The sequence below is a fragment of the Aureimonas endophytica genome (genome assembly GCF_014642635.1).
In the GTDB taxonomy this organism is placed as follows: Bacteria; Pseudomonadota; Alphaproteobacteria; order Rhizobiales; family Rhizobiaceae; genus Plantimonas; species Plantimonas endophytica.
Window position 1 is genome coordinate 1 of the sequence record NZ_BMIQ01000010.1, and the last position, 55,539, is coordinate 55,539.

Sequence of the window (55,539 nt, forward strand, 5' to 3'; positions counted from 1 at the left end):
GCTGGTGCCCGACATCCAGCGCACCTCGGAACTCGTCGGCGAGATCTCGGCCGCCTGCCGCGAGCAGAATGCCGGGGCCGAGCAGATCAACCAGGCCATCCAGCAGCTCGACAAGGTCACCCAGCAGAACGCCGCCGCCGTGCAGCAGCTCGACTGCGCCGCGCAGCAGAACACGCAGGCGGTGCGGGAACTGGAGACCGTCGCCCAGCGCAACGCCACGGCCGTCGGGGAGTTGGAGCAGGTGGCGCAGCAGAACGCGGCGGCCGTCGGCGAACTCGAACGGGTCACCCAGCGCAATGCCCAAGCCGTCCAGGAGCTGGAACAGGTGGCCCAGCAGAACGCCGCCGCCGTGCATGAACTGGAGATGGTGACCCAGCAGAACGCGGCGGCCATCGACGCGCTCGATCAGGTGACGCAGCAGAACGCCGCGGCGGCCAACGAGATGGCGGCGACCACGGAGCATCTGTCCGCCGAGGCCGCCTATCTTCGCGACCAGATCGGCTATTTCCGCCTCGGCGACGCGGTGGAAACGGGCATCGCCGCCCAGGCGCAGGCACGCACCGCCGCGAAGCCGAGCGCTCTTGCGGCCGAGCCGCCGAAGACGGCGGGCGACGTGCTGTCGCTGCAGAACCGCGTCGGCTCCTTCGCCCGGCCCGCCTCCGCCGCGCCGAGCGAGCGAGCGGCGCCCGCCGCGAGCCGCCCGCCGTTCCTTGCGCCGCCCGCGAAGCCGCAGCCTCGCTCGCCCGCACCCTCGACGCAGACCAGCGCCCGGCAGCGGGTCGATCTCGATCTCGGCTCGGACAGGCCGTCGGACGGCTTCGAGCAGATGAGCGCCTGAGCGGCAAGGGCGCCCGTCGCCGGGCGCCCTCATTCTTTTGCGTCACGGATGCGCGCGAGCCTTTCCTCGGCGCCGCCCCTTCGCTATACGAGCCCTCCCTTCCGAACGAGCCCTTTCGCCGCACCGCCTTCTCGCGGGGGCGGGAGCGTTCGCTCGCGCGTTTTTTCAAAGGATGGCCCCATGTCCGCGCTCCATGCCGGCCTCGATTTCGGCACCACCAATTCGACGCTCGGCCTTTGCGGCGCGGCGGGGGCGCCGCGCCTGCTCGCGCTCGAGGGCGAGCATCGCACCATTCCCTCCGCCCTGTTCTTCAGCCTGGAGGACGGGCGCACCTATTTCGGACGCGCTGCCGTCCACGAATATGTCGACGGGGCGGAAGGCCGCTTCATGCGGGCGCTGAAGAGCATTCTCGGCACCAAGCTGATGGGCGAGACGACGCTGGTCGGACGCGAGCGCCTGAGCTTCGAGGCGCTGATCGGCCGCTTTCTCGCGCATCTGAAGGGGCAACTCGACGCGGCGGCCGGCGCCCCGGTCGAGCGCGCCGTCTTCGGCCGACCCGTGCGCTTCGTCGACGAGGACGACGCGGCCGACCGGCGGGCGGAAGGGGAACTGGCCAGCGCGGCCCGCGCCCAGGGCTTTTCCCATGTCGAATTCCAGTTCGAGCCGGTGGCGGCGGCGCTCTATCACGAGAGCACCATCACGGAAGAACGCCTCGCCCTGGTCGTCGATATCGGCGGCGGCACGTCCGACTTCACCGTGGTGCGCCTGTCGCCGGAGCGGGCGAAGCGGCTCGACCGGCGCGACGATCTTCTCGCCTCGACCGGCGTCCATGTCGGCGGCACCGATTTCGACCGGCTGCTCAACATCGCCAAGATGCAGCCGCTGCTCGGCCTCGGCTCGGAAAGCGCCGACGGCAAGCGGCGCATGCCGGTCTGGTATTTCAACGATCTCGCCACCTGGCACCGGGTGAACCTCCTCTACACCCCGAAGATCGTGCGCGACGCCGAGGACATGGTGCGCGAGGCGGCCGAGCCCGAGAAGCTGAAGCGCCTCGTCCATGTGCTGCGCCACCGCTCCGGCCACCGCATCGCCGGCGCGGTCGAGGCGGCGAAGATCCGCCTGACCGACGAGCCGGAAACGGCGATCCGCCTCGCCGAGCCGGAGCTGACGCTGGAGGCGCCGGTCGCGCGCGCCGAGTTCGAGGCGGCGGTCGCCGAACTGGTGGAGCGGATCGGCGGCGCCATCGAGGCGGCGCTGGAAACGGCCGGCGTCGCGGCCGAGGCCATCGAGACCGTCATCCTCACCGGCGGCGGCGCGCAGGTGCCGGCCGTGTTCCAGGCGGCGACCGGCCGCTTCCCGGGCGCCGAGATCGCCCGCTCGGACGCCTTCGGCTCGGTCGGCCTCGGCCTTGCCATCGACGCGGCGCGCCGCTTCAGGTGAGGAGCGGCTCGTCCGGCTGGCCGCCGCCCATCCGCGTGAGGCCGAGGACGAAACGTTCGACATCGGGAACCCCATGGTCGACGGTGAGCTCGACCACCCGCTCGCCTTTCGACCGTTTTCGCCGCCATTCGGCATAGGGATAATCGGGGATGGCGCGGAACGTCTCCGGGCCGCGCCGCTGCGGAAAGCGGCCCGTCGTGCCGGAATTGATCGGCGAGAGCGCGATCCGGTCGCGATGGGCCTCGACCAGGGCGCGGGCGTCGAGCGTCAGGACGTCGTGCCGCGCGGCGCGGTAGCTGCCCGCTTCCAGCAGGCGGCGCAGGCGCTTCTCCGACAGCCAGAAGAAGACCCGTCCGTTCAGCAGGCGATACCAGTCCTCGGGGACGAGGCCGCCGTCGAGGACGCGGGCAAGCGCGGCGTCGTTGATCGGCTTGTTGTCGCGAATCAGGATGCGCTCGCCGTCCGGCCCCTGGAGTTCGATCCCGGCCGGCCGGCGGGCCGCCTCGATCGCCGGGCGCCTTTCCGGCGCGACATCGCAGAGATCGAGAAGCGCCGAGGTCGAAAGCAGGCCGTGGCGGCGGATCGCCGGCCAGCTTCCCGCCTCCGCCATGTGGAAAAGCCTCGGACAGTCGGCGAGAAGCTCGTCGAGTTCGGCGTCCGTCATCGCTTCTGTCCTCGCATCGGGTCGGCTCCTGGTGCAATCCGTTCCGCATGCCGCTAGAACGGATGCAGCAAGAACGGATCGTCCCCATGCCGCTTTCCCTCGACATCGCACGCGCCATCGTCGCAGCCGCCCGCGCCAAGGGGCGGGAGCTCAATCTGAAGCCGCTCACCGTCGTGGTGCTCGATGCCGGCGGCGATCTCCTAGCGCTGGAGCGCGAGGACGGCGCGAGCCCGCTGCGCCCGGCCATCGCGATCGGCAAGGCCAATGGCGCGGTGCAGATGGGCCTCGGCTCGCGGGCGCTGATGGCGCGGGCCGAGCAGCAGCCCTTCTTCATCCAGTCGATGAACGCGCTGGCCGGCGGCTCGCTGGTGCCGGTGCCGGGCGGCGTCCTGATCCGCGAGGAGGGCCGGATCGTCGGCGCCGTCGGCATCACCGGCGACACGTCCGACAATGACGAGGCGGCGGCCGTCGCCGGCATCGAGGCCGCCGGCCTCGTCGCCGATCGCGGCTGAGGATCGGCTTTCTCCGCAAGGGGCGCTTGGCGGAACAGCCGTGCTGGATCGACCCCGGCACGATCTGCGACAAGCACCCGGGCGGCAGCGGATGACGGGCATGAGCGCGATGGGCGACGAAAGCGAGGGTTCCGAGAACAGGCAGCGCCCCGAGCGGATGGGCCCCCTGTCGGTCGTTCCGGTGTTTCTGTCGCTGGCGGGGCGCCGGGTGATCGTTGCGGGAGGCACGGCGGGGGCGGCCTGGAAGGCGGAGCTTCTGGCGGCGGCGGGAGCGCTGGTCGAGGTCCATGCGCCGGCGGCCGATCTGTCGGACGAGATGGCCGAGCTTCTTTCGACGGGCGCGGCGGCCGGCTCGCTGTGCCATCGCGACCGGATCTGGGACGCGGCCTGCCTCAAAGGCGCCGCCGTCGCCGTCCTCGACTGCGAGGGCGAGGGCGAGGCGCGGGCGTTCGCCTGCGCGGCGAAGGCGGCGGGCGTGCCGTGGAACGTCGTCGACAAGCCGGCCTTCTGCCAGTTCTCCTTCGGCTCGGTGGTGAACCGCTCGCCGGTGGTGGTCGGCATCTCGACCGACGGCGCGGCGCCGATCCTCGGCCAGGCGATCCGCCGGCGCATCGAGACGCTGCTGCCGCCCTCGCTCAGCGCCTGGGGCCGGCTGGCGGCGAAGCTGCGGACCGAGGTGCTGGAACGCCTCGCCCCCGGTCCCCAGCGCCGCGCCTTCTGGGAGCGCTTCACCGACGCCGCCTTCACGCGCCGCCTCGCCGCCGCCCCGGAGACGGGCCTTGAGGCGGCGACAAACGAGGCGGAGGACGCGGCGCGCCGGCTGGTGGGCGAACTGGCCGGGTCCGGCGCGCCGGGCGGGCGAGTGACGCTGGTCGGGGCCGGGCCGGGCGAGGCCGAGCTTCTGACGCTGAAGGCGGTGCGGGCTCTTCAGAGCGCCGACGTGATCCTCTTCGACGATCTCGTCTCGGACGAGGTGCTGGAGCTTGCCCGGCGCGAGGCGAAGCGGCTTCTCGTCGGCAAAAGGGGCGGGCGGGAAAGCTGCCGGCAGGAGGACATCAACGCCACGATGGTGCGGCTGGCGAAAGCCGGCCGGCATGTGGTGCGGCTGAAGTCGGGCGACGTGTCGGTGTTCGGTCGGGCGGGGGAGGAGATCGCCGAGCTGACGCGCGAGGCCATTCCGGTGGAGCTGGTGCCGGGCATCACGGCGGCCTCGGCGCTGGCGGCGAGCTTCGGGGTGTCGCTGACGCATCGCGACCATGCGAGCGAGCTGCGTCTGGTGACGGGCCATTCGCGCCATGGCGACCTGCCGGACAGCGTCGACTGGGCGGGTCTGGCGGCGGCGCGGGCGACGGTGGTGTTCTACATGGGCGGGCGGATGGCGGGGCGGATCGCGGCGCGGCTGATGGGCGAGGGCCTTTCCGGCGACACGCCGGTGGCCGTCGCCGCCCATCTCAGCCGCGCCGACGAGACACGCCGCGCCGGCCGCCTCCAGGACCTCGAAGCCATCGTCGCCGCCATCGGCCTCGACAAACCCATCCTCATCGCCGTCGGACAGGTGTTCGAAACCTGCCTCGACCAGGACCATTCCAGCATCGGCATCGCGGAGGCCGTCTGAATTCATGAGTGAAAGCCTGACCCTGCCGGCGCTCGCCGAACGACTTCTCGGCGAGGCGGCGCCGGCGCGCCGGCTCGTGGCCCTGGCCGGCCCGCCCGGCGTCGGCAAGACGACGACGGCCGAGACGCTGAAGAGCCTCCTGAACGAGGCGCGGCCCGGCATCGCCGACATCCTGCCGATGGACGGCTATCATTTCGACGATCTCGTCCTGAACGCCCGGGGCCATCGGCCGCGCAAGGGCGCGCCGCACACTTTCGACCTTCTCGGCTTCCGCGCGATGATCGAGCGGGTGAAGCGCGACGACGGCACGGAGATCGCGGTGCCGGTCTTCGACCGCGATCTGGAGATCGCCCGGGCGGGCGGGCGCATCATCGCGCCGACGGCCCGGCTCATCATCGTCGAGGGCAACTATCTCCTTCTCGACGAGGAGGGCTGGCGCGATCTGAAGCCGCTCTTCGACGTCACGGTGAAGCTCGTCGCCGAGGAGGCGGTGCTGGAGGCCCGGCTGACCCAGCGCTGGCAGGGCTATGGCTATGCCGGCGCGGAGATGGTGGCGAAGATGGAGGGCAACGACCTGCCGAACATGCGGCTCGTCCTCGCCCGCAGCCTGTCTTCCGACTACGAGGTGCGCTCCGACGCCGGCTGATGCCCGATCGCCGCGCGGAGCAGAAGGAAGAGCACCAGCGCGTTGAGGATGTGCCAGCCGAAATGGGTGCCGAGCGGCCAGGAGTCGCAGAGCGGCAGATCGGCGGTGCGCAAAGCCAGCGAGACCAGAAAGACGGTGCCGGCCGCGAGGAGAGCCTCGCCGCCGGCGCGCGATCGGCGCTTCAGCCAGAGCCCGATGCCGAACAGCGCGAGAAGCGCTGGAACATAGCCGGCCGACGAGCCGACCAGCGGCGCGAAGAGCGGTTCGGCGAGAAGCAGCGAGGCGGCGAGGAAGCCCGCTGTCGCCACGGCGGCGCGCCAGGGCGGCAGGGCGCCGAAGCGCGCCAGCGCCAGCCCGAAATAGGCATAGATGAAGAGCGCGATCGGGATCGTGTCGGCAAGCACCGACCAGCGATCGGCGAAGGTGTGGAACAGGAAGGAACCGGTGCCGATCACCGCGACGAGGCCGGTGAGGACGAGGCTCGCGCGATCGGGTCGGGCAGCGTTTCGGTTGCGCTTCCGCCAGAGCCGGAAGGCGGCGAGCGCCGCCAGCAGAAAGGCGGCGTTCGACAGGGCGTTGACCGGCTCGGCCCAGAAGCCGGGACCGAGCCGCTCGCAATAGGCGTCGATCGGATCGGTCCAGCTCATGCCGGGAGGCTCCCGCCGATCGGCCGCATCCCGGCCGCCGCTCAGCCGGCGGCCTTGCGCTCCAGGCGGCGGCGGTGGAGCACCGGCTCGGTATAGCCCGACGGCTGCTCGCGGCCCAGGAAGACGAGATCGCAGGCCGCCTGGAAGGCGATCGAAGCGTCGAAATCCGGGGCCATCGGCCGATAGTTGCGGTCGCCGGCATTCTGCGCGTCGACCTTGGCGGCCATCTCGCGCATCGCGGCCATCACCTCGTCCTTGCCGACGACGCCGTGATGCAGCCAGTTGGCCAGCGCCTGGCTGGAGATGCGGCAGGTGGCGCGATCCTCCATCAGGCCGACATCGTTGATGTCCGGCACGGTGGAGCAGCCGACGCCCTGGTCGACCCAGCGCACGACATAGCCGAGAATGCCCTGGGCGTTGTTGCGGATCTCGGCGCGGATCTCCTCCTCGCTCCAGTTGGCGCCGCGCGCCACGGGGATCGTCAGGAGCGCGTCGAGCGAAGCGCGCGGGCCGCCGGCCGCGATCTCGCGCTGGCGGGCGATGACGTCGACCGTGTGATAGTGCGTCGCATGCAGCGTCGCGGCGGTCGGGCTCGGCACCCAGGCGCAGTTGGCGCCGGCCTGCGGATGGCCGACCTTCTGCTCCAGCATGTCGTGCATCCGGGCCGGCATCGCCCACATGCCCTTGCCGATCTGCGCCTTGCCGGAAAAGCCGCAGGCGAGGCCGATATCGACGTTGCGGTCCTCGTAGGCCTTGATCCAGCTCTCGGCGCGCATCTGGCCCTTGCGCACCATGGCGCCGGCTTCCATCGAGGTGTGGAGCTCGTCGCCGGTCCGGTCGAGAAAGCCGGTATTGATGAAGAAGACGCGCGACTTCGCCGCCCGGATCGCCTCCTTCAGATTGGCCGAGGTGCGCCGCTCCTCGTCCATGATGCCCATCTTCAGCGTGTTCGGCGCAAGGCCGAGCGCCGCCTCGACGCGGTCGAATAGCTCGTTGGCGAAGGCGACCTCGGCCGGCCCGTGCATCTTCGGCTTCACGATATAGACCGAGCCGGCGCGCGAATTGCGGAGGCCCTCCCGCTTCTTCAGGTCGTGCAGGGCGATCATGCCCGTGACCATGGCGTCCATGATGCCTTCCGGCACTTCCGAGCCGTCGGCGAGAAGGATCGCCGGATTGGTCATCAGATGCCCGACATTGCGCACGAGCAGCAGCGAGCGGCCGGGGAGGGTCAGCGTGCCGCCGTCCGGCGCGGTATAGGCGCGGTCGCTTTCGAGCGTCCGGCGGATCGTCCGGCCGTTCTTCTCGAAGCTCTCGGCGAGGTCGCCCTTCATCAGGCCGAGCCAGTTGCGGTAGACGGCCGTCTTGTCCTCGGCATCCACCGCCGCGATCGAATCCTCCAGGTCGCAGATCGCCGTCATCGCGGCTTCGAGGACGACGTCGGCGAGCTTGGCCGGGTCCTTGGCGCCGATCGGATGGGACTCGTCGATCTTCAGTTCGACATGCAGCCCGTTGTGCCGCAGGAGCACGCTGCCCTTCCCGGCCATATCGCCGGAATGGCCGGCGAACTGTGCGGGGTCCTTCAGCCGCGCCACGCGGTCGCCCGCCGCCGCGAGGAGATGGCCGCTCTCGACGCGGTAGAGATGGGCGTCCTTGTGGCTCATGCCGTCGAGCGGCGCGACGCGGTCGAGGAAGTCCTTGGCGAAGGCGACGACGCGGGCGCCCCGCGCCTCGTCATAGCCGCCGGTCGTCGGCGCGTCGCCGAGCGCGTCCGTGCCGTAGAGCGCGTCGTAGAGCGAGCCCCAGCGGGCATTGGCGGCGTTCAGCGTGTAGCGGGCGTTGAGCAGCGGCACGACGAGCTGCGGGCCGGGGATCTCGGCGATCTCGGGATCGACATTCGCCGTCTCGATGGCGAAGTCCGGGCCTTCCGGCACGAGATAGCCGATCTCGGCGAGAAAGGCGCGATAGTCGGCGGCATCGATCTCCTGGCCGCGGCGCGCGAGATGCCACTGGTCGATCCGGCCCTGAAGCTCGTCGCGGATCGTCAGGAGCTCGCGATTGCGGGGGGCGAGATCGGCGAGGATCGCGGCGAGCCCTTTCCAGAAGCGCTCGGGCTCGATGCCGGTGCCGGGCAGCGCCTCGGTGTCGATGAAGTCCTTGAGGAGGCGGGCGACCTTCAGGCCTTCGACTTCGATCCTGTCCGCCATGCCGTGTCTCCCGTGCCTTCGAGCCTTGCGCTCGATGTCGGGCAAGCGTCGGGCAAAGTCAATTCGAAGCGAGGGGAGGCGCCGCGGCGGGCGATGCGGGGTGCATCCGATCCGATCGGCCGAAAGGGAAGGGCTCCGCCGAAGGTGCGGAGCCGTCGCGGCCCGAGGGGGGATTGGCCGACGACGGCTCCGACTTTTCGAAGGCCGGGGTCCCGCGAGGGGGGATGGGACCCGTGGCCTTACAGATCCGGCACAAGAGCGGGGGACGTGTCTTGGCCGAACGCGACGCGTTCCTGCCGCGCCGTCGCCCAACATGTGATCTTCCAGGTGCCGGTTTTCAAGCCGTTCCAGGCGCGAAGAACTCACTTGCGCGTGAGTTTTTCATTACGATTTGTAAAGGATCGGCCGGGCGGGCAAGTAACGCGGCGAAACGTGACTGGCGCCGGGCCGCCGCATGGACTCGGGCGCCGCGCCGGGCTAGGCATCCCCCATGCAGAAAGGCGACCATCTCTTCCTCGTCGACGGCTCGGCCTATATCTTCCGCGCCTATCATGCCCTGCCGCCGCTGACGCGCAAGTCGGACGGACTGCCGGTCGGGGCGGTGTCCGGCTTCTGCAACATGCTCTGGAAGCTGGTCGAGGAATCGCGCGACACCGCGCTCGGCAAGGCGCCGACGCATTTCGCGGTGATCTTCGACCATTCCTCCACGACCTTCCGCAACGAACTCTACGCGGAATATAAGGCGAACCGGCCGGAGCCGCCGGAAGACCTGCGGCCGCAATTCTCCCTGATTCGCGAGGCGGTGCGCGCCTTCGACCTGCCCTGCATCGAGCAGCAGGGTTTCGAAGCGGACGATCTCATCGCCACCTATACGCGCCAAGCGGTGGAGGCGGGCGGCGACGTGACGATCGTCTCCTCCGACAAGGACCTGATGCAGCTCGTCGGTCCCTGCGTCATCCTCTACGACCAGATGAAGGACAAGCGGCTCGGCCCGGCCGACGTGAAGGAGAAGTTCGGCGTCCTGCCGGAGAAGATGATCGATCTCCAGGCGCTGGTCGGCGACACGTCCGACAACGTGCCGGGCGTGCCCGGCATCGGCCCGAAGACCGCCGCCGAGCTTCTGGAGACGTTCGGCACGCTGGAAGCGCTTCTGGAGCGCGCGGCCGAGATCCGTCAGGCCAAGCGCCGCGAGAACATCCAGACCTTCGCCGAACAGGCCCGCCTGTCGAAGCGCCTCGTGACGCTCGACCAGCACATGCCGCTCGACGTGCCGCTGGAGGACCTGCGGCTGCACGAGCCGGACGGCGAGAAGCTGGTCGCCTTCCTGAAGGCGATGGAATTCACGACGCTGACGCGGCGCGTCGCCGCCCAGCTCGGCACCGATGCCGGCGCGGTGGCGGTGGCGAAGGTCGCGGTCGACGGCGAGGCGCGCGGGCCGGACCTCGATCCGGCGGCGGCGCCCGCCGCGCCCGGCGGCCCGGCGGCCGACCTGCCCCTGAAGCCCGCCGATCTCGCGGCCGCCCGCCGCGAGGCAGGGCCGGCGGCGGCGATCGACCGCTCGGCCTATGTCACGATCCGCGACGCGGCGACGCTCCGGGCCTGGATGGCGCGGGCCGTCGAGGCCGGGCTTCTCGCCTTCGACACCGAGACCGATTCGCTCGACGCGACCAAGGCCGGGCTCGTCGGCCTGTCCTTCGCCGTCGCGCCCGGCGAGGCGGCCTATCTCCCGCTCGCCCATGTCGCGGAAAAGCCGGCCGACCTCCTGTCGGAGGGCGGCGAGGCGGATGCGGTCGGGCCGCAGCTCGGCATCGCCGAGGCGCTCGCCATCCTGAAGCCGGTCCTGGAAGACCCGGCGATCCTGAAGATCGGCCAGAACATGAAGTTCGACTGGCTGGTGATGCGCCGCGAGGGCGTGACCATCGCGCCCTTCGACGACACGATGCTGATCTCCTACGTGCTCGACGCCTCCGCCTCGCTCGACGGGCACGGCATGGATGAACTGTCCGAGCGCTTCCTCGGCCACAAGCCGATCAGCTATCGCGAGCTCTGCGGCACCGGCAAGGCGGCGAAGGCCATCGCCGCCTGTTCGATCGACAAGGTCACGGAATATGCGGCGGAGGATGCCGACGTCACCTTGCGGCTCTGGCGCGTCCTGAAGCCGCGCCTCGTCGCCGAGGGACTCGTCGCCGTCTACGAGCGGCTGGAGCGCCCGCTGGTGCCGGTGCTGGGGCGGATGGAGGAGCGCGGCATCCGCGTCGACCGCGCGATCCTGTCGCGCCTGTCCGGCCGCTTCAGCCAGAAGGCGGCGGCGCTGGAGGCGGAAATCTCCGAGATGGCCGGCGAGAGCTTCAATCCGGGCTCGCCCAAGCAGCTCGGCGAGATCCTGTTCGGCAAGCTCGGTCTGCCGGGCGGCAAGAAGACCAAGACCGGCCAATGGGCGACCGACGCGCGGACGCTGGAGGATCTGGCGGCGGAAGGCCATGCCCTGCCGCGCCGCATCGTCGACTGGCGCCAGCTCACCAAGCTGAAGGGCACCTATACCGACGCGCTGCCGAACTATCTCGACCGCGAGAGCCGCATCCACACGTCCTTCTCGATGGCGTCGACCACGACCGGGCGCCTGTCCTCCTCCGATCCCAACCTCCAGAACATCCCGGTGCGCACGGAAGAGGGGCGGGCGATCCGCTCGGCCTTCGTCGCGAGCGAGGGCTCGCGCCTCCTGTCCGCCGACTATTCGCAGATCGAACTGCGCATCCTCGCCCATATGGCGGAAATCCCGCAGCTCACCGAAGCCTTCCGCGACGGGATCGACATCCATGCGATGACCGCCTCCGAGATGTTCGGCGTGCCGGTCGAGGGCATGCCCTCCGACGTGCGGCGGCGGGCGAAGGCGATCAATTTCGGCATCATCTACGGCATCTCGTCCTTCGGCCTCGCCAACCAGCTCGGCATCGGGCAGGAGGAGGCGGGCCTCTATATCCGCCGCTATTTCGAGCGCTTCCCCGGCATCCGCGACTACATGGACGGCACGAAGGCGCAGGCGAAGGCCGCGGGCTATGTCGAGACGCTGTTCGGCCGGCGCATCCATTATCCCGACATCCGCCATTCCAATCCCTCGATCCGCGCCTTCAACGAGCGCGCCGCGATCAACGCGCCGATCCAGGGCACGGCGGCGGACATCATCCGGCGCGCCATGATCCGCATGGAGGAGGCGCTCGCCGCCGAGAAGCTGGCGGCGCGGATGGTGCTCCAGGTCCATGACGAACTGGTCTTCGAGGTGCCGGAGGACGAGGTGGCGGCGACCATCCCAGTGGTGCGGCGCGTGATGGAAGGGGCGGCCGAGCCGGTGGTGGAGCTCGCCGTGCCGCTCGTCGTCGAGGCGCGCGCGGCCGGCAACTGGGAAGAGGCCCACTGAGGCGACGCGGAACGCGGCGCCGGACGCGGCGCCCATGCCTTCTGCGACCATTCGTCCCCCGTGGTCGACAAGGGGCGGCGGGGCTCTTTATGCTGAACGAGGCGAAGCGGCGCCGGAACTCTTCCTCACCCCATAGCTTAACCACCCTCGAAACCAGCAAGGGTTGCTCGGACGCGGCATGAAGTCTGACATTGAGGACAGCGAGGGGGCCGCCCTGGGCGGCATGCCGGACGGGATCAGCGCCGCCGTTCTGGCCAAGGTCCCGCTCGCGCTGGTCCTGACCAATCCGCATCTCCCCGACAATCCGATCGTCTATGTCAACGACGCCTTCGGCCGGATCACCGGCTATGCGCCGGCGGCGGCGATCGGGCGCAACTGCCGCTTTCTGCAGGGGCCGGAAACCGATCCGGGCGCGCCGGGGCGCATCCGCGAGGCGCTGGTGACCCAGAAGGACCTGTCGCTCGACATCGTGAACTATCGGGCGGACGGCACGAAGTTCCTCAACCGCTTGATGATCACGCCGCTCTACGACAACGAGAACCGGCTGCAATGCTTCCTGGGCGTTCAGCGCGACATGAGCGAGGGGCCGCATGACGCGATGACGGCGCGCGACGGCGGGCCGGGCAGCCTGTCGATCGACACGCTGCTCGGCGAGATCCAGCATCGCGTGAAGAACCATCTGGCGATGATCATCGGCATGATCCGCATGCAGGCGCGGATGAAGACCAGCGAGGAAAGCTTCCACGCCCTCGCGCGCCGCATCGAGAGCCTGCAGCTCCTCTATCAGGAGATGACGGAGGCGGGCGTCGCCCATACGCGCTCGAAGCGCGTGCCGCTCGGCGCCTATGTCAGCCGCATCGCGGCGACGATCGGCCATCTCGACGGTCGCCGCTCGGTGCGGATCAATGTCGATTGCGACGCGGTGGATATCGATGTCGACCGCGCCGCGCGGATCGGCCTGCTCTTCTCCGAGCTTCTGACCAATGCGCTGAAACACGCCTTCGCCGGCCGCGACGAGGGTCTGGTCGAGGCGCGGCTGAAGATGCTGTCCTCCGGCGTCATCCGCCTCACCGTCACCGATGACGGCGTCGGCCTGCGGCCGGGCCTCAATTGGCCGTATGCGAGCGCGGCCGAGCCGGAGGCGATCCTGCCGGCGCCGGGCGGCGCGCCGTCCCGCGCGGGCAGGGAGGAGGGCGCGCCGAGGCTACCGAAGGCCGTCGCGAACGACGCGTCCGCCGAGCCGAATGTCGCGCGCCAGATCGCCGAGGCGATCACGGAAGGCGGTGATGGCGGGCTTCATGCGCGCGGCCCGCGCCAGCCGGCCGATACGACGCCCAATGCCGTGACGACGGATGCCGGCGGGACGGCGAATGCCGTGTCCGCGGCCTCCGGCGGCAAGGGACTGGGCGGGCGGATCGTCATCAGCCTCGTGCGCGGCCTCGACGCGCGTCTCGACGTCAATTCCGATACCGTCGGCACCACGGTTACGGTAGACATCCCCCGGAAGGACGAAACCGGGGAATAGACGCCATGCCGGCAGGAGAAGCCGATCCGCGCCTCATCGTGGGTCTCGACGTCGCCTCGCGCGCCGAGGCGGAGGCCGTGGTGACGGAACTCGGCGAGACCGTCTCGGCCTATAAGATCGGCTACCAGCTCGCCTATGCCGGCGGGCTGCCGCTCGTTTCGGACCTCGCGCGGGCCGGCAAGTCGGTCTTTCTCGATCTCAAGCTGCACGACATCGCCAACACGGTCGAGAAGGGCATCGAGAACATCCTGACGCTCGGCGCCGCGATGACGACCGTCCATGCCTATCCACAGGTGATGCGCGCCGCCGCGAAGGCCGCAAGCGGCACCGATCTCCTCGTGCTCGGCGTGACGGTGCTGACCTCCTGGGACGAGAGCGATCTCGTCGAGGCCGGCTATGGCGTGATGGGCGTCGCGGAACTCGTCGAGAAGCGGGCGCTCCAGGCGCGCGAAGCCGGGATCGGCGGGCTCGTCGCCTCCGCCGCCGAAGCGGCGCGCCTGCGCGATCTCCTCGGCCCCGCTTTGGCGCTGGTGACGCCCGGCATCCGGCCGGCCGGCGCGGCGGCCGGCGACCAGAAACGGGTGATGACGCCCGCCGACGCGCTTCGCGCCGGCGCCTCGCATCTCGTCGTCGCCCGGCCGATCGTCGCCGCGCCCGACCGGCTCGCCGCCGCCCGCGCCATCGTCGCGGAAATGGCCACGGCTTGAAGCGCGCTCCGGCGGCGACATCTCGAACGCTGTGCCGCCACCGGTGAGGACCGTCATGCCCAAGGCCTATTGGATCGCCCGCGTCGATATCGCCGATCCCGAGCGCTACCAGGACTATATCGCGACCGCGGCGCCGGCCTTCGCCGAATTCGGCGCCCGGTTCCTGGCGCGCGGCGGGGCGCTGGTGGAGCTCGAGGGCCGGGCGCGGGCCCGCAATGTCGTGATCGAGTTTCCGAGCCTCGAAGCGGCGCGCGCCTGCTACGACAGCCCCGCCTATCAGGCCGCCAAGGCGATCCGCCTGACGGTCGCCGAGGGCGAGATGGTGCTCGTCGAGGGAATGGATTGAGCCGGCTAAAGGTCCGGTTTATCATTCACACGAAGATTGGCTCGGACGGGGCTCGCTCTCGCAGGCTCCGGCAAGGAATCGGTGCCTATCGTCATGGAGAGAAAACGGGTCTTCAAGCGTTGTACTCGGAGTTTGCGTAAGGCGGCCGGTCGCGGAACGCGCGCTCGGATGTCGGTCAGAACCCAAAGCAGGAGCGGATGTTGTACCACTTCTATGAATGGAACCATGCGGCCCTCGCGCCGCTCCGCGCCGTCGCCGACGTCACGAAGCTCCTTTACACCAACCCGCTGAATCCCGTCTCGCATACCGAGGTCGGCCGAACGGTCGCGGCCTTCGCCGAACTGTTCGAGCGCACGACGCGCGTCTACGGCAAGCCGGAATTCGGCCTGGACGAGACGGTGGTGAAGGGCATGCGCGTGCCGGTCGCCGAGCGCGTGGTGCTCGATAAGACCTTCTGCCGTCTCCTCTATTTCGATCGCGCCCTGCCGGAAGGCCGCCCGCGCGGGCCACGCTTCCTGATCGTCGCTCCGATGTCCGGCCATTACGCGACGCTTCTGCGGGGCACCGTCGAGGCGCTTCTGCCCTATGCCGACGTCTACATCACCGACTGGGTGGATGCCCGCACCGTGCCGCTGGCGGCCGGGCGCTTCGGCCTCGAGGACTATGCCGACTACGTCATCGAGATGCTGCGCTTCCTCGGACCCGACACGCATGTGATCGGCGTCTGCCAGCCGGCGGTGCCGGTGCTGATGGCGACGGCGGTGATGGAAGCCGCCGAGGACCCGGCCGCGCCCGCCTCGATGACGCTGATGGGCGGCCCGATCGACACCCGCATCAACCCGACCGCCGTGAACAAGCTCGCCAAGGAGCGCGGGCTGGACTGGTTCCGCGACAACGTGACGATGCCCGTGCCCTTCCCGCATGCGGGCTTCGGCCGCCTGGTCTATCCGGGCTTCCTGCAGCTTTCCGGCTTCATGGCGATGAATCTCGACCGCCACCTGATCGCCCACAAGGACTTCTTCCTGCATCTCGTCAAGAACGACGGCGACAGCGCGGAGAAGCATCGCGTCTTCTACGACGAATACAATGCGGTGATGGATCTGACGGCGGAATTCTACCTCGAGACGGTGGATCGCGTCTTCATCCAGCATCTCCTGCCGAAGAACGAGATGCCCTATCGCGGCGGGCGCGTCGATCTGACCAAGATCCGGCGCACGGCGCTTCTGACGGTCGAGGGCGAGAACGACGATATTTCGGGCGTCGGCCAGACGGCGGCGGCCCAGACCATCTGCTCGTCGATCCCCGAGGACCGCCGCGCCCATTACGTGCAGCCGAAGGTCGGTCATTACGGCGTCTTCAACGGCTCGCGCTTCCGGGCCGAGATCGCGCCGCGCATCGTCGACTTCGCCCTCACCCATGGCGCGGCGGGCGTCGCGGCCCGCGCGGCGCGCGGCGAGGCGCCGGGCGGGGAGGCGGGCGCGAACTGAGGGAAGGGCGGCCGGCCTTTTCTTCGGATGGTTATTGAAGCGCGGTTTTTCCGCTCCCATCTCGAAAGCGACGCGACGCCCGTCGCCTCGCTTTTGAAAGGAAAGCGCCTCGATGACCTCGCACGCTCTCATTCGCCCGGCCTGGACGCCCGCCACCATCGCCCTCATGGTCGGCGGCTTCATGCTCTACTGGCCGCTCGGCCTCGCCGTTCTCGCCTACATCATCTGGGGTGACCGGCTGGAGGCGTTCCGCACCGACGTGAACCGCTCCACCGACCGCTTCTTCTGCGGCATGCGCCGCGCCGGCTGGGGTCGGGGCCGGGCCGCGCCCTTCACCATGGACCGCACCGGCAATGTCGCCTTCGACGACTGGCGCGAGGCCGAGCTGCGCCGCCTCGACGAGGAGCGCCGTCGCCTCGACGAGTCCCGCGCCGAGTTCGAGGCCTATGCCCGCGAGCTGCGCCGCGCCAAGGACCAGGAGGAGTTCGATCGCTTCATGGCCAACCGTCGCAAGCCGGACAATAACGGTCCGATCGTCGAGGGCTGATCTCGATCGCCGATCGAAGGAGGGCGGCGGCCGCGCGAAGCGGCCGTCGCCTTTTTTGCGGGAATATGCTTCTTCGGCGGGGTGACCGCCTCGCCGCCTCCTCGCCGGTGCCGCCCTTGAAGCTTCCCGGCCTTCGCCGTTCGCCACCCGCCTTGCCCGCCGCCGTCTCCTTCGACGGCCGCGAGGTGCCGCTCGTGGTGCGGCGCCATCCGCGCGCCAAGCGCCTGACGCTCCGCCTGAAGAATGGCGGCCTTTCCATCACCGCGCCGCCGCGCGCCTCCAGCGGCGCCATTCTCGATTTCATCGAGCGGCATCGCGACTGGGCCCGCAGCCGGCTGGAGCGGGCGGAGCCGGGCATCACCGTCGCCGACGGCGCCGTCCTGCCGTTTCGCGGCGGCAGCCTCACCCTCGTCCACGAGCCGTCGCGCCGCGCGGCCGTGTTCGAGACCCGCGACACCGGCCTCTGCCTTCTCGTCGGCGGGGAGGCGGCGCATTTCGGCCGCCGCACCGTCGAGGCGCTGAAGCGGGCGGCGCGGGCCGATCTCCAGGCGGCGGTCGACCGGCATGCCGCGAGCGTCGGGCTGAAACCCGCCGCCCTGACGCTGAAGGACACGAAGAGCCGCTGGGGCTCCTGCACGGTCTCCCGCCGGCTCGCCTTTTCCTGGCGCATCGTCATGGCGCCGCCCGCCGTGCTCGACTATCTGGCGGCCCATGAGGTGGCGCATTTCCGGGAGATGAATCACGGTCCCGGCTTCTGGGCGCTGTGCCGCGCGCTCTGCCCGGACATGGAGGCCGGGCGGCTCTGGTTGAAGGAGCATGGCGCCGCCCTTCATGCCGTGGATTTCGGAACGGGATGACGGGCTTGCGGCGGGCGCGGCCCGGCGCGATAAGCGGCGGGAAAGACGGACGGTCATGGCGCTCGACATCAAGATCTGCGGGTTGAGAACGGAGGCGGCGGTCGCGGCGGCGGCGGCGCGCGGCGCGACGCATGTCGGCTTCATCCATTTTCCCCGGAGCCCGCGCCATCTCTCCTTGGACGAGATGGCGGCGCTGCGCCCCGCCATCCCGGCGCCGGTGAAGCTCGTCGTCGTTCTGGTCGATCCCGACGACGCGCTGGTCGAGGCCGTCGCCAACCGCGTCCGGCCGGACATTCTGCAACTCCACGGCAAGGAGAGCCCGGAGCGCGTCGCGGCGGTGAAGGCGCTGAGCGGCCTTCCCGTGATGAAGGCGCTTTCCGTCGGCGCGGCGGCGGATCTCCTGGCGGTGCCCCGCTATGCCGGCGCCGCCGACCGCATCCTTCTCGACGCCAAGCAGCCGAAGGGCTCGGATCTGCCCGGCGGCAACGGCGTCGCCTTCGACTGGGACCTTCTCGCCGGACTCGATCCCGCCCAGCCCTATATCCTGTCGGGCGGTCTCAATCCCGGCAACGTCGCGGCGGTCCTCGCCCGTCTGGAGCCGGCCGGCATCGATCTGTCCTCCGGGGTCGAGAGCGCCCCCGGCGTCAAGGACCTTCGTCTCATCCACGCGCTGTTCGACGCGATCGGCGCGGCCTCTCCTATAGAACGGACCGTCTCGTGAACGAGCTCTCGCCTCCGAATTCCTTCCGCGCCGGACCGGACGAGGAGGGTCGCTTCGGCCTCTTCGGCGGCCGCTTCGTCGCCGAGACGCTGATGCCGCTGATCCTCGATCTCCAGGGAGCCTGGGAGACGGCGCGGACCGATCCGAGCTTCAAGGCCGAGCTCGAACATCTCAACACGCATTATACCGGCCGGCCTTCGCCGCTCTATCTCGCCGAGCGGCTGACCGAGGAGCTCGGCGGCGCGAAGATCTATTTCAAGCGCGACGAGCTGAACCATACCGGCTCGCACAAGATCAACAATTGCCTCGGCCAGATCCTGCTGGCCAAGCGCATGGGCAAGACGCGCATCATCGCCGAGACCGGCGCCGGCCAGCACGGCGTCGCGACGGCGACGGTCTGCGCGCGCTTCGGCCTGCCCTGCGTCGTCTATATGGGCGCGACCGATGTCGAGCGGCAGGCGCCGAACGTCTTCCGCATGAAGCTGCTCGGCGCCGAGGTCGTGCCGGTGACGGCGGGCCACGGCACGCTGAAGGACGCGATGAACGAGGCCCTGCGCGACTGGGTGACCAATGTCGACTCGACCTATTACCTCATCGGCACGGCCGCCGGCCCGCATCCCTATCCGGAGCTCGTGCGCGAGTTCCAGTCGGTGATCGGCAAGGAGGCGAAGGAGCAGATCCTCGCCGCCGAGGGCCGCCTGCCGGACCTTCTCGTCGCGGCGGTCGGCGGCGGCTCGAACGCGATCGGCCTCTTCCATCCCTTCCTCGATGACCGCGAGGTCGGCATCGTCGGCGTCGAGGCCGGCGGCAAGGGGCTGGACGGCGAGGAGCATTGCGCCTCGCTGACCGCCGGCTCGCCCGGCGTCCTGCACGGCAACCGCACCTATCTCCTCCAGACGCCGGAAGGCCAGATCAAGGAAGGCCATTCGATCTCGGCCGGGCTCGACTATCCGGGCATCGGGCCGGAACATTCCTGGCTGAAGGATCAGGGCCGCGTCGAATATGTGCCGATCATGGACAAGGAGGCGCTGGCCGCCTTCCAGCTCCTGACGCGCGTGGAGGGCATCATCCCGGCGCTGGAGCCGAGCCATGCGCTGGCCGAGGTGATCAAGCGCGCCCCGAAGATGCGCAAGGACCAGATCATCGTGATGAATCTCTGCGGCCGGGGCGACAAGGACGTCTTCACGGCGGCGAAGCATCTCGGGGTAGAACTCTAGCGGCTGGCGCGATCCGGCGTTCGGCCCGAAGCTTGAATGGATGCGACCATGGGCAAGACATCCATCCTCATCGACGACGGCATGAAGGCGGACCTCGAACGCGAGGCCGCCCGGGCCGGGGTCTCGTCGTCCGTCATCGCCGAGCAGGCGATCGGCGCCCTTCTCGAGGCGCGGGCCGCCAAGCGGCAGGCGATCGAGGCGGCGATCGCGGATGCCGATAGGGGCGTCTTCGTGTCGCGCGAGGCCATGGACCGCTGGGTGATGTCCTGGGGCACCGATGACGAACTCGAGCCGCCGAAGCCGGACATCGTTCCGAGCCGCGGATGATCATCGTCTTCGGGCCGAAGGTCGTCGAGGACCTTCGCTGGTTCAGGGACTATCATTCCGGCGCGGCCGGCAAGGCCATCGAGCGATACCTGAGGGCTTTGGACCTGCTCTCGTCCTTTCCTGGCCTCGGCCGTCCCCTCTCGGATCTCGATGCCCGGGAATACGTGATGCCGAAGACGCCGTTTTCGCTTATCTACCGTGTCGGACCGGACAATATCGAGATACTGAGGGTCTGGGATCAGCGGACGGACCGCGCCCGTCTCTGGATGGGGTGACGGGCGGCCGGACCTTTGACCCGCCAGTCGCGATGCCCTAGCGAGAGAGTTGTTTCTGTGATGAAAGCCGACGCATGACCTCCCGCATCGACGCCCGCTTCGCCAAGCTGAAGGCCGAGGGCCGGCCGGCCTTCGTGACCTTCCTCATGGCAGGCGATCCCGATCCCGAGACCGCCTTCGCCATCATGCGCGGCCTGCCGGCGGCGGGGGCCGACCTGATCGAGCTCGGCATGCCCTTCTCCGATCCGATGGCCGACGGGCCGGCGATCCAGAAGGCGGGCCTGCGGGCGCTGAAGGGCGGCGAGTCGCTGACGAAGACGCTCGCCACCGTCCGGCGCTTCCGCGAGGAGAACGGCGAGACGCCGATCATCCTCATGGGCTATTTCAACCCGATCTATATCTACGGCGTCGAGCGCTTTGTCGCGGAGGCGAAGGCGGCCGGCGTCGACGGCCTCATCGTCGTCGACCTGCCGCCCGAGATGGATGACGAGCTCTGCCTGCCGGCGATGCGCGGCGGCCTCGCCTTCGTGCGCCTCGCGACGCCGACGACGGACGACCGCCGCCTGCCGGCGGTGCTGAAGAACACGTCCGGCTTCGTCTATTACGTCTCGATCAACGGCATCACCGGCTCGGCGACGCCCGATGCGGGCCGGGTCGGGGCGGCCGTCGCCCGGATCAAGGGCCATACCGACCTGCCGGTCTGCGTCGGCTTCGGCGTCCGGTCGGCGGAACAGGCCAGGGCGATCGGCACGGCGGCGGATGGCGTCGTGGTCGGCTCGGCGCTGGTCAGCGCGCTGGAGGCGACGCTGGTCGACGGCCAGGCGGTGCCGGCCACGGCGGAGACGGTTCTTGCCCTGGTGCGCGAGCTCGCCGCCGGCGTGCGGGCGGCCCGCCTTGCCGAAGTCTGAATTAAAGGCCATCTGAGCCACGGCACCGATCGATTGGATTTCGAGCCTTGAACTGGATCACCAACTACGTCCGCCCGAAGATCACCAGCCTCCTCACCCGCACGGAGGTGCCGGAGAATCTGTGGATCAAGTGCCCCGAGACCGGGGAGATGGTGTTCCACAAGGATCTGGAAGCCAATCAATGGGTCATCCCGACCTCCGGCCACCATATGCGCATCAGCGCGAAGGAGCGGCTGAAGTTCTTCTTCGACGATGGCGAGTTCCATACGGTCGAATTGAAGAAGGTGGCGATCGATCCGCTGAAGTTCCGCGACGAGCGGCGCTACGTCGATCGGCTGAAGGACAATAAGACCAAGACGGGCCTGGAGGATTCGGTCCTCGTCGCGCGCGGCGCCATCGAGGGGCTCGGCATCGTCGCGGCGGTGCAGGACTTCGCCTTCATGGGCGGCTCGCTCGGCATGGCGGCGGGCGAGGCGATCGTCACGGCGGCGGAAAGCGCGGTCGAGCGGCGCCGGCCGCTGGTGCTCTTCGCCGGGTCCGGCGGCGCGCGCATGCAGGAGGGCATCCTGTCCTTGATGCAGTTGCCGCGCACCACGGTGGCGGTGGAAATGGTGAAGGAGGCGGGGCTTCCCTATATCGTCGTCCTCACCAATCCGACGACCGGCGGTGTCACCGCCTCCTATGCGATGCTGGGCGACGTCCATATCGCCGAGCCGGGCGCCCTGATCGGCTTCGCCGGCCAGCGCGTCATCGAGCAGACCATCCGCGAGAAGCTCCCCGAGGGCTTCCAGCGCGCCGAATATCTGATGGAACACGGCATGGTGGACATGGTCGTCCATCGCCACGAGCTGAAATCGACCATCGCGCGCCTTCTGAAAATCATGATGAAGCAGCCGGCCGTCGCCGCCCAGCCGGCGGCGGCGAGCGCGGTCGAAGCGCATACGGCCGCCCTGGCCGACGCCGCCGAGTGATCGGTCCCGACGCGGCGGGGCGCCTGACGGCCGCCGCCATCGACGCCCTCGCGCTGAAGCATCCGAAGGGCTTCGACCTGTCGCTGGAGCGCATCCGGCGTCTGCTCGAACGGCTCGGCGAGCCGCATCGCCGCCTGCCGCCGGTGATCCATGTCGCCGGCACCAATGGCAAGGGCTCGACCGTCGCCCATATGCGCGCGATCCTCGAAGCCACCGGCCGGGCGGTGCATGTCCATACCTCGCCGCATCTCGTCGACTGGCGCGAGCGCTTCCGCCTCGGCGTCGCCGGCGGTCGGGGGCGCCTCGTCGCGGACGAGCGCCTGGCCGAGACGATCGGGCGCGTCGTCGCGGCCAATCGCGACGAGCCGATCACCATCTTCGAGATCCTGACGGCGGCCATGTTCCTGCTCTTCGCCGAGGAGCCGGCCGACGTCGCCCTGATCGAGGTCGGCCTCGGCGGCCGGCTCGACGCGACGAACGTGATCGAGCACCCGGCGGCGAGCGTCATCACCACGGTCTCGCTCGACCATCAGGCCTATCTCGGCGAGACGGTCGAGGCGATCGCCGGCGAGAAGGCGGGCATCGTCAAGCGCGGCGCGCCGGTGGTGATCGGCCAGCAGGGCGACCGGGGCGCGGCGGAGGTGCTCGTGCGCGCGGCCCGGCGCAGCCTCGCTCAGGTCGCCGTCTATGGCGAGGATTTCCTCGGTTTCGAGGAGCATCGCCGCCTCCTCTATCAGGACGGGGAGGGACTTCTCGACCTGCCTCTGTCCCGGCTGCCGGGGCGGCACCAGATCGCCAATGCCGCGACCGCCATCGCGGCCCTGCGGCTCGCCGGCTTCGCGCCGGCCGAGACGGCGATCGCGCGGGGTCTCGCCGAGGTCGAATGGCCAGCGCGCCTGCAACGCATCCAGAGCGGCCCGCTGCTCGCGGCGGCGCTGCCGGGAAGCGAACTCTGGCTCGACGGCGGCCACAATCCCGGCGCCGGCGCGGCCATCGCCGAGGTGATCGCCGATATGGAGGAGCGCGTGCCGCGCCCGCTCGTGCTCGTCGCCGGAATGCTCTCAACCAAGGACCCGGTCGGCTTCTTCGCGCCCTTCGCCGGCATCGCGCGCCGCGTCCTCACCGTGCCGATCCAGAGCTCCGATGCCGGCCTCGCGCCCGCCGATCTGGCGGAGGCGGCACGGCGGGCGGGCCTCGCCGCCGAGCCGGTCGCCGAGGGTGTGGAAGCGGCGATCCGCCGCGCCTGCGAGGGGCTGGAGGGGGCGCCTCCTCGCCTCCTCGTCTGCGGCTCGCTCTATCTTGCGGGCGAGGTCCTGGCGCTGAGCGGCCTCGCGCCGACCTGACGCCCGCCGCTTCGTCGGCATGATTCTCGACATGCGAAAGCCCGGCGCCTAGGGCGCCGGGCTTGGCAATGGTGCAGCGAGAGCCGGGCGATCAGGCGGCCGACTGCTTGATCCAGTCGACCAGCTTCGACTTCGCCGCCGCGCCGATCATCGTGTCGGCATGCTCGCCGTTCTTGAAGATCATCAGCGTCGGGATCGAGCGCACGCCGAACTGCGCGGCGAGATCCGGGTTCTCGTCGATATTGACCTTGGCGATCTGCACGCCGTCCATCTCCTCGGAGATTTCCTCGAGGCCGACCGGTTTGCCGGCGTCCAGGACGTCGGTCTGGAAATTGCTGGAATCGACTTTCATCGTGGCCATGGAAGGCTCCTGAGATGTTTCGAGGCTAGAGGTAGAAGCGGCGAGGGGTGAAATCAAGCAAGCGCGTCACCCTGTGAACGCCCTGTTTCCGAACGCGATCGCAGGGCGCGCCGGCGCAGCGCCTCCTCCATCGCGGCGGGTGACAGTTCCACGAGACGCGGCGCCTCGGTGAAGAGCACGGCGGCGCGCACCGTCCGGCCCGGATAGATCGGCTGGACGAGGCGGCGATAGAGCGCGAGCTGCAGCACGAAGGGCGCCGGGATCTCGTCGGCGCGCTCCGGCACCGGCCGGCTCGTCTTGTAGTCGACGATCAGCACCTCGTCGCCGGTGGCCGCGATCCGATCGATCGTGCCGGAGACCGCATAGCTCGCGTCGCCGAGTTCCAGCGTGCCGGACAGCGAGACTTCCGCCCGGCTGCCGGGGGCGAAGGCGGCGGCGAAGGCGGGATCGGCCAGCACCTTCAGCGCGGTGCGCAAGAGGCGGCTGCGCTCCTCGGCCGGCAGTTCGCCGAGCGTGCGTTCGAGATAGGCCTCGGCGCCGGCCTCCCGCTCCGCTTCGGCGAGATCGGGAAGGACCTGGAGCAGCCGGTGCATGGCGATGCCGGTGCGGATCGCCAGCGACGGCCCGGCCGGCCCTCCGAGCACTGGCGAGGCCGTGGCGGGACCCTCGTCATCGGCGGCAAGCTCGTCGTCGGCCATTTCCAGCCGGTGCGCGCCGCCGGCGGTGGAGGGCGAGAGCGGACGCGGCGCCAGCGGCTCCGCCGGCAGCGGGCGAAGGTCGATCGCGCGACGCGGCCGCTTCGCCTCGGCGGGCTTCTGCGTCTCGGTCGTGAACGTCGGCAAGGCGCCGAGCCGCCAGCCCACGACCTCGCCCTCCGCGTCGGTCAGCTCCTCGGCTTCCGGTGCCAGCGCCGCCTGGACGCGGCTCAGCCAGCTCTCCTCGTGCGGGCCGCGAATGCCGGCGGTGCCGCAGACCACCAGCCGGTCGGCGGCGCGCGTCATGCCGACATAGAGGAGGCGGCGATATTCCTCGCCGGCCAGCCGCTTCTCCTCGTCGCGCAAGGCCCGCACCGCGCCGTTCTCCAGCGCCTTGTCGGCCCGCCAGAGAAAGCCCGGCGCCTGGCCGGGCGCGAGGCCCGGCATGTCGGTCCAGCGCATCAGGCGCGCCCCATGGGCATGGCTGAAGGGCGCCGAGCCGGGATCGACCAGAAAGACCACCGGCGCCTCGAGACCCTTCGAGGCATGGACGGTCATGATCCGCACCTCGCTGCGGCCATGCTCCATCTCGCGCTTGATCTCCGGCGGTGCGGCGCAGAGATCGGCGAGAAAGGCGTCGAGGCCGGAGCGCCCGTCCTCTTCCGCCGCCAGCGCCAGATCGAGAAAGGCGTCGATCACCTCGCCGGCATCGCTGCCGAGCCGGCCGGTGAGAAGCGCGCGGCCCTCTTCCGGCCCGAGGACGCGCGAATAGAAGGAGAAGACGCCGGCAAAGCCGGCCCGGGCGCGCAGCTCCTCCAGGCGCGTATAGGCCTCCCGCGCCCTGGCGAGGAAGGCGCCGCGCGCCGCCTGCGGCAGGCAGTCCGGCACGAGGCTCGCGCCCTTGCGTCCCGCGAGATTGCGCAGCGCGGCATAGAGGCCGATATGCTCGTCCTTGCCGTCGCGCGACAGAGCGAGCGCCATCAACTCGGCCTCGGCGAAGCCGAAGAGCGGGCTCTTCAGGCAGGCGGCGAGCGACAGCTCGTCCTCGATATTGGCGACGGCATGGCCGAGCGCCATCAGGTCCTGCACCGCGATATGGTCGGTGAGGACGAGGCGGTCGGCGCCCGCGACGGGAATGGCGATGTCCTTCGCCCGGAGTGCCTTGGCCATGGCGCCGACGAAGGCGGAGCGCTTGCGCACCAGGACGAGAACGTCGCCCGGCGTCATCGGATGCCAGCCGTTGCGGTCGCGCACCGGCGTGCCGAGCCAGGCCTTGATCTGGAGGGCGATGCGCCGGGCGAGGCGGTTCGAGGGCGAGGACTCGGGCTCGGCGTCGATCGGCTGGCGCCAGTCCTCCGGCTCCGTCACCACGCTGGCGGAGACCGCCGGCCAGACCTCCACGAGGCCGGGATCGGTGCCCCGCGCCGTCTCGTGCACCGGGGCGAGGCCTTCGGAGGAGAGGCCGCCCCGGTTCGCGGGATCGGCGAAGACATGGTCCACCGCCTGGAGAATGGTGGCGGCCGAGCGGAAGGACTGGTGCAGGCGCCGCTCGCTGAAGGGCATGCCGGCGGCCTCGGCCCGCTGGCGCAGCCGCCGCCGCTCCTCCGCGAAGCGCAAAGGCGAGGCACCCTGGAAGGAATAGATCGACTGCTTCTCGTCGCCGACGGCGAAGACGGTGCGCGGCGCCCCGCGCGCCGAGGCGCCGACGAAGAACTCGTCGACCAGCGCGTTCATCACCTGCCACTGGCGCGGGCTCGTGTCCTGCGCCTCGTCGATCAGCACATGGTCGATGCCCTGGTCGAGCTTGTAATGCACCCAGGCCGCCGCTTCCGAGCGCGACAGGAGATCGGCGGTGCGCACCACCAGATCCTCGAAGTCTAGCCGGCCGCGCCGCCGCTTCAGGACGGCATAGTCCTCCTCCAGCCGGTCGGCGATGACGAGCGCGGCGCGGCTCGCCCGGAACAGCTTCAGCGAGGCGAGGGCCTCGTCCAGCTTGCCGATCTGCCGGGCGAGGGCGGCGAGGCGCTCCGCGAAGTCCTCGTGGAACTCGGCCACCGCCTTCGTCGCGACGCCGCCGGGCTTGCGCGGCTCGCCCTTCTGCGTGAAGGCGATTTCCCGCAGCGCTTCGAGCCGCGCCCTCGGCCCCGGCGCGGTCTCCACCGCTTCGAGATGGGCGAGAAGGGCCTTGTCCGTCGCCTTGGTGCTCGTCGCGGCGACGGCGGCGAGGCTTTGCCGGAAGGGCGCGTCGAAGCCGGCGACGGGATCGAGACCGGCCGCGAGGAGGCCGTCCTCCGTCTCGTCGCCCTTGAGGCCGAGGCTCGCGGCGAGCCGGGCGACGGCGGCTTCCAGCCCGCCCGCCTCCTCGACATGGCGGCGCAGCGCGTCGCGCTTGGCGACGATCTCCCCGATCAGGCCGTCGAGCCCCCATTCGCCGCCGAAGCTCAGCACCTCGGCGAAGCTTTCGGCGAGCGCGGCGCGCTCGGCCGGCGGATGGCCGTCGCCGGTGACAAGCCGGCGCCGCGCCTCGCCGAGCAGGAGCCGGCTTTCCTTGTCGTCCATCACCTCGAAATGGCCGGCGACATTGGCCTCCAGCGGGAACTGGTGGAGGATCGCCTCGCAGAAGGCGTGGATCGTCTGGATCTTCAGGCCGCCCGGCGTTTCCAGCGCTTCGGCAAAGAGGCGGCGCGCCCGCCGCCGCTCGTCGGGCGAGACGGCGCGGCCGAAGAGGCGCTTCAGCTCGGTGTCGAGCGCCTCCTGCGGCGCCGTGGTCCAGCGCGACAGGCGGTCGAAGACGCGGGTCGACATCTCGGCCGCCGCCGCCTTCGTATAGGTGAGGCAGAGGATCTTGGCAGGCTCGGCGCCCGACAGGAGCAGGCGCACGACGCGCTCGGTGAGGACATGCGTCTTGCCGGACCCGGCATTGGCGGCGACGATCACCGAACTCGTGGGATCGGAGGCGCCGAGCTGGGCCTCGCGGGTGGCGTCCGAAACGGTGAGCGCGCTCATTCCGCCTCCTCCGCGTCCTCGCCGGCCGCCCATTCGAGGACGCGGGCGAGATGGTCGTATTCGCCGGACACGTCGCCGGCGCGGAAGGGCCGGGCGCGCGACAGGAAGGGCGTTTCCGGCTCGCGATAGAAGGCGGCGAGGCCCCGGAACCTGTCCAGCGCCTCGTCCGACAGGCTGTCGCCCGTCACCGCCTCGCCGCTGCGCCGGTCCTGATAGGACAGGCCCTCCTCGAAGAGCTCCCGTTCGCGCAGCCGCAGATAGGAGAGTTCGGCGATGGCGCCGACCGGGCCCTTGGTCTCGGGAAAGGCGCCGAGCTTCGCCATCGCGCCCTCCAGCGGCAATTGCGGCGCGAGCAGCACCCGCGCCTGGCGGACGGACGGATTGGTGCCCGTCTTGAAGTCGATAATCTCCACCGTTCCGTCGGCGAGGACGTCGATGCGGTCGGCATAGCCGGAGAGCGTGACGCCGATCTCGGGCAGTTCCACCTGGCCGCGCGTCTCGACGAGCCGGCGCACCACGTTCGGCGCCCGCTCGCGCTCCCAGGCGATGTAGTTCCCGGCCAGCCGCTCCATGCGCGGCCACCAGACCGCCTCGATATCCGGCGGCAGGCGCTCGGCCTCGAAGCGGCGGGCGGCGGCGGCGAGAAGGCGCGTCTCGGCCCCGGCATCGGCCGGGTCGCCGCCCTCGGCGACGAAATCGGCGAGGATCGCGTGAAAGAGATTGCCGCGATCGGCGGCGCCCGGGCTGCGCATCAGTTCGGGAAAGGCTTCGAGCTTCAGGACCCGCCGCGCATAGACGGCATAGGGATCGCGGATCAGGCGCTCGACCTCCGTCACCGAATAGCGGTTCGGCCGGCGCTCGGGCGGCGGCACCGGGGCGGGGCGTTCGGTCCGGGCGAGACCGTCCTTGGCGATGTCGATCCGGCAGGCGTGGTAGAGATAGACCTCGCCCTCCGCCCGCAGCCGCGCGGCGCCTTCCGGCCCGGCCAGCGTGAGGAGCCGTTGCAGCCAGCGCGAGGCGATGGTCGGCGCGCCGCCGCTGCGCAGGGAGCGCGTCATCACCACGCGGCGCATGCCGAGCGCCATCTGGATGTCGTGCGCGGCAAGGCCGATCAGCCGCTCCGGCGGCTCCAGCAGCACCTCGGCGCGCATCAGCCGCGACAGGAAGGCGTCGGAGGAGGAGCGCTGCGGCCAGCTTCCCTCGTTGAGCCCGCCAAGGATCATGCAGTCGACTTGCTGGAGCCGCGCTTCGAGCGCCCCCCAGATGAAGGCGCGGCCCGACAGGCCGCCGCGCGGGCGCACGCTCTCGTCGGCGATCAGCGCCTCGACGACGTCCGGCAGCTCGCGCGGCGGAAAGGCGAAGCCGGTCTCGGGGCAGGCGACGAGCTTCTGGAGAAAGGCCGCCGCCGCCGCGCCCGTTTCCGTCGCGTAGAAGGGCGTCGGCGTGCCGTTCTCGTCCGCCGCCAGCGCCTCCAGCGCGCGGGTGAGGGCCAGGGCGAAGAGGGCGACCTGCGCCTCCGGCGCGCCGCGCAGATCGGTGAGCGGGCGGAGCGCCGCCTCCAGCTTGCGCGCGACGTCGCAGGCGAGCAGCCGGTCGGCGGGCGAGACGAGGCGCACGGCGCGGGCGATGCGCGGGGCGGGGCCCTGCGCCGGCGCCGCCTCGGCCTCCGCCGCCTGACGGTCGAAGGCCTTCATCGCCTTGTCGAGAATGGTGGAGAGACCGGCCGCGTCGGCGATGCCGACATTGCCGCGCAGCGCCAGGATCTCGATGGCGCGCGCCGCCCGGCGCGCCTCTACCGCCGAATGGCCGAGCCGGACGAGCGGATGTTTCAGGAGCGCCACCAGCGTCACCGGATCGCCCGGCGTCAGGGCGCAGGCGAGCGTCAGCGACATCAGCGTGCCGGGCGCCGTCGCCGCGAGCGGGCGTCCGGCGGAATCATTGGCGGCGATGCCGAACCGTTCGAGTTCGGCCGAGACACGCCGGGCGAGGCTGCGATCGGGCGTCGTCAGCCCGACCGTGGCGCTCGGATCGGCGAGGGCGTCGCGCATCGCGACGGCGATGGCGAGTGCCTCCTCGCGCTCGTTCTCGGCCTCGACCAGCGCCAGATCCGCCAGCGCCTCCGGCGGATGGCGATGCGACGGCTCGCCCCAGGCATCCGTGGTGGCGGCCGGCCGGAGGGCATCGGAAACGAAGGCCTCGCGCGCGGCGAGCGGATCGCCGGGGCTGGGGGCGAGATGGTCGACGGCGTCGCGCGGCACGAGAAGGCCGGTCAGCATGCGCTTCAGCACATATTGCGGATGGCCGGGCGCGCTGCCGGCGAGGCGCGTCTCGCCGCCGGCGCGGATCGCGTCGAAGCTGGCCTCGTCGAGGAAGCGGTCGAGCCCCGGCAGCACCAGGGCGCCGTCGCGGCGCCGGGCGACGGCCCGCATCAGGGCGAGCGTCGCCGGCGAGGCGGCGGTGGAGCCGGCGACGACGACCGGCCCCGCGCCCTCGCGCGCCGCGATCCGCGCGGCTTCCCGCCGCAGATGCTCGTTCTGCGCCTGCGCCTCGTCGGCGAGGCCGCGCTCGGCGAGGACGGCCGGCCAATGGTCGGTGAGGATCTGGAGGAAGGTGAGGGTGAGCTGCCACCAGCCGGCGAGCCGTTCCGGGGCGAGGCCGGACAGGGCGGTGAGCGTCGTCCCTTCCGCCTCGACCTCGTCGAAGAGCCGGGCGAGATCGCGGGCGAGCCAGAGCGCGTCGGCGCTGGAGGTCGGCAGCACGATCTCCTCGCCGTCGAGGAGGCCGCTCGCCATCTCGGCGATCTGGCCCTTCCAGCGGCGCACGAAGCGCGCGATCAGCATGCGCCGCTCGACCGCGCCGATCGTTGGCAGGAGGCCGGCGCCATCCGTCGGCGCGGCGAAGAGCGCGGCGGCGTCGCCCTCGCCGAGGGTGCGGATCGCCGGCAGGATCGCCGCCGCGCCGCCGAGCGCGCGCGCGAATTCCTGGCCGAGCGCGCGCACCGCGCGCCGCGTCGGCAGGTAGATGGTGAGGCCGGCCAGCGCCAGCGGATCGTCGCGCAGGTTCAGGCCCGGCAGGATGCGGCCGTCGAGCAGCCCGTTCGCGAGCGTGCGCAGAAAGGGCAGGCCCGGCGCGATGGAAAAGACATTGGCAGGCATCGGCGCGAACCCAGAACTCCAGAAGAACCTTCGGCTAGCCGGCCGCGCGAGGTTCCGTCGGATGGTCTTAGCCGATCGGCGATGCCATTGCAGCCGGGGGCGGCTCCGCGATCAACAGCCGGGCGATCCCGGCCGCGATCGGACGACACCCATGGCCGGTCGCGCAAACGTGATGCATCCGCGGCGCGCCGAGCCACGAAATTGGCGGAGTGGCGGCTCTCGGCTGCCGAAGATGCGGAGACCGACGACCATGATGCGCAGACAGTTCCTCCTCGCCGGGGCCGCCGCGGGCCTTGCCGGCTTCTACGGCCTCGCCGCCCGCCGCTCCGACGCCGCCGAGGAGAATTTTCCGGTGATGCGCAGCGAGGCCGAATGGCGCCGGCAGCTGACGCCCGACCAGTTCGCCATCCTGCGCCAGGAGGCGACGGAGCGGCCCTTCACCAGCCCGCTCCTGCATAACGGCCGGCACGGGCTCTATCGCTGCGTCGGCTGCGACACGGCGGTCTATTCCTCCGAGACGAAGTTCGATTCGGGCACCGGCTGGCCGAGCTTCTGGGACGCGGTCGACGGCGGTATCGGCACGACCACCGACTACAAGCTCGTCTATCCCCGCACCGCCGTGCATTGCGCCACCTGCGGCGGCCATCTCGGCCATGTCTTCGACGACGGGCCGAAACCGACCGGCAAGCGCCATTGCATCAACGGCATCGCGCTCTCCTTCGACGAGACGAGCCCGACCTCGGGCTGAGGCGTTCCGCGAGGCTGCGCAAGCCTTTGTTTACGCGAAAGGGGGACGATCCTTTTCGAGGTCGCGACCTGCCGTCCGGCATGGGGTCCGGCGGCCGCGGGATATTGAAGTGGGACGTTCGGACCGCCATATTCTGGAACGTAAGGCAGGGGTGCCGCTTCCATGGGCTCCTGCGGAAAGTCGCTTGACGCAAGGACTTGGGAATTATGAGCCGCGTGACGCCCTTTTCCAGCCCGCTCCTTCTCGGTTTCGATGCCGTGGAGAGGACACTGGAAAGGATCGGGAAGTCGGGCGACGGCTATCCGCCCTACAATATCGAGCGGGTCCGGCGCGAGGACGGGGAAGGTCCCGCCTCCTTCCTCAGGATCACGCTCGCGGTCGCCGGCTTCCGGCCGGAGGATCTCGAGGTGACGACCGAGGAAAGCCAGCTGACGATCCGTGGCCGTCAGACCGACGACCGGGAACGGGAATATCTGCATCGCGGCATCGCGGCGCGGCAGTTCCAGAAGAGCTTCCTGCTCGCCGACGGGATGCAGATCATCGGAGCGCAGCTGAAGAACGGCCTGCTCCTGATCGATCTCGCCCGGCCCGAACCGGAACGCGTCGTTCGCCGCATCGCGATCGACGTCGCCGATTGAGGCGGATGCCGCTTTTCCGCGGCAAATCGCCTTCCCAAACAGCCAAAGCCTCTCAGCGAACGTTTGCCTTCGATAGGAGACGACCGATATGGCCCTCATGACGCAGAAAATTTCCACGAACGAGCTTGCCGCGATCGGCGACGGTCATCTCGCCTATCTCCGCCGCATGTCCTCCGACGATATCCGGGCGCGCTTCCCGGCGGCGCAGTCCATCCAGCCGGGCCTGCATCTCTGGGCGCTGTTCGGCGCCGACGGCACGCCGCTGGCGGTCTCCGACGATCGCGGCAGCATCCTGGCGAGCGCCAGCGAGAACCAGCTGCTGACGGTCAGCATCCACTGACGAAAAAGGCCGGCGCGAAACGCCGGCCTTCGCATTTCGGAGGGGCGAGAAGCCCGCCCGCATGTCGCGTTTCAGGCGCCGGGCGCCGAACGCTCGGTCATCAGCGCATAGATCGTGTCGGCATCGCGGGCCTCGCGCAGGCGCGCCACGGTGGTGGCGTTGCGCAGGAGGCGGGCGATCTTCGACAGCGCCTTCAGATGCTCGGCGCCCGAGCCGCCGGGCGCCAGAAGCAGGAAGACGAGATCGACCGGCTGATCGTCCAGCGCGTCGAAATCGACCGGCCGGTTCAGGCGGCCGAAGACGCCGACGAGCTTCGGGAGTTCCGGCAGCTTGCCATGCGGAATGGCGATGCCGTTGCCGACGCCGGTGGAGCCGAGCTTTTCCCGTTGCAGCACGGTCTCGAAGATGTCCCGGCCGGACAGGCCGGTGCGCTCGGCCGCCTTCTCGCAGAGCTCCTGCAGGACCTGTTTCTTGGTGCCGGCCTTCATCGACGGAAGGATCGCGTCGATCTCGATCAGGTCGCCGAGATCCATGGCGATGCTGGACGGGGAGGGGCTAGGCGTCATGAAGGTCCCGAAGGCCGACGTTCCTGGGATGCCGATCAGGCTTCCGACTTGATGGTCGAAGGATCGACCCAGCCGAAATTGCCGTCATTGCGCCGATAGACGATGTTCACCTGCCCGCTTCCGGCATTGCGGAAGACATAGAGCGGGCTGTCGCGGCGGTCGAGTTCCATCACCGCGCCCGCCACCGACATGGTGCCGACCTTCAACGAGGTCTCGGCGATGATCGCCGGAGCGTAGTCCTGCGGGATCTCCTCGTCGTCGGCGGCATCGGAGGGCGCGGCGACGACCGCGTAGGCGACGTCGCGGGCCTGGGCCTGGCCGGCGGCATGGTGATCCTTCAGACGGCGCTTGTAGCGGCGCAGGCGCTTCTCGATCCGCTCGGACGCGTCGGCGAAGCTCGCCTCCGGGTCGTGGGCCTCGCCCGTCGCCTGGAAGATGACGCCGCTGTCGAGATGGAGCGTGCAGTCGGCGCAGAAGCGCGCCGCATCCTTGGAAACCACGACGGTGCCGCTGTAATTGCCGTCGTAGTACTTCTTTACGAACTGGTCCAGACGATCCTCGATGCGCGAGCGGAACGCCTCGCCGACATCCATGTGCTTGCCCGAAACCCGAACGCTCATCGATAAGCTCCCTCGAACGACCGCGACGCCGAAGCGCCCGGCCGTCCTTTGCCTTGCCCGCTTGTCCCGGCGGGCCGTTTCCGGAACGCCGCGGCGACGACCGCGGCGGCTACGATGCCGGCGATCCCCGAAGCTGCGATCCGGTCGCTTCCGGACGGCGGGCTTCTAGGGACCGCGACACGCCCTGTCAACGCGCGGGACCCGGTCCGTTTCCGTGCGGGCGCCCTCGCGAATGCGATTTCCACCCTTTCGGCCGCGCCTCAGGAGGCGAGCCGGCGGGCATTCATCTCGCGTCGGCGCTGGACGGAAGAGGGAATTCCCAGCGCCTCGCGATACTTCGCCACCGTGCGCCGCGCGAGGTCGACACCCTCGCGTTTCAGCCGCTCGGCGATGTCGTCGTCGGACAGAACCGCGCCCGGCGTCTCGGTGTCGACCAGGAGGCGGATCCGGTGCTTCACGCTCTCGGCCGAATGCGCCTCGCCGCCGCCCGTCGCGGCGATGGCGACGGTGAAGAAGAATTTCATCTCGAACGTGCCGCGCGGCGTCGCGACATATTTGTTGGAGGTGACGCGGCTGACCGTCGATTCGTGCATGCCGATCGCCTCGGCGACCGCCATCAGCGTCATCGGCTTCAGCCCGGTGATGCCGCGCAGCAGGAAATCGTCCTGGCGGCGCACGATCTCGGCGGTCACCTTCAGGATGGTGCGCGCTCGCTGGTCGAGCGAGCGCACCAGCCAGTTCGCCGTCGCCTGGCAGTCCGACAGGAAGGCCCGCCCGTCCTTGTCGAGGCCGGCGGCGGCGACCGAGGTCTCGTAGCGCTCGTTGACGAGAAGGCGCGGCAGGGCATCGGGATTGAGCTCGATGCGCCAGGTGCCGTCCGGCGCCGGCTCGACGATCACGTCGGGCACGATCGCGGCGGGCGCCTCATGCGCGAAGCCGGCGCCCGGCTTCGGGTCGAGGCGGCGGATCTCGGCGAGGATGTCGAGAAGTCCCGCCTCGTCCTCGCCGGTGAGGCGCCGCAGCGCCGCGAAGTCGCGCCGGGCGAGAAGGTCGAGATTGTCGAGGACGCAACGCATCACCGGGTCGAGGCGGCGGAGCCGGTGCAGCTGCAGGGCGAGGCATTCGCCGAGCGTTCGGGCGAAGAGCCCGGCCGGCTCGATCTCGGCTTGGACGCGCTCCAGGATGCCGAGGATCTGCGCGTCGAGAAGGCCGAGCGCCGCCGCGATCGCCGCGACGTCGCCGCGAAAATAGCCGGCATCGTCGAGATGGCCGGCCAGCACCTCCGCCACGGCCCGCTCGATCGGATCGCGGAAGGCGTCGGCGATCTCGGCGAGGACATGGGCGGACAGGGAGGCGTCGCCGGCCGCGAGATCCTCGATCGGCAGGCCGGAGCCCGAACCCTCGCCCGCCGGGCGCTGGCGCGTCTCCGCGAGGCGCAGCGAGGGCGTCTCCAGCGCCTCGAAGCCGTCGGCCGCGTCGTCCCCGGCCGTCGGGCGCTCGTCGGCGCTTTCGGCATCGGCGGCAGAGGCGGGCGTCTCGATCAGGCCGCCCGCCGACGGCGCGGCCTCGATCTCCTCCCGTTCCAGCAGCGGATTGCGTTCGATTTCGCCTTCGAGAAAGGCATCGAGCTCGGCATGGGAATATTGCAGCAGGCGGATCGACTGCAGAAGCTGCGGCGTGAGGGCCAGGGACTGGCTCTGACGCAACTGGAGGCGGGCGGACAACATTCGCTGACGACGCCTTGTACGGAACTTGCGGGCCGCCGGCCGGGCCGGCATGGCTCATCAAATCTGGTCCGCATCTTGCTTGTCAATGCCATCCTGCATGCGCGTCGAGCCTATCGACAGGCGCGCCTTCAGAACGTGAACTGGTCGCCGAGATAGTGGCGGCGCACGTCGGAATTGTCGACGATCTCCTGCGGCGTGCCATGGGTGAGGACGGCGCCCTCGTGCATGATATAGGCGCGGTCGATCAGCCCCAGCGTCTCGCGGACATTGTGGTCGGTGATCAGGACGCCGATGCCGCGCTGGGTGAGATGGCGCACGAGGCCCTGGATGTCGGCGACGGCGATCGGATCGACGCCGGCGAAGGGCTCGTCGAGCAGCATGAAGGTCGGGCGCGAGGCGAGGGCGCGGGCGATCTCGCAGCGCCGCCGCTCGCCGCCCGACAGGGCGGTGGCGGGCGACTTGCGCAGATGCTCGATATGGAACTCCTCAAGAAGCGCGGTGAGCTGCGCCTCGCGCTCGGCGCGTTTCGGCTCCACCACTTCGAGGACGGCGCGGATATTGTCCTCCACCGACAGGCCCCGGAAGATCGAGGCCTCCTGCGGCAGATAGCCGATGCCGAGCCGGGCGCGGCGATACATCGGGATCGGCGTGATGTCATGGCCGTCGAGCTCGATACGGCCCCGGTCCACCGGCACGAGGCCGGTGATCATGTAGAAGCAGGTGGTCTTGCCGGCGCCGTTGGGGCCGAGCAGCCCGACGGCCTCGCCCCGGCGCACGAAGACGTCGACGCCGTCAACGACGCGCCGGCCGCGATAGGCCTTGGTGAGGCCGCTCGCCGAAAGGCGCCCCATCGTCGCGGCCTCGCGCCCCTCGCGGGCGGCGCTGCCCGGCCGCCCGCGCGCGGCCTCGTCATCGGCGGGCGGCGCGGCCTGGCGGTCTCGAAGGGAAGCTTGGCTCATGCTGAAAGCGCGCTCGTTTCCGGCGGGCCGAGCCCTCGGCGCGGCGCGCCGGGCCGGGCCGGCCTCTTCCGGAGGATGGTCCGTTATCGTTTGGCCTGGTTCTGGCCGTTCTGGTCGGGCGCCATCAGGATCTTGACGCGGCCCGAACCGCCGAGCTGGGCGATGCCCGTATCCATGTGGATCGTCAACTTGTCGCCGCGCGCGACATTGTCGCCCTGGGACATCACGACATTGCCGGTGAGAACCGCGATCTGGGTCTTCATGTCGAAGGTGCCGCGATCGGCGGTGGCGACCTGATCGGTCGAGCGGACATAGAGCTTGCCCTGGGCGTCGAGCTTCTCGATCTGGTTCGAGCCGCCGGGCAGGGCGCCGCCGCCGCCGGTCTTGGCGGGCTCGGGCTTGGCCGCCCCGCCCGTCTCGCCGCCCGCGCCGGCGGGCTTGGCGTAATAGACCATCAGCTTCGAGGTCTTCAGCAGCGTATCGCCCTGCGCCACCTCGACATTGCCGGAGAAGGTGGCGATGCGCTGCTTGTCGTCGACATCGAGCTGGTCGGCGTCGATGGCAATCGGCTGGTCGCCCTTGACCTGAAGCCCGTTGAAGCTGTTGCCGAAGCTCTGGGCGCCGGCGGGCGTGCCGAGGCCGAGCGCGGCGACGAGAAGCGCGGGCAGAACGGCGGCATGTCTGGCGGAGAAGGTCATCGGGGTTCGGTGCTCGAATTGTCCTGAGAGGTCCGGCCGGCGAGAGCGGGCGGTTTGATCGTCATGCTGACGCGGCCGTCGAAGGTGAGGCCCGCGCCGCCATTCCTGACTTCCATGCCGCCCGCCCGAATCGTCTGATTCGGCGAAACGATCTCGATCGGCCCATGTCCCTGCATGGTGCCGGACTTCAGGTCGATATCCGCCGCCTTCAGCGCTATCGTCATGCCGTCCGAGGTGTCGACCTTGATATTGCTGGCCAGGCGCAGTTTCTGCGCCGCCTGGTCGTAATGGCCCTTGTCCGCGACGATCGCAGCGGTCGAATCGTTGCTGACCGTGACATTGGCCTGGATCCGCTCGAGATCGACGCCACCTTCGCCGCCGAGCGCCTGGATCGCGCGCTCGGCCACCATCGAATAGGGTCGATTGTTCTTGTCGAAGCCCGACATGCGCGGAGCTTCCATCACGATGCCGTCGCCGGACAGCGACGCGCTCTCGACCGAGGCGCCCTCCGGCAGGCTGCGCGCCGCCCAGGTGACGATCACGCCGCCGCCGACGATCACCGCCGCCGCCGCCGGCAGGCCGATGCGCAGCAGGCGCACGAAGAGGCTGTGGCGGCGGGCGCGCGCGAATTCCCGCTCCATGCGGGAGTCCTCGACGGCGTGCATCGTGTGCATCGCCCGGTCCATATGCTGCGTCGCCTTGTCCAAGCTCGGGTCCCAGGTCCTTCGGAAATCTGCGTCGGGCGGTCAGCCCGGGGAGGCGGCATGGGGCGAGGGCATCGCCCCCGTCCGACCGATACGATCCCGCCTTCCGTTCGGCGCATGCGCAAACTGTCGGCGCAATATGGGCGTTTTGCGTCGAGCGGAAAAGGTGTCGCAGCGATCACGGCCTTGGCAAGGCCGCGGGGCGAGTCTATCCGTCGCCCATTAGCACAAGGTTAAGCACGGAACGCGGCTTGAGCAACGCCCAGGAACTGATCGACCGCCGCCGTCTCCGCCGCAAGCTCGGCTTCTGGCGCATCCTGGCGATTCTCGCCGTCGCCGCCGTCTTCGCCGCCATCTTCCTGCCCGCCCTCGGCATCGGCCCGGGCCATTGGCGCCTCGCCGGCGGCGCGGGGCGCAGCCTCGACACGATCGCCCGCGTCGAGATCGAGGGGCTGATCACCGAAAACGACAAGTTGATCGAGCTTCTCGACGATCTCGGCGAGGAGAAGGGCACGAAGGCGGTGATCCTGCGGGTCGACAGCCCCGGCGGCACGACGGTCGGCGGCGAATCGATCTACGAGGCGGTGCGCCGTCTCGCCGAGAAGAAGCCGGTCGCGGCCGAGGTCGGCACGCTCGCCGCCTCCGCCGGCTATCTCATCGCTTCCGGCGCGGACCATATCGTCGCCCGCCAGACCTCCATCGTTGGCTCGATCGGCACCATCTTCCAATATGTCGACGCCTCGCAGCTTCTCGGCACGGTCGGCGTCTCGGTGAACGCCATCAAGTCCTCGCCGCTGAAGGCCGAACCCTCGCCCTTCGCGCCGGCGCCGGAGGAGGCCAAGGAGATGATCCGCCGCATGGTGGTCGATTCCTACGAATGGTTCGTCGGCATCGTCGCCGGGCGCCGCCCGATCGATCTCGCCGAGGTGCGGCGGCTGGCCGACGGCTCGGTCTTCACCGGCCGGCAGGCCCTCCAGAACCGCCTCGTTGACGCGCTCGGCGGCGAGATCGAGGTGCGGCGCTGGCTGGAGGACCAGCGGCAGGTGCCGAAGGGCCTGGAGATCGTCCTGCGCGAGCCCAAGCGCGAGGGCGGCACCTTCTCGCTCTTCGCCTCGGCGAAGTCGGCGCTCTTCGGCGCGCTCGGAATCGACCTTTCGGCGATCGAATCCGGCAGCGCGGCGCTGAACGGCGCGATGATGTCCCTGTGGCGTCCCGACGGCGCCGGCATCGCGCGATAGGGCGGGGGCAAGGAATTTCGGTGGCCATCCTTTGCCAGCCAATAAATTGGCTTGCCAGGACCGCGCCGTCTTCCCTAGAGTCGTCACTGAGCCTTCGGGACGGGCCCTGCGGCGGTCCCGACCGATCGTCTCATGAGGAGCCGTCAGACCCGTGATCAAGTCCGAACTCGTGCAGATCATCGCGAGCCGCAATCCGCATCTCTATCAGCGCGACGTGGAGACCATCGTCAACGCCGTGTTCGACGAGATCACCGAGGCGCTCTGCGACAGCAACCGCGTCGAACTGCGCGGCTTCGGCGCCTTCTCGGTCAAGAATCGCCCGCCGCGCTCCGGGCGCAACCCGCGCACCGGCGATGCCGTCGACGTGGAAGAGAAGTGGGTGCCCTTCTTCAAGGCCGGCAAGGAACTGCGCGAGCGGCTGAATTCCGACGATTGAGGCGAGGGCGGCCGGATTTGCCGGTCGCGTCGCGCCACGCGGCGATTGACCGGAGGACCCCTCCCGCCATATCGCAGACACGGTCGTCCTCAAGGTACCCGGCGATGATACTTCGATTGTTGTCCTTCGTGATCCTGGCACCGCTGGCGGTGCTGATCGTCATCTTCTGCGTCGCCAACCGCGCGCCGGTGACGATTTCCCTGGACCCGCTCGGGACGCTGCCGCAATTCGTCTACGACGTGCCGCTGTTCCTGGTGATCATGGCGGCGCTGATCGTCGGCGTCGTTCTCGGCGGCATCGGCACCTGGCTGACGCAGGGCCATTACCGCCGCAGCGCCTGGCGCCGCAAGCACGAGATGGAGCGCCTGAAGCGCGAGGCCGAGGACGCTAAGGAGCGTCTGCGCCAGGAGCGCGAGATCCGCAGCCCGGCCCTGCCGGCCGCCTCGGGCTCGACGGCGCTCGCCGTGTCCCGCGCCTGAGCGGCGCGATCCGCGTCCTTATCCGCGAGGATCGAGGCTCCGGCGGCGCCGAAGCCTCGGTCGCAAGCGTCAGGCGACGGCCTCCGCCCCGCCTTCGGCGCTCGCGGTGCCGCCGCTGACATGGGCGGCGAAATTGTCGAAGAACTGGCCCGACAGCTTCTTCGCGCTCGATTCGATCAGCCGTCCGCCGAGTTGGGCGATCTTGCCGCCGACCTGGGCGTCGACCGTGTAGGTGAGGATCGTTTCGTCGCCGTCCTCGGCCAGATGCACGTCGGCGCCGCCTTTGGCGAAGCCGGCGATGCCGCCCTTGCCCTCGCCGACGATCCGGTAGCTTTCCGGCGCGTTGATGTTCTCCAGCCGCACCTCGCCGTTGAACTTCGCCTTCACCGGCCCGATCTTGGTGGTGACCGTCGCGGCGAGCTCGGTGTCCGACTTCTTTTCGAGCGTGTCGCAGCCTGGGATGCAGGCGCGCAGCACGTCCGCGTCGTTCAGCGCTTCCCAGACGGTCTGCCGGGGCGCCGGCAGCCGATATTCGCCCTTCAGATCCATGGCATCTCTCCCATCGGCCGGCCGCTCCCGCCGGCTTGCACTAAGGATGCCGCTTTTCGCGCCTTTCTCAAGCGGGCGTCTGTGGCTAAGAGAGGCCGATGCAGAAGGGTCGACACGATCGGGCGGGCGAGGGCGCCGCGCAGCCACGCAACGAGGACGGGGGCGAGGCGCGCCGCGTGCCGCGCCGGCGCGAGGGCGGGCGGCCGGGCGAACGGCTGCCGGTGATTCTCGCCGTCGAGCCGGACGAGGACTATGCCCTTCTCGATTCCGGCGACGGCGAGAAGCTGGAGCGCTACGGCCCCCTGACCATCCGCCGGCCGGAGAACCAGGCGATCTGGCGACGGCGTCTGCCGGAGCGGCGCTGGGAGGAGGCGGATGCCGTCTTCACCGGCGATACGGACGAGGAGGGGATGGGCCGCTGGCGCTTTCCCAAGGTGGCGCTCGGCGAGACCTGGCCTTTGTCGCACAAGGGCCTGTCCTATCTCGGCCGCTTCACCTCCTATCGCCATGTCGGCGTCTTTCCCGAACAGGCCGAGCATTGGGCGGCGATGGTGCGGGCGATCGAGGCGGGACGGGGCCGGGCGCGCGTCCTGAACCTCTTCGGCTATACCGGCGTCGCGACGCTGCTGGCCGCGCGGGCCGGGGCGGAGGTGACGCATGTCGACGCGTCCAAGAAGGCGATCGCCTGGGGGCGCGAGAACGCCGCCGCCGCCGGCCTCGAAGCCGCGCCGATCCGCTGGATCTGCGAGGATGCCGTGCGCTATGCCGAGCGCGAGGTGAAGCGGGGCAGCCGCTACGACGTGGTGCTGCTCGACCCGCCGCGCTACGGGCGCGGGCCGAAGGGCGAGGTCTGGGAACTCTTCGAGGACCTGCCCTATCTCCTCGACCTCACCCGCGATCTCCTGACCGAGCGTCCGCGTCTCGTGGTGCTGACGGCCTATTCGATCCGCGCCTCCTTCTTCTCGCTCTCGGCGCTGATGCGCGAGGCCTTCCGGGGGCTCGGCGGCCGCGTCGAATCCGGCGAGCTCGTCATCCGCGAGGCCGGCGCGGAGGCCCGCGACCTTTCCACCTCGCTCTTCTCGCGTTGGATGCCCGATCATGCCGAATGACACGAAGCCGCGCCGGGACGTCGCGGCTCCCGGCCGCGTCAAGGACCTGTCCAGCACCGCCAATCCGATCGTCAAGGATCTGAAGGCGCTCGCCGCCAAGAAGCATCGCGACGAGACGGGCCTGTTCCTCGCCGAAGGGCTGAAGCTGGTGCTCGACGCGCTGGAGGCCGGCTGGGTGCTGACGACGCTCCTCGTCGCCAAGGCCGAGATCCACAATCCGCTGCTCGCCAAGACCGCCGCCAGGGCGCGCGCCGTCGGCGCCGACGTGGTGGAGGCCAGCGCCAAGGTGATGGAGGCGGTGTCGCGCCGCGACAATCCGCAAAGCGCCATCGGCGTCTTCCGCCAGAAGCTCGTGCCGCTGGAGAAGCTGGCCTTCGGCGCCGACGGCGTCGTCGTGGCGCTCGACCGGGTGCGCGATCCCGGCAATCTCGGCACGATCCTGCGCACGGCGGACGCCGCCGGGGCCAAGGGCGTGGTCCTCGTCGGCGACTGCGTCGATCCCTTCTCGGTGGAAGCGGTGCGCGCCACCATGGGCTCGATCTTCGCCGTGCCGCTGACGCGCGTCGCGGAAGACGCCTTCCTGCGCTGGCGTCAGGGCTTCGCCGGCCTCGTCGCCGGCACGCATATGCGCGGCACGGTCGATTATCGCGAGCCGGACTATGCCGGCCGGCCGGTCGTGCTTCTGATGGGCAACGAGCAGGCGGGCCTGTCCGAGGCGCTGGCCGGCGCCTGCGACAGGCTGCTCCGCATTCCGCAGGCGGGGCGCGCCGACAGCCTCAATCTCGGCGTCGCGACGGGCATCATGCTGTTCGAGGCGCGGCGCAAGGCGCTGAAGCTTTGACGCGCCGTCCGGTCCTCGTCGGCCTCCTCGTCGCCGCCCTCGCGGTGGCGCTCGACCAGGTGGTGAAGGCGATCGTGGTGGCGACGATGCCGCTCGGCTCGGCGATCGATCTTCTCCCCTTCCTCGCGCTCTATCACGCGCGCAACGAGGGCATCGCCTTCTCGATGTTCTCGGGGCTCGGCGATCTCAGCCTGGCGCTGCTGGCGGGCCTCGTCCTCGTCTTCGTCGGCGCGCTCTGGTGGAAGACCCCGGTGGACCGGCGGCTGTCGCATTTCGCCTTCGCGATCATCGTCGGCGGCGCGATCGGCAATCTCGTCGATCGCCTGCGGCTCGGCTATGTGGTGGATTACGTCTTCTTCCACACGCCGGTCTGGAGCTTCGCCGTGTTCAATCTCGCCGATGCCTTCATCTCGGTCGGCGCGGTGCTGATCCTGGTGGACGAGTTCGTTCTCGCCCGCAAGCCCGCCGAGGCGGCGGGATCACGGGATTGACACGATGCGTTGCAGGAAGGCGGCTTTGTTGCAAAGCGGCAAGAAGCTATAAGACAAATGGTCTCGGCAACGGTTTCATCAGAAGTTCGTGAGGCCGGGCTATCGCTGGGGCGCGCCGAAGAGGCGCTGCACCGCAATTGAGGACGTTCGATGGACCTCGCAGGCACCGCGCAGACCAAGCCTGATCTTGGCGAGGGGCGGCCTTTCGGAGCGTTGAAGGCTTTGGTGCCCGCGCCTGTCCGCCGCCTGAAAGGGCGTTTCGATCCGCATGGCCGCGTGCTCGGCCGGATCGCCAATCTCGAAGTGCGGCTCGCCCGGTCCGGCGAGGAGGTGCGGGCGGCGCAGCAGCTGCGCTTCCGCGTCTTCTACGAGGAGATGTCGGCGCGGCCCTCCCGCATCCAGAAGCTGACGCGGCGCGACAAGGACGCCTTCGATCTTTATTGCGACCACCTTCTGGTGATCGACACCGCGCGCGGCGCCGGCGAGGTCGTCGGCACCTATCGCCTGATGCGCCAGGACTGCGCGCGCCTTGCCGGCGGTTTCTACACGGCCGCGGAATTCTGCATCGACGATCTCGTCGCGCGTCATCCGACCAAGCGCTTCATGGAGCTCGGCCGCTCTTGCGTCCTCAAGGAATACCGGTCGAAGCGGACGGTGGAACTCCTGTGGCAGGGCATCTGGGCCTATGTCATGGCCCATCGCGTCGACGTCCTGTTCGGCTGCGCCTCGCTCGAGGGAACGGATCTCGATGCGCTGTCCGGCCAGCTCGCGCTGCTCGGCTCTGCCGCGCCGCCGCCGGACGAATGGCGCGTGCGCGCCCATCCCGGTCGGGCCGTGCCGCTGGCGCGAGGCGAGACGGGGGAGGATGCGCGCCGCACCCTGTCGGCCCTGCCGCCGCTGGTGAAGGGCTATCTGCGCCTCGGCGGCTATATCGGGCCGGATGCCGTGGTGGATCACCAGTTCGGCACGACCGACGTGCTCGTGGTGCTGCCCGTCGCCAATATCGGCGCCCGCTATGTCGACTATTACGGCGACACGACCCGGCGTCCCGCCGCCTGAGGCCCGGAAGCGGCGAGGCGCGCCGCTCTCGCCCGGCATAGGGCGGTCGTTTCGGAATGTCGGGCGGTCGAGCCGCCCGACGCCGCCTGTCCCTTGAGTCTCTGCGTCAGCGGCCCTGGCCGATCCGCACCACGCTGCGGGTGGAACGGTCCACGATCACCGGCTGCCCCTGATAGTAGAAATAGGCATAGGCCTTCTCGTCCTGGCAGGGGGCGAGGGCGATGGCCTCCGGCACCGAGGCGCCGAGGATCGGCGCGTTCTTCAGGTGGCTGTCCTCCACCGGATTGTCGATCGCATATTGATAGACGTTGATGCGCTGGCCTTCCGGCTTGGCGGCCGTCTGCGCCGCCACCGCTCCCGTGCCGGGTAGCATCGCGCCGAGAAGAAGCAGCGGAACTGACAGTCTGCGAAGCATGGACGCGCTCGATGCGTTGATCGCGCGGCGAGATCCCGCCGCGCCTTTCAGGTTCTATGCCGATACCGGCCATCGGTGCCGAAAATTCGGCAGGACGGCAATCGTTCCTCCGATAGGTCTAGCATGGAAGCCCGGCCAATTGGTTAAGGGCGGCGGGGAAGTTTCGCGCGTTCCTTGGCCTTGCCTGGGGACTTCGGTTCGCCGCCCTGTTCAGGGCGAGCCCGGACGCGTAGATTTCGCGCTTCTCCCGAGGAGGCTTCACGATTTCGGCACTGATGGAAGACGGCGGCGGCGCGCCGACGCCGATGATGGCGCAATATATCGAGATCAAGGCGGCCAATCCCGATTGCCTCCTGTTCTACCGGATGGGCGATTTCTACGAGCTGTTCTTCGACGACGCCGCCGTGGCGGCGAAGGCGCTCGGCATCGCGCTGACGCGGCGCGGCAAGCATCAGGGCGCCGACATCCCGATGGCCGGCGTGCCGGTCGTCTCGGCCGACGACTATCTCGCCAAGCTCATCGCGCTCGGCCATCGCGTCGCCGTCTGCGAGCAGGTGGAGGACCCGGCGGAGGCGAGGAAGCGCGGCGGCAAGTCCGTGGTGCGCCGCGACGTCGTGCGCCTCGTGACGCCGGGCACGATCACGGAAGAAGCGCTTCTGGAGCCGGGCCGTCCGAACCATCTGATGGCGCTCGCCCGCGTCGGCGGCGCCGGAACGGCGAGCTTCGCGCTCGCCTATGCCGATCTCTCGACCGGCGCCTTCTTCGTGCAGGACAGCGCGCCTGAACGGCTTCTCGCCGATATCCGAGCGGTGGAGCCGGCCGAGATCGTCGTCGCCGACACGCTGTTCCACGACGAGGCGATGCGCCCGCTCTTTGCCGGTCTCGGCCGATTGGCGCGGCCGGAGCCGGCGGCGCTGTTCGATTCGGCGACGGCGGAAGCCAGGCTCTGCCGCTTCTACGAGGTCTCGACGCTGGCCGGCTTCGGCGCCTTCGGCCGGGCGGAGCTCGCCGCCGCCGCCGGCCTTCTCGCCTATCTCACCCGCACGCAATTTGCCGCGCGGCCGGCGCTCGCCCGTCCGGCGCGGGTGGAGGCGGGCGGCGCCATGCTGATCGACCCGGCGACGCGGGCGAGCCTCGAACTCACCCGCTCGGTCGCGGGCCGGCGCGAGGGCAGCCTGCTCGGCGCCATCGACCGCAGCGTCACCGGTCCGGGCTCGCGGCTCCTCGCCGCCCGGCTCGCCCGGCCGCTGACCGATCCGCGCGCCATCGGCCTGCGGCAGGATTCGGTCGGCTTCCTCGTCGGCGATCCCGGTCTCTGCCGGTCGCTGCGCGCCCTCCTGAAGGGGCTGCCGGATGCCGAGCGCTCGCTGTCGCGCCTGGCGCTCGGCCGGGGCGGCCCGCGCGATCTGTCGGCCGTCGGCAGCTTTCTCGGCCGGGCGCGGGAGGCGGCGGCGGTGCTCGGCGAGGCGGCGCCTCCGGCCGAACTCGGCGCGGCGGTGGCGGCCATGCGCGCCCTGCCGGAGGCGCTGGAGGCCGAACTCGCCACGATGCTCGCCGACAATCCGCCGCTTCTCAAGCGCGACGGCGGCTTCGTGGCCCCGGGCGCCATCGCCGCGCTCGACGAGGCGCGGGGCCTGCGCGACGAGTCGCGCCGGGTGATCGCCGGCCTCCAGGGCGCCTATGCCGAGGAGACGGGCGTTCGCAGCCTGAAGATCAAGCACAACAACGTGCTCGGCTATTTCATCGAGGTTGGCGAGGCGCAGGCCGGCGCCCTGATGGGGACGGAGGAGGCGAAGCGCCGCTTCTTCCACCGCCAGACCATGGCCAATTGCATGCGCTTCTCGACGGACGAACTCGCCGGCCTCGAGGGGCGCATCGCCGAGGCGGCGGGCGAGGCGCTGCGGCTCGAGCTCGCCGCCTTCGACCGGCTGGCGGCGGCGGTCGTCGCGGCGCAGGAGCCGATCCGCGCGGCGGCGGAAGCCGCGGCCGTGATCGACGTCTCGGCGGCGCTCGCCGATCTGGCGCTGGCCGAGGACTGGACGCGGCCCGACGTCGACGACGGCCTTGCCTTCCGCATCGTCGCCGGGCGCCATCCGGTGGTCGAGGCCGCGCTGAAGGCCGGCGCGCAGGCGAGCTTCGTCGCCAATGACTGCGACCTCTCGCCCCCGACGCGCGGCGCGAAGGCGGGGGCGATCTGGCTCGTCACCGGCCCGAACATGGGCGGCAAGTCCACCTTCCTGCGTCAGAACGCGATCATCGCTGTCCTCGCCCAGGCCGGCGCCTTCGTGCCGGCGGCGGAAGCGCGGATCGGCGTGGTGGATCGGCTGTTCAGCCGCGTCGGCGCCTCGGACGATCTCGCCGAAGGGCGCTCGACCTTCATGGTCGAGATGGTCGAGACGGCGGCGATCCTGAACCAGGCCGGGCCGCGCTCGCTGGTGATCCTCGACGAGATCGGCCGCGGCACCTCGACCTATGACGGGCTCTCCATCGCCTTCGCCTCGGTGGAGCATCTGCACGAGGTCAATCGCTGCCGGGCGCTCTTCGCCACGCATTTCCACGAGATGACGGCGCTGTCCGCCCGCCTGTCGCGCCTCAGCAACGCGACGATGCGGGTGAAGGAATGGGAGGGCGACGTCGTCTTCCTGCACGAGGTGCGGGCCGGCACGGCCGACCGCTCCTACGGCATCCAAGTGGCCAAGCTCGCCGGCCTGCCGGCCCGCGTCGTGGAGCGCGCCCGCCATGTGCTGCGCGAGCTGGAGCGGGCGGGCGAGGGCAGCCGGCGCACCGCCTTCATCGACGATCTGCCGCTGTTCTCGGCGGCGGCCGTGCGCCAGGAAACGGCGGCGGCGAAGGCGCCCACCGCCCCGCCGCCGGCGCTGGAAGCGTTGAAGGCGCTCGATCCCGACCAGATGAGCCCGCGCGACGCGCTGGAGGCGCTCTATCGCCTGAAGGGCCTCCTGGCCGAGAAGGCCGGCTGATCGTCCGGGCTTGCGATCCGTTCCGGCAGGGCCTTTAAGTCGCCGGTCATTCCCGGCTTCTATCCTCGGCCGGCGAGATTACTTATAGGGCAGCGGCGATCGGCCCCGCCTGCCGTGACGGCGTGGCCGCCAGGATCCTCATTGATGCCCCTTCAGACGAAGAAAGCCTTTGCCGACGCGGATGTCCCGACGATCGCGGCGGTCGATGCCGGGCCGGTGGCGCGCGTCCTCGATGTCGCGGCGCTGGCGCGCGACCTTGGCGCGCTTGTCGGCGGCGAGCGGGGCGGGGGCGGCTCGCCGGAGGTGCGCGCGGCGGTGCGCCTCCTCCTGAAGGAGCGGATCGCGGCGGCGCGCCAGGTGGTGGAGACGATGCTCTTCGCCGATGGCAGCGGGCTCGCCTGCGCCGCGCGCCTTTCCATGGTGCAGGACGAGATCATCCGCGCCATCGTCGATTTCGCGCAGACCCATGTCTTCGACACCGCCAATCTTTCCGCCGCCGAGCGCATGGCGGTGATCGCCGTCGGCGGCTACGGGCGCGGCACGCTGGCGCCCGGCTCCGACATCGATCTCCTGTTCCTTCTGCCCTACAAGCAGACGGCGCTCGGCGAGCAGCTCGTCGAATATCTCCTCTACATGCTCTGGGATCTCGGCTTCAAAGTCGGGCACGCGACGCGCTCGGTGGAGGAATGCATCCGCCTGTCGAAGAGCGACATGACGATCCGCACCTCGATCCTGGAGCGCCGGCTCGTCACCGGCGAGGTGATGCTGTTCGAGGAGCTCTCGGCCCGCTTCCAGAAGGAGGTGGTGGAGGGCACCGGCAAGGAATTCATCGCGGCCAAGCTCGCCGAGCGCGACGCGCGCCATACGAAGAGCGGCGATTCCCGCTATCTGGTCGAACCGAACGTCAAGGAGGGCAAGGGCGGTCTGCGCGACCTCCACACCCTGTTCTGGATCTCGAAATACTTCTACCGCGTCGATACCGAGGACGAGCTGGTCGCCCTCGGCGTCTTCTCGCGCCAGGAGGCGCAGCTCTTCCGCAAGGCCGCCGACTTCCTCTGGGCGGTGCGCTGCCACATGCATTTCCTCACCGGCAAGGCGGAGGAGCGCCTGTCCTTCGACATCCAGCCGGAGATCGCGGGCCGGCTCGGCTACAACACCCATCCGGGCCTGCGGGAAGTGGAGCGCTTCATGAAGCACTACTTCCTCATCGCCAAGGATGTCGGCGACCTCACCGGCATCTTCTGCGCCGCGCTGGAGGACGAGCAGGCGAAGGAGGCGCCGGGCTTCCGCACCTTCGTGCGCTCCTTCCGCACGAGAGCCCGCAAGATCCCCGGCACGCTCGACTTCCGCATCGACCACAACCGCATCACTGTGGCCGATCGCGAGGTCTTCGCCCGCGATCCGGTCAACATGATCCGCATCTTCGCGCTCGCCGCCAGCCAGGGGCTCGAATATCACCCGGACGCGCTGAAGCTGATCCGCCGCTCGCTGCGCCTCATCGACAAGGCGCTGCGCGAGAATCCGGAGGCGAACAAGCTCTTCCTCGACGTCCTCACCGACCGCGCCGATCCCGAACTCCATCTGCGCCGGATGAGCGAGGCGGGGGTTCTCGGCCGCTTCATCCCGGATTTCGGCCGCATCGTCTCGATGATGCAGTTCAACATGTATCACCATTACACGGTGGACGAGCATCTCCTGCGCTCGATCGGCATCCTGTCGCGGATCGAGCGCGGCGAGTTCCGCGAGGAGCTGCCGGTGGCGAGCGAGGTCGTCGGCCATGTGCGCGAGCGCGTGCCGCTCTACATGGCGCTGCTCCTCCACGACATCGCCAAGGGCCGGCCGCAGGACCATTCCATCGCCGGCGCCCGCATCGCCCGCGAGCTCTGCCCGCGCTTCGGCTTCGACGAGCACGAGACCGATCTCGTCGCCTGGCTGGTCGAGGCGCATCTCACCATGTCGATGACGGCGCAGCAGCGCGATCTCGGCGACCGCAAGACCATCCTCGACTTCGCCGAGAAGGTGCGGACGCTGGAGCGGCTGAAGCTGCTCACCGTCCTCACCGTCTGCGACATCCGCGCCGTCGGCCCGGGCGTCTGGAACGGCTGGAAGGGGCAGCTCCTGCGCACGCTCTATTACGAGACCGAGCCGGTGCTGACCGGCGGCTTCTCGCAGACGCCGCGCGCCAAGCGCCTGGAACACGCGCGCGCCGCGCTGGCCGAGCGCCTGTCGGCCTGGCCGGCCGAGGAGCGCGACGCCTATATCGACCTCCATTACCAGAACTACTTCCTCACCGTGCCGCTCGACGAACAGGTGCGCCACGCCGAATTCGTGCGCCGGGCGAGCGCCGGCACCGACCCGGTCGCGACACTCGCCCGCACCGACGCCTTCGCCGCGATCACCGAGATCATCGTGCTCTGCCCGGACCATCCGCGCCTTCTGTCGAACCTCACCGGCGGCTGCGCGGCGACGGGCGCCAATATCGCGGACGCGCAGATCTTCACCCTGGCCGACGGGCGGGCGCTCGACATCATCAACGTCAACCGCGCCTTCGCCGACGACGCGGACGAGCTGCGCCGGGCCGCGCGCATCGACGCCAATATCCGCTCGCTGCTGAACGGGCAGGCGGTGATTCCGGGGCTTCTCGCGCAGCGGCGCCCGAGCCGGGGGCCGCGCGCCTTCAAGGTCTCGCCGCTGGTGACGATCGACAACGCCCTGTCGAACATGTTCACCGTGGTCGAGGTGGAGGGCCTCGACCGGCCGGGCCTTCTCTCCGACCTCACCGGCGCGCTCGCCGATCTCAATCTCGATATCCGCTCCGCCCATATCTCGACCTTCGGCGAGAAGGTGGTGGACGTCTTCTACGTGACGGACCTGACAGGCATGAAGATCACGAGCGCCAGCCGGATGGAGCGCATCCAGCGCCGCCTGACGGCCGTCTTCGAGGAGCCGGACGGCGAGGCGACCTCGCCGGCCTCCATGGCCTCCGCCCGCGCCTTCGGCATTCCCACCGCCCGATGAGTCTCGCCGGCAAGTTCGCGACCGTCGGCGGAGCGACGCTCTTCTCGCGCATCTTCGGCTTCGGCCGCGAGATGATGATGGCTTCGGCGCTCGGCATCGGGCCGGTGGCCGACGCCTTCAACCTCGCCTTCCGCTTTCCCAATCTCTTCCGCCGCCTCTTTGCGGAAGGGGCCTTCAACTCGGCCTTCATCCCGCTTTTCGCCCGCGCCCTGGAGGAGGACGGCGAGGCGGCGGCGCGCGACTTCGCGACCGAGATCTTCTCGACGCTCTTCGTCGTTCTCGGCACGCTGACGGTGCTGGCGATGATCTTCATGCCGGTGCTGGTCGAGACGATCATCGCGCCGGGTCTTTCGACCTGCATCGACGATCCGGCCGTGCCCTTGCAGCAGACGCTGTCCTGCGAGGCCCGCTACGCGATCACCATCGCCTATTCGCGCATCATGTTTCCCTATCTCGCCTGCATGTCGATGCTGGCGATGGTTTCGGGGATCCTCAACGCCTTCCGCCGCTTCTTCGCCGCGGCGGTCGCCCCCTCCATCCTCAATTTCGTGCTGATCGGCGTTCTCGCCTGGGGCTGGTACGGCGGCGCCACCCAGCGCGAGCTCGGCTTCCTGATGAGCTGGGGCGTCCTCGTCGCCGGCATCGGCCAGCTTCTCATGGTCACGGTGGCGATGCGCATCGCCGGCTTCGGCGTCTCGCTGCGCCGGCCGCGCTGGACGAAGGGGCTGAGGCGCCTTCTGGTCCTCGCCGGACCGGCGGCCCTCATCGGCGGCATCACGCAGATCAATCTCTTCGTCGGCCAGGCGATCGCCTCCTACAAGCCGGGCGCCGTCTCGATCCTGCAATATGCCGATCGGCCCTATCAGCTGCCGCTCGGCATGGTCGGCGTCGCCATCGGCGTCGTGCTCCTGCCGGAGCTCGCCCGCTCCCTGAAGGCGGGGCGGCTGGAAGAGGCGCAGCACACCCAGAACCGCTCGCTGGAATTCGCGCTCTTCCTCACGGTGCCGGCGGCGGTGGCGCTCTTCGTCATTCCCGATCCGATCATCCGCCTCATCTACGAGCGCGGCCGCTTCGACGCCTCGACCACCCATGCGGTGGCGGCCGTACTCGGCCTCTATGCGCTCGGTCTGCCGGCCTTCGTGCTGATCAAGGTCTTCTCGCCCGGCTATTTCGCCCGCGAGGACACGAAGACGCCGATGATGGTGACGGGCGCCTCGGCCCTCGCCAATATCGGCCTGTCGCTCGCCCTGTTCTTCGTCCTGGCGGAGCAGGGCATCGCCCTGGCGACGACGTTGGCCGGCTGGCTGAACGCGGCGCTCCTCTTCGCCGGCCTCCACAAGAAGGGCCTATGGGAGATCGACCGGGCGCTGGTGAAGCGCGCCGGGCTCGTCGTCCTGTCCTCGCTCCTGATGGGCGGCGTGCTGGTCTTCCTCCAGCGCGAGCTCGCCGGCTGGACCGGACCCGGCTCGACCGTGCCGCACCAGATCCTGGCGATCCTCGCGCTCGTCGCGACGGCGATGGCCGTCTATTTCGCCCTCTGCTTCGCCACCGGCGCGGTGGACCGCACCATGGTCCTGCGCCTCGCCAAGGCCAAGCGCGGAAGGCGGGCGGCGTGAGCGGACGAGGCGGCTTGATCCCTCGCGGGGCAACGGGCATAGAGCGGCCCGGTTCGCGGCCTCTGCCCGGACAAGAAGGGTGCCGCGATGAGCGATGAGCGTTCCACGGGCGGTTTTCCGCCTCTCGTCTTCTCGGGAATTCAGCCGACGGGCAATCTGCATCTCGGCAACTATCTCGGCGCGATCAAGAAGTTCGTCGCGCTGCAGGACGACCATGACTGCATCTTCTGCGTGGTCGATCTCCACGCGCTGACGGCGCAGCTCGTCCAGGACGATCTCGTCTCGCAGACGCGCCAGATCGCCGCCGCCTATCTCGCCGCCGGCATCGACGCCGAGAAGCACATCGTCTTCAACCAGAGCCGCGTCGCCGGCCATGCCGAGCTCGCTTGGATCTTCAACTGCGTCGCGCGCATCGGCTGGATGAACCGGATGACGCAGTTCAAGGACAAGGCCGGCAAGGACCGCGAGAACGCCTCTCTCGGCCTTCTCGCCTATCCGAGCCTGATGGCGGCGGACATCCTGCTCTACCGCGCGACCCATGTGCCGGTCGGCGACGACCAGAAGCAGCATCTGGAACTCGCCCGCGACATCGCGACGAAGTTCAACAACGACTTCTCGGCCCGCATCGCGGCGGCGGGTCTCGGCGTGCCGATGCGGATGGGCGAGGAGCGGGTCAACGGCTATTTCCCGCTGACCGAGCCCTTGATCGAGGGGCCGGCGACGCGCGTCATGAGCCTCAAGGACGGCGCGAAGAAGATGTCGAAATCGGACCCGTCCGATCTCTCGCGCATCAATCTCACCGACGATGCCGACACGATCGCCCGGAAGATCCGCAAGGCCAAGACCGATCCGCTGCCGCTGCCGGACAGCGTCGAGGGCCTCTCCGGGCGGCCGGAGGCCGACAATCTCGTCGGCATCTATGCCGCGCTGGCGGACACGACGAAGGCCGGGGTGATCGCGCGCGAGGGCGGGCGACAGTTCTCGGAATTCAAGCCGGCGCTGGTCGATCTGGCGGTGGAGAAGCTGGCGCCGATCACCGATGCCATGCGCCGCATTATGGCCGATCCCGCCGAGATCGACCGCGTGCTGAAGCGCGGCGGCGAGCGCGCCAACGAGATCGCGGCCCGCACCATGGGCGACGTGAAGCGGATCGTCGGCCTGTTGGACGACTGATCGAATCAGTCGTCGGGTATCGGGGGGACGGAGGGGGCGTTTCGGCCGCCGTAGAGAATACGCAGGATCGTGATCTCGGCGCTGCCGATGGCATAGACGATCACGACACGGCCCTCGAACACCAGTTCCCGGACGTCGCCCGGAAGGTCGCGGCGCCGTCGCCCCCAATGCGGCATTTCGCTCAAGGACAGACAACGATCTTCGATTCGATCGACGAAGGCTTCGGCATTCGCGAGGCTGTCCATCGCGACATGCGAAAGAATGGCGTCGAGATCCCGCTCGGCGAGCCTGTGCAGCAAGACGCGGCGAAACATGCCGTTAGCGTTTCGCGCGAAGCCCGTGCTTGGCGCGCAGACGTTCGAAGGCTTCCTCTATAGGTATGGAGGGGCGGGGATCGTCCAGCGCTTCCTGCACCATGCGGCGCAGCGCTTCGTCGAGCGCCGTCTCCTCCCGCTCCAGAGCCCGGAGACCGGCACGGACGACTTCGCTGTCGCTCGCATAGGCGCCGGAGGCGAGCCTCTCGTCCACCAGCTTCTGCTGGGGGCCGAGCGAGACCGTCAGGGTGCGGGGCGAGGCTTTCGTCATGCGCCGAGTGTAAGACACTGTCACGGAGGCGCCAAGCGCCGATCCGCCCCGCTTGCCGCCTCGCGCGCCATCTGCATAAGTCCTGCCCATGGTTTCCATGCGCATCGGCCGGCTTGCCGGCGGCAAACGCAAATTTCTCGCGGTGATCGACGAGACGCCGGAATGCGACCGCGCGGCCGCCTATGCCAGCCGCCGCGCCAAGGCGAGCGGCGGCGGCGTCGTGCTGCTCTATGTCGTGGAGCCCGGCGACTTCTCGCACTGGCTCGGCGTCGAGGCGATCATGCGCGCCGAGGCGGCTTCCGAGGCCAATGCGCGCCTCGCCCGCATCGCCGAGGACATCCGCGAGAAGGTCGGCATCGAGCCGGAGATCGTGACGCGCGAGGGCCATGTCGCCGAGGAGATCCTCGCCCTGATCGAGGCCGATCGCGAGATCGCGATCCTGGTGCTGGCCGCCGGCCTGTCGAACGAGGGGCCGGGGCCGCTCGTCACCTCGATCGCCGGCAAGCCCTCCGCCTTTCCGATTCCCGTCACCATCGTGCCGGGCTCGCTCACCGACGAGGAGATCGAGCATCTCTGCTGAGCGGCGCGCGGCCCGGAGCCGCGTGGGAAGTGAACGCCGCGTCGCCCTTTCATCGAGAGCGAAGAAGGCTTATCTCCGGCGCAAGGCCTTCTCGCCGCGCGCTCGCGGCACGTTATCGGAGCCGGCGCCATGTTCATCCAGACCGAAGTCACCCCGAATCCGGCGACCCTGAAATTCCTGCCGGGCCGCGTCGTCTACGAGGAGGGCGCCACCGAGTTCCTGACGCCCGAGGACGCGGCTCTGCGCTCGCCGCTGGCCCACAAGCTGATGGCGGTGCCGGGCGTCGCCAGCGTCTTCTTCGGCTTCGATTTCGTCACCGTCACCAAGACGAACGGCGACTGGGCGCATCTGAAGCCCTCGATTCTTGCCACCCTGATGGAGCATTTCGTCGCCGGCGAGCCGGTGATGGCGGCGGGGGGCGCCGGCGCGGCCGCACCGGAGAGCGGCGAGGAATTCTTCGCCGAGGACGAGGCGCCGATCGTCGACGCCATCAAGGAACTGCTTGCGACGCGCGTGCGCCCGGCCGTCGCCCAGGATGGCGGCGACATCACCTTCCGCGGCTTCCGCGACGGCACGGTCTATCTCAACATGCGTGGCTCGTGCTCCGGCTGCCCGTCTTCGACCGCCACCTTGAAGCACGGCATCCAGAACCTTCTCCGCCACTTCATTCCCGAGGTCGAGACCGTCGAGGCCGTCTGAGGACGGCGCGCATGGACGGCGCGATCCTCGCCATCGACACCGCCGGGCCGCGTTGCTCGGCGGCGCTCGCCACGGCGTCGGGCGACGTGCTGGCGAAGCGCGAGCCGGAACTCGGGCGCGGCCATGCCGAGCGCCTGATGGCGATCGTCGCCGAGGTGCTGGCCGAGGCGGGGCTCGCCTATCGCGATATCGGTCGCATCGTCGCGACGGTCGGCCCCGGCTCCTTCACCGGTCTCCGGGTCGGGGTCGCGGCGGCGCGCGGCCTCGCCTTGACGCTCGGCGTGCCGGCGCTCGGCGTCTCGACGCTGGAAGCCCTGGCCGAGCCGCATGGGGGGGACTGCCCGGTGCTCGCCCTGCTCGACGCCAAGCGCGGCGAGGCCTATGTCGCGGCCTATGATCGGGGTGGGGCGGAGATCCTCGCGCCGGAGGCGATCGCCCTCGATGCGCTGGAGGCCCGCCTGCGCGGCCTGACGCCGGCGCCGACGCTTGTCGTCGGCAGCGGCGCGTTTCTGCTGGAAACCATGGGAAGTCTCGCCGATCTGCCGGTCCGCGATTCCGAAGGAAACGTGCGCATCGAGGCCGTCGCGCGTCTCGGCGTGATGAAGCCGCCCGGCGCGGCGCCGAGCCCGCTCTATCTGCGCGGCGCCGATGCCAAGCCGCAGGCGAGCCGGCCGAGTCTCACGGCCTGACCGCCTCCCGGACGGTGTGTTCGCGAAGGGTGAACCTTCGCCGCAGTCTTTGTGCCGCCAAGGACCCATCGCCGCTTGCCGCGCGCTTCGCCTGCCGCAATACTGGCCTCTTCCGGAAGGGCGGCATCCGGCCGAGCCCTCGGCCGCGGGAGGCG

At 69.8% G+C, this 55,539-nt stretch carries 51 protein-coding genes and 1 pseudogene; 36 read left to right on the plus strand and 16 right to left on the minus strand.

The genetic code is table 11. The features are described 5' to 3' along the window. Both IEY14_RS26345 and IEY14_RS22940 read left to right on the plus strand, forming a co-directional pair. A pseudogene (locus tag IEY14_RS26345) lies at positions 1 to 199 on the plus strand (methyl-accepting chemotaxis protein); the annotation flags it as partial. Between the two features lie 819 nt (positions 200 to 1,018). Next, entirely contained in the window at positions 1,019 to 2,278 is a 1,260-nt protein-coding gene (locus tag IEY14_RS22940; RefSeq protein ID WP_188912728.1) for an Hsp70 family protein, read from the plus strand. Here IEY14_RS22940 and IEY14_RS22945 read toward each other — a convergent pair. Beyond that, on the minus strand, positions 2,271 to 2,942 hold the full coding sequence (locus IEY14_RS22945) for a DUF7002 family protein (RefSeq protein WP_188912730.1): 672 nt from the start codon (positions 2,940 to 2,942) through the stop codon (positions 2,271 to 2,273). The genes IEY14_RS22940 and IEY14_RS22945 overlap by 8 nt on opposite strands. An 86-nt stretch (positions 2,943 to 3,028) precedes the next feature. Between IEY14_RS22945 and IEY14_RS22950 the strand changes: the two genes are divergently transcribed. From IEY14_RS22950 to IEY14_RS22960, 3 genes are all read left to right on the plus strand, one after another. Next, complete coding sequence (locus IEY14_RS22950; protein WP_188912732.1) at positions 3,029 to 3,454, plus strand: GlcG/HbpS family heme-binding protein; 426 nt, start codon at positions 3,029 to 3,031, stop codon at positions 3,452 to 3,454. Between the two features lie 100 nt (positions 3,455 to 3,554). Beyond that, positions 3,555 to 5,069 (plus strand): siroheme synthase CysG, encoded by a 1,515-nt coding sequence (gene cysG, locus IEY14_RS22955; RefSeq protein ID WP_244639644.1) that lies wholly within the window; start codon positions 3,555 to 3,557, stop codon positions 5,067 to 5,069. A 4-nt stretch (positions 5,070 to 5,073) separates the two neighbouring features. Continuing rightward, the gene (locus IEY14_RS22960) at positions 5,074 to 5,715 is read left to right on the plus strand and encodes a nucleoside/nucleotide kinase family protein (protein WP_188912734.1); all 642 of its coding nucleotides are present in this window, start codon (positions 5,074 to 5,076) and stop codon (positions 5,713 to 5,715) included. On the opposite strand, the gene IEY14_RS22965 is transcribed toward IEY14_RS22960, so the two are convergent. Together IEY14_RS22965 and IEY14_RS22970 are read right to left on the minus strand one after the other, a co-directional pair. Then, positions 5,688 to 6,362: a ceramidase domain-containing protein gene (locus tag IEY14_RS22965; protein WP_188912736.1), complete on the minus strand. Its 675-nt coding sequence runs from the start codon at positions 6,360 to 6,362 to the stop codon at positions 5,688 to 5,690. The two genes, IEY14_RS22960 and IEY14_RS22965, sit on opposite strands and share 28 nt — an antisense overlap. A gap of 41 nt (positions 6,363 to 6,403) precedes the next feature. After that, on the minus strand, positions 6,404 to 8,566 hold the full coding sequence (locus tag IEY14_RS22970; RefSeq protein ID WP_188912738.1) for a malate synthase G: 2,163 nt from the start codon (positions 8,564 to 8,566) through the stop codon (positions 6,404 to 6,406). A 490-nt stretch (positions 8,567 to 9,056) separates the two neighbouring features. Here IEY14_RS22970 and polA point away from each other — a divergent pair, with 490 nt between their 5' ends. The 14 genes from polA (at position 9,057) to IEY14_RS23040 (ending at position 23,212) form a co-directional block, all read left to right on the plus strand. Then, on the plus strand, positions 9,057 to 11,981 hold the full coding sequence (gene polA / locus IEY14_RS22975; RefSeq protein WP_188912739.1) for a DNA polymerase I: 2,925 nt from the start codon (positions 9,057 to 9,059) through the stop codon (positions 11,979 to 11,981). Positions 11,982 to 12,159: 178 nt separating this feature from the next. Beyond that, positions 12,160 to 13,506 (plus strand): PAS domain-containing protein, encoded by a 1,347-nt coding sequence (locus IEY14_RS22980; protein WP_188912740.1) that lies wholly within the window; start codon positions 12,160 to 12,162, stop codon positions 13,504 to 13,506. Positions 13,507 to 13,511: 5 nt separating this feature from the next. Then, entirely contained in the window at positions 13,512 to 14,213 is a 702-nt protein-coding gene (gene pyrF / locus IEY14_RS22985) for an orotidine-5'-phosphate decarboxylase (RefSeq protein ID WP_188912741.1), read from the plus strand. Between the two features lie 55 nt (positions 14,214 to 14,268). Beyond that, positions 14,269 to 14,559, plus strand: coding sequence for a DUF1330 domain-containing protein (locus tag IEY14_RS22990; RefSeq protein ID WP_188912742.1), 291 nt, complete (start codon positions 14,269 to 14,271; stop codon positions 14,557 to 14,559). Between the two features lie 197 nt (positions 14,560 to 14,756). Then, positions 14,757 to 16,046 (plus strand): polyhydroxyalkanoate depolymerase, encoded by a 1,290-nt coding sequence (locus IEY14_RS22995; RefSeq protein WP_188912743.1) that lies wholly within the window; start codon positions 14,757 to 14,759, stop codon positions 16,044 to 16,046. Between the two features lie 112 nt (positions 16,047 to 16,158). Further along, positions 16,159 to 16,593: a DUF2852 domain-containing protein gene (locus IEY14_RS23000; RefSeq protein WP_188912744.1), complete on the plus strand. Its 435-nt coding sequence runs from the start codon at positions 16,159 to 16,161 to the stop codon at positions 16,591 to 16,593. 65 nt (positions 16,594 to 16,658) lie between these two features. Continuing rightward, a complete protein-coding gene (locus tag IEY14_RS23005) occupies positions 16,659 to 17,450 on the plus strand; it encodes a M48 family metallopeptidase (protein WP_188912746.1) in 792 nt (263 codons plus the stop codon). A gap of 55 nt (positions 17,451 to 17,505) precedes the next feature. After that, positions 17,506 to 18,171 (plus strand): phosphoribosylanthranilate isomerase, encoded by a 666-nt coding sequence (locus IEY14_RS23010; RefSeq protein WP_188912748.1) that lies wholly within the window; start codon positions 17,506 to 17,508, stop codon positions 18,169 to 18,171. Then, a complete protein-coding gene (gene trpB, locus IEY14_RS23015) occupies positions 18,168 to 19,388 on the plus strand; it encodes a tryptophan synthase subunit beta (RefSeq protein ID WP_188912750.1) in 1,221 nt (406 codons plus the stop codon). Before IEY14_RS23010 ends, trpB begins: the two co-directional genes overlap by 4 nt. 48 nt (positions 19,389 to 19,436) lie before the next feature. Next, a complete protein-coding gene (locus IEY14_RS23020; protein WP_188912752.1) occupies positions 19,437 to 19,715 on the plus strand; it encodes a hypothetical protein in 279 nt (92 codons plus the stop codon). After that, entirely contained in the window at positions 19,712 to 19,990 is a 279-nt protein-coding gene (locus IEY14_RS23025) for a type II toxin-antitoxin system RelE/ParE family toxin (protein WP_188912755.1), read from the plus strand. Before IEY14_RS23020 ends, IEY14_RS23025 begins: the two co-directional genes overlap by 4 nt. A gap of 74 nt (positions 19,991 to 20,064) precedes the next feature. Then, a complete protein-coding gene (gene trpA / locus IEY14_RS23030; RefSeq protein ID WP_188912756.1) occupies positions 20,065 to 20,898 on the plus strand; it encodes a tryptophan synthase subunit alpha in 834 nt (277 codons plus the stop codon). Positions 20,899 to 20,945: 47 nt separating this feature from the next. After that, on the plus strand, positions 20,946 to 21,869 hold the full coding sequence (gene accD, locus IEY14_RS23035) for an acetyl-CoA carboxylase, carboxyltransferase subunit beta (protein ID WP_188912758.1): 924 nt from the start codon (positions 20,946 to 20,948) through the stop codon (positions 21,867 to 21,869). After that, the gene (locus IEY14_RS23040) at positions 21,866 to 23,212 is read left to right on the plus strand and encodes a bifunctional folylpolyglutamate synthase/dihydrofolate synthase (protein ID WP_373289040.1); all 1,347 of its coding nucleotides are present in this window, start codon (positions 21,866 to 21,868) and stop codon (positions 23,210 to 23,212) included. The genes accD and IEY14_RS23040 overlap by 4 nt, the downstream gene beginning before the upstream one ends. Positions 23,213 to 23,303: 91 nt before the next feature. Here the strand turns inward: IEY14_RS23040 and IEY14_RS23045 are convergent, their stop codons facing one another. From IEY14_RS23045 to addB, 3 genes are read right to left on the minus strand one after another with little or no spacing between them, the layout of a single operon-like run. Then, positions 23,304 to 23,573, minus strand: a complete 270-nt coding sequence (locus tag IEY14_RS23045; protein WP_188912761.1) for a thioredoxin family protein — start codon at positions 23,571 to 23,573, stop codon at positions 23,304 to 23,306. A 53-nt stretch (positions 23,574 to 23,626) separates the two neighbouring features. Next, the gene (gene addA / locus IEY14_RS23050) at positions 23,627 to 27,274 is read right to left on the minus strand and encodes a double-strand break repair helicase AddA (protein WP_188912763.1); all 3,648 of its coding nucleotides are present in this window, start codon (positions 27,272 to 27,274) and stop codon (positions 23,627 to 23,629) included. Continuing rightward, a complete protein-coding gene (gene addB, locus IEY14_RS23055) occupies positions 27,271 to 30,429 on the minus strand; it encodes a double-strand break repair protein AddB (protein WP_188912765.1) in 3,159 nt (1,052 codons plus the stop codon). The genes addA and addB overlap by 4 nt, the downstream gene beginning before the upstream one ends. A 250-nt stretch (positions 30,430 to 30,679) precedes the next feature. Between addB and msrB the strand changes: the two genes are divergently transcribed. The 3 genes from msrB to IEY14_RS23070 all read left to right on the plus strand — a co-directional run bounded on the left by msrB (position 30,680) and on the right by IEY14_RS23070 (position 32,155). Then, positions 30,680 to 31,177: a peptide-methionine (R)-S-oxide reductase MsrB gene (gene msrB, locus IEY14_RS23060; RefSeq protein ID WP_188912767.1), complete on the plus strand. Its 498-nt coding sequence runs from the start codon at positions 30,680 to 30,682 to the stop codon at positions 31,175 to 31,177. A 206-nt stretch (positions 31,178 to 31,383) separates the two neighbouring features. Then, positions 31,384 to 31,815, plus strand: a complete 432-nt coding sequence (locus IEY14_RS23065; protein WP_188912769.1) for an Hsp20 family protein — start codon at positions 31,384 to 31,386, stop codon at positions 31,813 to 31,815. A gap of 97 nt (positions 31,816 to 31,912) precedes the next feature. Then, entirely contained in the window at positions 31,913 to 32,155 is a 243-nt protein-coding gene (locus tag IEY14_RS23070; protein ID WP_244639645.1) for a BQ00720 family protein, read from the plus strand. Between the two features lie 71 nt (positions 32,156 to 32,226). Here the strand turns inward: IEY14_RS23070 and ptsN are convergent, their stop codons facing one another. The 6 genes from ptsN to lptC form a co-directional block, all read right to left on the minus strand. After that, positions 32,227 to 32,688 (minus strand): PTS IIA-like nitrogen regulatory protein PtsN, encoded by a 462-nt coding sequence (gene ptsN / locus IEY14_RS23075; RefSeq protein ID WP_188912923.1) that lies wholly within the window; start codon positions 32,686 to 32,688, stop codon positions 32,227 to 32,229. Between the two features lie 68 nt (positions 32,689 to 32,756). Then, positions 32,757 to 33,341, minus strand: a complete 585-nt coding sequence (hpf, locus tag IEY14_RS23080) for a ribosome hibernation-promoting factor, HPF/YfiA family (RefSeq protein ID WP_188912773.1) — start codon at positions 33,339 to 33,341, stop codon at positions 32,757 to 32,759. A gap of 260 nt (positions 33,342 to 33,601) precedes the next feature. Next, positions 33,602 to 35,068 (minus strand): RNA polymerase factor sigma-54, encoded by a 1,467-nt coding sequence (gene rpoN / locus IEY14_RS23085; RefSeq protein ID WP_188912775.1) that lies wholly within the window; start codon positions 35,066 to 35,068, stop codon positions 33,602 to 33,604. A gap of 128 nt (positions 35,069 to 35,196) precedes the next feature. Next, a complete protein-coding gene (gene lptB, locus IEY14_RS23090; RefSeq protein WP_188912776.1) occupies positions 35,197 to 36,027 on the minus strand; it encodes an LPS export ABC transporter ATP-binding protein in 831 nt (276 codons plus the stop codon). 83 nt (positions 36,028 to 36,110) lie between these two features. Then, complete coding sequence (locus IEY14_RS23095; RefSeq protein ID WP_188912778.1) at positions 36,111 to 36,725, minus strand: LptA/OstA family protein; 615 nt, start codon at positions 36,723 to 36,725, stop codon at positions 36,111 to 36,113. Further along, positions 36,722 to 37,432, minus strand: coding sequence for an LPS export ABC transporter periplasmic protein LptC (gene lptC, locus IEY14_RS23100; RefSeq protein ID WP_188912780.1), 711 nt, complete (start codon positions 37,430 to 37,432; stop codon positions 36,722 to 36,724). Before lptC ends, IEY14_RS23095 begins: the two co-directional genes overlap by 4 nt. A gap of 248 nt (positions 37,433 to 37,680) precedes the next feature. Here lptC and sppA point away from each other — a divergent pair, with 248 nt between their 5' ends. The 3 genes from sppA (at position 37,681) to IEY14_RS23115 (ending at position 39,582) form a co-directional block, all read left to right on the plus strand. Further along, positions 37,681 to 38,667, plus strand: a complete 987-nt coding sequence (gene sppA / locus IEY14_RS23105) for a signal peptide peptidase SppA (protein WP_188912782.1) — start codon at positions 37,681 to 37,683, stop codon at positions 38,665 to 38,667. A gap of 151 nt (positions 38,668 to 38,818) precedes the next feature. Continuing rightward, a complete protein-coding gene (locus IEY14_RS23110; RefSeq protein WP_188912784.1) occupies positions 38,819 to 39,103 on the plus strand; it encodes an integration host factor subunit beta in 285 nt (94 codons plus the stop codon). 104 nt (positions 39,104 to 39,207) lie between these two features. After that, the gene (locus IEY14_RS23115) at positions 39,208 to 39,582 is read left to right on the plus strand and encodes a lipopolysaccharide assembly protein LapA domain-containing protein (RefSeq protein ID WP_188912786.1); all 375 of its coding nucleotides are present in this window, start codon (positions 39,208 to 39,210) and stop codon (positions 39,580 to 39,582) included. Between the two features lie 69 nt (positions 39,583 to 39,651). On the opposite strand, the gene IEY14_RS23120 is transcribed toward IEY14_RS23115, so the two are convergent. Beyond that, entirely contained in the window at positions 39,652 to 40,131 is a 480-nt protein-coding gene (locus IEY14_RS23120) for an SRPBCC family protein (protein WP_188912789.1), read from the minus strand. Positions 40,132 to 40,229: 98 nt separating this feature from the next. Here IEY14_RS23120 and IEY14_RS23125 point away from each other — a divergent pair, with 98 nt between their 5' ends. From IEY14_RS23125 to olsB, 4 genes are all read left to right on the plus strand, one after another. Then, on the plus strand, positions 40,230 to 41,240 hold the full coding sequence (locus IEY14_RS23125) for an RsmD family RNA methyltransferase (RefSeq protein WP_188912790.1): 1,011 nt from the start codon (positions 40,230 to 40,232) through the stop codon (positions 41,238 to 41,240). Beyond that, positions 41,230 to 42,081, plus strand: a complete 852-nt coding sequence (locus IEY14_RS23130) for a TrmH family RNA methyltransferase (protein ID WP_188912792.1) — start codon at positions 41,230 to 41,232, stop codon at positions 42,079 to 42,081. The genes IEY14_RS23125 and IEY14_RS23130 overlap by 11 nt, the downstream gene beginning before the upstream one ends. After that, a complete protein-coding gene (gene lspA / locus IEY14_RS23135) occupies positions 42,078 to 42,572 on the plus strand; it encodes a signal peptidase II (RefSeq protein WP_188912794.1) in 495 nt (164 codons plus the stop codon). The genes IEY14_RS23130 and lspA overlap by 4 nt, the downstream gene beginning before the upstream one ends. Before the next feature lie 150 nt (positions 42,573 to 42,722). After that, positions 42,723 to 43,631 carry a l-ornithine N(alpha)-acyltransferase gene (gene olsB, locus IEY14_RS23140; protein ID WP_188912796.1) on the plus strand — a complete coding sequence of 303 codons (909 nt, stop codon included), beginning with the start codon at positions 42,723 to 42,725 and terminating at the stop codon, positions 43,629 to 43,631. 106 nt (positions 43,632 to 43,737) lie between these two features. On the opposite strand, the gene IEY14_RS23145 is transcribed toward olsB, so the two are convergent. Continuing rightward, positions 43,738 to 44,046, minus strand: coding sequence for a DUF1236 domain-containing protein (locus IEY14_RS23145; protein WP_188912797.1), 309 nt, complete (start codon positions 44,044 to 44,046; stop codon positions 43,738 to 43,740). Between the two features lie 275 nt (positions 44,047 to 44,321). Here IEY14_RS23145 and mutS point away from each other — a divergent pair, with 275 nt between their 5' ends. From mutS to trpS, 4 genes are all read left to right on the plus strand, one after another. Next, a complete protein-coding gene (mutS, locus tag IEY14_RS23150) occupies positions 44,322 to 47,024 on the plus strand; it encodes a DNA mismatch repair protein MutS (RefSeq protein ID WP_244639646.1) in 2,703 nt (900 codons plus the stop codon). Positions 47,025 to 47,168: 144 nt separating this feature from the next. Then, positions 47,169 to 50,042, plus strand: a complete 2,874-nt coding sequence (locus IEY14_RS23155; RefSeq protein WP_188912798.1) for a [protein-PII] uridylyltransferase — start codon at positions 47,169 to 47,171, stop codon at positions 50,040 to 50,042. After that, positions 50,039 to 51,658: a murein biosynthesis integral membrane protein MurJ gene (gene murJ, locus IEY14_RS23160; RefSeq protein WP_188912800.1), complete on the plus strand. Its 1,620-nt coding sequence runs from the start codon at positions 50,039 to 50,041 to the stop codon at positions 51,656 to 51,658. The genes IEY14_RS23155 and murJ overlap by 4 nt, the downstream gene beginning before the upstream one ends. A gap of 87 nt (positions 51,659 to 51,745) precedes the next feature. Beyond that, entirely contained in the window at positions 51,746 to 52,831 is a 1,086-nt protein-coding gene (gene trpS / locus IEY14_RS23165; protein ID WP_188912802.1) for a tryptophan--tRNA ligase, read from the plus strand. A 5-nt stretch (positions 52,832 to 52,836) separates the two neighbouring features. On the opposite strand, the gene IEY14_RS23170 is transcribed toward trpS, so the two are convergent. Beyond that, positions 52,837 to 53,145: a type II toxin-antitoxin system RelE/ParE family toxin gene (locus tag IEY14_RS23170; RefSeq protein WP_188912804.1), complete on the minus strand. Its 309-nt coding sequence runs from the start codon at positions 53,143 to 53,145 to the stop codon at positions 52,837 to 52,839. A 4-nt stretch (positions 53,146 to 53,149) separates the two neighbouring features. Then, entirely contained in the window at positions 53,150 to 53,416 is a 267-nt protein-coding gene (locus IEY14_RS23175) for a type II toxin-antitoxin system ParD family antitoxin (RefSeq protein WP_188912806.1), read from the minus strand. Between the two features lie 88 nt (positions 53,417 to 53,504). Between IEY14_RS23175 and IEY14_RS23180 the strand changes: the two genes are divergently transcribed. The 3 genes from IEY14_RS23180 (at position 53,505) to tsaB (ending at position 55,384) form a co-directional block, all read left to right on the plus strand. After that, the gene (locus IEY14_RS23180) at positions 53,505 to 53,996 is read left to right on the plus strand and encodes a universal stress protein (protein ID WP_188912808.1); all 492 of its coding nucleotides are present in this window, start codon (positions 53,505 to 53,507) and stop codon (positions 53,994 to 53,996) included. A gap of 129 nt (positions 53,997 to 54,125) precedes the next feature. After that, positions 54,126 to 54,695 carry a NifU family protein gene (locus tag IEY14_RS23185; protein ID WP_188912810.1) on the plus strand — a complete coding sequence of 190 codons (570 nt, stop codon included), beginning with the start codon at positions 54,126 to 54,128 and terminating at the stop codon, positions 54,693 to 54,695. A gap of 11 nt (positions 54,696 to 54,706) precedes the next feature. Further along, positions 54,707 to 55,384: a tRNA (adenosine(37)-N6)-threonylcarbamoyltransferase complex dimerization subunit type 1 TsaB gene (gene tsaB / locus IEY14_RS23190; RefSeq protein WP_188912812.1), complete on the plus strand. Its 678-nt coding sequence runs from the start codon at positions 54,707 to 54,709 to the stop codon at positions 55,382 to 55,384. The last annotated feature ends 155 nt before the right edge of the window (positions 55,385 to 55,539 follow it).

Bases quoted from the DNA above. Each gene is read 5' to 3' on its own strand.
- IEY14_RS22940 (WP_188912728.1), top strand. From the start codon at position 1,019: ATGTCCGCGCTCCATGCCGGCCTCGATTTCGGCACCACCAATTCGACG.
- IEY14_RS22945 (WP_188912730.1), bottom strand. From the start codon at position 2,942: ATGACGGACGCCGAACTCGACGAGCTTCTCGCCGACTGTCCGAGGCTT.
- IEY14_RS22950 (WP_188912732.1), top strand. From the start codon at position 3,029: ATGCCGCTTTCCCTCGACATCGCACGCGCCATCGTCGCAGCCGCCCGC.
- cysG (WP_244639644.1), top strand. From the start codon at position 3,555: ATGAGCGCGATGGGCGACGAAAGCGAGGGTTCCGAGAACAGGCAGCGC.
- IEY14_RS22960 (WP_188912734.1), top strand. From the start codon at position 5,074: ATGAGTGAAAGCCTGACCCTGCCGGCGCTCGCCGAACGACTTCTCGGC.
- IEY14_RS22965 (WP_188912736.1), bottom strand. From the start codon at position 6,362: ATGAGCTGGACCGATCCGATCGACGCCTATTGCGAGCGGCTCGGTCCC.
- IEY14_RS22970 (WP_188912738.1), bottom strand. From the start codon at position 8,566: ATGGCGGACAGGATCGAAGTCGAAGGCCTGAAGGTCGCCCGCCTCCTC.
- polA (WP_188912739.1), top strand. From the start codon at position 9,057: ATGCAGAAAGGCGACCATCTCTTCCTCGTCGACGGCTCGGCCTATATC.
- IEY14_RS22980 (WP_188912740.1), top strand. From the start codon at position 12,160: ATGAAGTCTGACATTGAGGACAGCGAGGGGGCCGCCCTGGGCGGCATG.
- pyrF (WP_188912741.1), top strand. From the start codon at position 13,512: ATGCCGGCAGGAGAAGCCGATCCGCGCCTCATCGTGGGTCTCGACGTC.
- IEY14_RS22990 (WP_188912742.1), top strand. From the start codon at position 14,269: ATGCCCAAGGCCTATTGGATCGCCCGCGTCGATATCGCCGATCCCGAG.
- IEY14_RS22995 (WP_188912743.1), top strand. From the start codon at position 14,757: ATGTTGTACCACTTCTATGAATGGAACCATGCGGCCCTCGCGCCGCTC.
- IEY14_RS23000 (WP_188912744.1), top strand. From the start codon at position 16,159: ATGACCTCGCACGCTCTCATTCGCCCGGCCTGGACGCCCGCCACCATC.
- IEY14_RS23005 (WP_188912746.1), top strand. From the start codon at position 16,659: ATGCTTCTTCGGCGGGGTGACCGCCTCGCCGCCTCCTCGCCGGTGCCG.
- IEY14_RS23010 (WP_188912748.1), top strand. From the start codon at position 17,506: ATGGCGCTCGACATCAAGATCTGCGGGTTGAGAACGGAGGCGGCGGTC.
- IEY14_RS23020 (WP_188912752.1), top strand. From the start codon at position 19,437: ATGGGCAAGACATCCATCCTCATCGACGACGGCATGAAGGCGGACCTC.
- IEY14_RS23025 (WP_188912755.1), top strand. From the start codon at position 19,712: ATGATCATCGTCTTCGGGCCGAAGGTCGTCGAGGACCTTCGCTGGTTC.
- trpA (WP_188912756.1), top strand. From the start codon at position 20,065: ATGACCTCCCGCATCGACGCCCGCTTCGCCAAGCTGAAGGCCGAGGGC.
- IEY14_RS23045 (WP_188912761.1), bottom strand. From the start codon at position 23,573: ATGGCCACGATGAAAGTCGATTCCAGCAATTTCCAGACCGACGTCCTG.
- addA (WP_188912763.1), bottom strand. From the start codon at position 27,274: ATGAGCGCGCTCACCGTTTCGGACGCCACCCGCGAGGCCCAGCTCGGC.
- addB (WP_188912765.1), bottom strand. From the start codon at position 30,429: ATGCCTGCCAATGTCTTTTCCATCGCGCCGGGCCTGCCCTTTCTGCGC.
- msrB (WP_188912767.1), top strand. From the start codon at position 30,680: ATGATGCGCAGACAGTTCCTCCTCGCCGGGGCCGCCGCGGGCCTTGCC.
- IEY14_RS23065 (WP_188912769.1), top strand. From the start codon at position 31,384: ATGAGCCGCGTGACGCCCTTTTCCAGCCCGCTCCTTCTCGGTTTCGAT.
- IEY14_RS23070 (WP_244639645.1), top strand. From the start codon at position 31,913: ATGACGCAGAAAATTTCCACGAACGAGCTTGCCGCGATCGGCGACGGT.
- ptsN (WP_188912923.1), bottom strand. From the start codon at position 32,688: ATGGATCTCGGCGACCTGATCGAGATCGACGCGATCCTTCCGTCGATG.
- hpf (WP_188912773.1), bottom strand. From the start codon at position 33,341: ATGAGCGTTCGGGTTTCGGGCAAGCACATGGATGTCGGCGAGGCGTTC.
- rpoN (WP_188912775.1), bottom strand. From the start codon at position 35,068: ATGTTGTCCGCCCGCCTCCAGTTGCGTCAGAGCCAGTCCCTGGCCCTC.
- lptB (WP_188912776.1), bottom strand. From the start codon at position 36,027: ATGAGCCAAGCTTCCCTTCGAGACCGCCAGGCCGCGCCGCCCGCCGAT.
- IEY14_RS23095 (WP_188912778.1), bottom strand. From the start codon at position 36,725: ATGACCTTCTCCGCCAGACATGCCGCCGTTCTGCCCGCGCTTCTCGTC.
- IEY14_RS23115 (WP_188912786.1), top strand. From the start codon at position 39,208: ATGATACTTCGATTGTTGTCCTTCGTGATCCTGGCACCGCTGGCGGTG.
- IEY14_RS23120 (WP_188912789.1), bottom strand. From the start codon at position 40,131: ATGGATCTGAAGGGCGAATATCGGCTGCCGGCGCCCCGGCAGACCGTC.
- IEY14_RS23125 (WP_188912790.1), top strand. From the start codon at position 40,230: ATGCAGAAGGGTCGACACGATCGGGCGGGCGAGGGCGCCGCGCAGCCA.
- IEY14_RS23130 (WP_188912792.1), top strand. From the start codon at position 41,230: ATGCCGAATGACACGAAGCCGCGCCGGGACGTCGCGGCTCCCGGCCGC.
- olsB (WP_188912796.1), top strand. From the start codon at position 42,723: ATGGACCTCGCAGGCACCGCGCAGACCAAGCCTGATCTTGGCGAGGGG.
- IEY14_RS23145 (WP_188912797.1), bottom strand. From the start codon at position 44,046: ATGCTTCGCAGACTGTCAGTTCCGCTGCTTCTTCTCGGCGCGATGCTA.
- mutS (WP_244639646.1), top strand. From the start codon at position 44,322: ATGGAAGACGGCGGCGGCGCGCCGACGCCGATGATGGCGCAATATATC.
- IEY14_RS23155 (WP_188912798.1), top strand. From the start codon at position 47,169: ATGCCCCTTCAGACGAAGAAAGCCTTTGCCGACGCGGATGTCCCGACG.
- murJ (WP_188912800.1), top strand. From the start codon at position 50,039: ATGAGTCTCGCCGGCAAGTTCGCGACCGTCGGCGGAGCGACGCTCTTC.
- trpS (WP_188912802.1), top strand. From the start codon at position 51,746: ATGAGCGATGAGCGTTCCACGGGCGGTTTTCCGCCTCTCGTCTTCTCG.
- IEY14_RS23170 (WP_188912804.1), bottom strand. From the start codon at position 53,145: ATGTTTCGCCGCGTCTTGCTGCACAGGCTCGCCGAGCGGGATCTCGAC.
- IEY14_RS23175 (WP_188912806.1), bottom strand. From the start codon at position 53,416: ATGACGAAAGCCTCGCCCCGCACCCTGACGGTCTCGCTCGGCCCCCAG.
- IEY14_RS23180 (WP_188912808.1), top strand. From the start codon at position 53,505: ATGGTTTCCATGCGCATCGGCCGGCTTGCCGGCGGCAAACGCAAATTT.
- IEY14_RS23185 (WP_188912810.1), top strand. From the start codon at position 54,126: ATGTTCATCCAGACCGAAGTCACCCCGAATCCGGCGACCCTGAAATTC.
- tsaB (WP_188912812.1), top strand. From the start codon at position 54,707: ATGGACGGCGCGATCCTCGCCATCGACACCGCCGGGCCGCGTTGCTCG.